This window comes from Nocardia sp. NRRL WC-3656 (assembly GCF_000720265.1).
Taxonomy (GTDB): Bacteria; Actinomycetota; Actinomycetes; order Mycobacteriales; family Mycobacteriaceae; genus Nocardia; species Nocardia nova.
The window spans coordinates 57,672-111,317 of the sequence record NZ_JOJF01000026.1 but is presented as its reverse complement, the minus strand read 5'-3'; the positions used below and the strand labels follow the sequence as shown (position 1 = coordinate 111,317).

The following is a 53,646-nucleotide window of genomic DNA, read 5'->3' as shown; positions in this document are numbered from 1 at the left end:
AGCAGGACTCGCTGGAGAAGGTTCGGGTCACCCGATTTGCCCTCGCGCTCGCCAAGTGCCCCGAATGCGACGCCGTATGGCCTGTGGACGGCCCGAAGTCGAGTGTGAACTTCGTGCAATTCCAGCTCTTCCTGGATCTGCTGGGTGAGACCGAGATGACGGTCCCCTACGAAGTCTTGGGGACGCTCTAGCCGACATCCAGTCACGCGCGTAGGGCCATGACGACGGGTTACCGCCGCACCCTAAATCAGGGAACCGAACCGGCGCTGCGGCCGCGTCGATGCCGCGGTCTTCTGGTCCTGTCCTACGGGGACAAGCCGAAACGCCGCCAGGTGATACCTGGCGGCGTTGGTGTTGGTGAGCCGACGTCCAACATGCGCCTCTCGGCGAGTGGTCACTCGAAGCGACGAATGGGGTTGCGGCCCGGGGCTGTCCGGACGCCGACAGCGCATACAACCGGTAAGACCGGGGGGTGTGGCTGCTGGCCGGGGCGAGCTTCGCGAAGGCGATGCTGTTCGCGATCACGGTCGTCGTGATCACCTGCCCCGACGCGCTCGGTCTGGCGACCCCGACAGCGATCATGGTTGGCACCGGGCTCGGCGCCGGGCGCGGTGTGCTGTTCAAAAACGCGATGGCCCTGGAGTCCTCGGCGCGCGTGCAGGTGGTCGTGATGGACAAAACCGGCACGCTCACCAAGGGGGAACCCGAAGTCACCGAGATCGTCACCGACGACGACACCGGCGATGACACCGAACTGCTGGGCCTGCTCGCAGCCGTCGAACGAGAATCCGAACACCCCCTGGCCCAGGCCGTCGTCGGCTACGCCCACGCCCATGGCACCACCACCGCGACAGCCGATCGGTTCGAAAACGTGCCCGGTCACGGCGCTATCGCCACAGTGAACGGGCGCCGCGTCGTCATCGGCAACCGGCGACTGTTCGAACGCGAAGGGATCGAGCTGGGTGAACTGGCCGCAGCCCGTGACCGTTTGGCCGGCACCGGGCACACCGCCGTGCTGGCCGCCGCCGATGACAAGGCCGCCGCGGTGATCGCCATCGCCGACGCACCCCGCGACACCTCCGCCGCCGCGGTCCGCGAACTGCACGACCTCGGCATCGAAGTCGTCACGCTTACCGGCGACAACCAAGCCACCGCCGACCGCAACGCAGCCACCCTCGGCGTCGACACCGTCATCGCCGAAGTCCTGCCCGCCGACCAAGCCGCACGCATCACAGAACTGCAAACCGGCGGCCGCAAAGTCGCCATGGTCGGCGACGGCGTCAACGACGCCCCCGCCTCGCACAAGCAGACCTGGGCATCGCCATCGGCGCCGGCACCGACGTCGCCATCGAAACCGCCGACCTGGTACTGAATGCGATCCGATCCCCTCGACGTGCCCATCGCACTGCGCATCGGCCGCGGCACCCTGCGCAAAATGCACCAAAACCTCGCCTGGGCTGTCGGCTACAACACCCTCGCCCTACCCATCGCCGCCGGCGTATTCGAACCACTCATCGGACTCACCCTGCGCCCGGAAATCGCCGCCATGTCCATGTCCGGCTCCAGCATCATCGTCGCCCTCAACGCCCTGGCCCTCAAACAACTCCGGCTCCCCGACCACACCGGATGACACCCCAAGCGCATCGACGCGATCAGCCCCCCCAACGGTCACGCGGTATGCCTGCGCTGCCGCACTGATCGCACCGGCTACGGAAGGTAGCCCCGCAACCGGGCGTTGATCGACTCGATCATGTTTGTGCTGTAAACCACCTGCCGCAGCTCGGGCGGGAACGCCAGGAATGGAATGTACTCCGGCCAGGGCGAGCGCCAGGTCGGCGCCCCGCGCGGCGGCGTTGACATGGGTCGCTCTGTTTAGACGGCCGCGTCGGCGAGTGGTCTGGCCGCCACCGGCTGCGTTCGGGAGGAGCATGGGCAGGCGCTCGGTCAGGCCGACAACGGCACCTGGCATCTTTGGTGACGGCATCGCTCGCTGCAGCGCGTCTCTATACCCCGCGGCTGTGAGGCGCGGCAACCGTGATCGATCTGGTGCCCTCAGCTGAGCGGCGAGGAGACCGACTCGTCTTCTACAAGTGAGGAGAGGGCGCTTATTCCAGCGGGTTCGGTGGACAGCAGGGGCACGATCGCATGCCGGTTGTGTGTGCTGGTGACGGCGTCGATTTCGGCGATTTCGGTGTCGGCGCGTCGTTGGAGGAGCGGTGATGTCGGGTGGGCTGCGGCGATGGAGTTGTTGACGACCCAGGCCCAGGGGTGGATGCCGGCGCGTTCGAGATCGGCGTGGAGGCTTTCGGCTTCGAGGCGGGGTGTGGTTTCGGCGAGGGTGACGAGCAGGATCTTGGTGTCGTCGCGGTTCTGCAGTCGCATGAGCGGGGTGGTGAAGGTCGTGTTCTCGCCCATCTGGCGGGCGATTTCGCGGTGGTAGGAGCCGGTGGCGTCGAGCAGCAGCAGGGTGTGTCCGGTGGGCGCGGTGTCGACGACGACGAAGTGCCGGCGGGATTCGCCGATGACGCGTGAGAACGCCTGGAAGACAGCGACTTCCTCGGTACACGGTGATTTCAAGTCTTCGGCGAGGTTGGCGCGGCCTTGGTCGTCGAGAGCAGCTCCTTTGCTGGTCAGGATCCGGTCGCGGTAGGCGGCGGTGGCCTCGGCGGGGTCGATGCGCGAGACGGTCAGGTTCTCGAGGCTGCCGGCGAGAGTCTCGGTGAGGTGCGCGGCCGGGTCGGTGGTGGTCAGGTGCACCTGGTGGCCGCGTTGCGCGAGTGCGACGGCCACCGCGGCGGCGAGGGTGGTTTTGCCGACTCCACCCTTGCCCATGCACATGATCAGGCCGTGGTCATCGGAGGCGAGCTCATCGACCAGGGCCGACAGCGGCGCATCCGGTGCGGACGCAGCAGGCGCGGGTTCCGGTTGCGTCGCTGCGTTCGATTCGGTGGTGAACATGGTGTCGAGGGCGTCGAGGCCGACCATGTTGGTCGATTTGAGTTCGACTTGATCGATGGGCAGCCTCCGCAGGTCGGCGGGCAGGTCGGCGAGGGCGTCCTGTTCGCGGGCGTAGATCGCGGTGGCCAACTCGTCGCCACCGTCGGGTTCCGGGAGGACACCGTTGATGACAACGTGCTGTCGGACCAGTCCGATGTCGGCGAGTTCGGTGTGGGTGCGCGCGATCTCGGCCAGCGGGGACCGTTGGGGTCGGGCGACGAGGACCAGACGGGTTCGCTGCGGGTCGGCCAGGGCGGCGACGGCGCCGGCGTAGATGGTGCGCTGCTTGTCGAGCCCCGACAGCGGACCGAGGCAGGAGGCGTCGCCCTTGCCGTCGTCGAGGAACTCGGTCCACGATCCGGGCAGCTGCAGCAGGCGAATCGTGTGGCCGGTGGGGGCGGTGTCGAACAGGACGTGGTCGAACCCGGCGATCGTCGTCTCGTCGGTGAGCAGCGCGGTGAACTCGTTGAACGAGGCGATCTCGGTCGTGCAGGAGCCCGACAGCTGCTCGGTGATCGAGGCGAGTTCCTTCTCGGGAAGCAGGCCGCGGACAGGGCCGATGATGCGTTCGCGGTAGGCGGCCGCAGCCTGTTCGGGGTCGATCTCGAGTGCGGACAGCCCAGGCACCGCAGGAACTTCGGTGATGGTGTTGCCGATGCTCATCCCGAAGACCTGTCCCACGTTGGAGGCGGGATCGGTGCTCACGAGCAGGACCTTGTGGCCCTGCTTGGTGAGGGCGACGGCGGAGGCGCAGGCGATCGAGGTCTTCCCGACCCCGCCCTTGCCGGTGAAGAACAGGAACCGGGGTGCACCATTGAGGAATTTCACGGGTCGGCCTTTCAGCAGCAGCTGGTGTTGTCCGGGCCGCCGCCGCAGCAGGATTCGGCTGCGGTGGTGTCGGCGAGGCCGAGCATCCGGCTCCCGGCGGGCGCGGCGGCCGGCTCGGGGGCGATACCGGCCCACTTGGCAAGCTGGGCGCGGTCGGGGTAGCGGCCGGTGACGGCGGTGACGCCGTCGACCAGGATCAGCGGCAGCCCCTCGGAGCCGGAGATCTGCAGGAAAGCCTTGACCGGTTCACGCTCGGCGAAGGCGAGGGGCTCGCTGGCGAGGTTGTAGCGGGCGATGTCACCGCCCTGGGAGGTGATCCAGTCCATGTCGGCGGTGAAGGTGACCAGGGCCTGGTCGACGTCGCCGCCGCACACTCCGGTGTTGCAGCACAGTGCGGGCTCGAAAACCTCGATACGGGTCATCAGTGATAGCTCCTTTTCTCAGGGGTGGGTAGGGCTGCCGGTGAGCTGCTCGGCGAGCCGGGCGACCCGGGCAGTGATGTCGTCGCGAACCAGGCGCATGCGTTCGATGCCGTCGATGCCGCGCTCGGACGGCTCGTCGGTGTCCCAGTTCTCGAACCGGGTTCCGGGGACCGGGTCGAGGTGGGCCTCGCGGCCGAGAGTGACGACCAGGTCGATATCACGCACCAACCGCGGGTCGATCAGCTTCGGAGACTCGCCGGTGATGTCCACGCCCACCTCGAGAAGCGATTGCGCGGACAGGGCGTTGACGGTGGTGCCGGGCTTGGTACCGGCCGAATGCACCTCGACCGCGTCACCGGCGGCCTTGCGCATCAACCCGGCCGCCATCTGGGACTTGCCGCCGTTCTTCACACAGACGAACAGCACCGAAGGTCTGATCACGCGTGGGTCCTTCCGGGGTGGCCGGATTCACCGGCCGTTCATTTGACGAGTTGGATCGATAATTGTCAATATAGACGTATGCCGAACCAATCGTCGAGTGGGGTCGAGGCCTGTTGCTCGCCGCTTACGCGGGAGCCGTTGACCTCTGATTGGGCTTCTGACCTGGCGCGGATGTTCAAGGCGCTCGGTGATCCGGTGCGTCTGCGGGTACTGAGTCTGATCGCGAGCCGCGCGGGCGGCGAGAGCTGTGTGTGCGATATCTCGCCGGCGTTCGAGCTGTCCCAGCCGACGATCTCCCATCACCTGAAGGTGCTGCGGGAGGCCGGTCTGCTCGACTGCGAGCGCCGCGGGACCTGGGTGTACTACCGGGTGATCCCGTCCGCGCTGGCCCAGTTGTCGGCGGTGCTGTCGACCGAGCCGGGTGTTGTCGAGGGCTATGCCTGCGCAACGGTCGACGCGGCGAACCACCTTGCCGGAATGCAGAGAAGGATCTCATGACCACTGATATGACCGTTTCCGAACTCATCGTCGTCGGCTCGGGACCGGCCGGTTACACCGCCGGCGTGTACGCCGCCCGCGCCGAACTCGAGCCCCTGCTGTTCGAGGGCACCCAGTTCGGTGGCTCGTTGATGACCACCACCGAGGTCGAGAACTTCCCGGGCTTCCGTGAGGGCATCATGGGCCCGGATCTGATGGAGCAGATGCGCGAGCAGGCCAAGCGCTTCGGCGCCGACATCCGCACCGAGGACGTCGAGGAAATCGAGCTCGACGGCCCGGTCAAGAAGGTCGTCGCGGGCGGCGAGACCTACTACGCCCGCGCCGTCATCCTCGCGATGGGTGCCGCCGCCCGCTACCTCGGAATCCCCGGCGAGCAGCGCCTGCTCGGACGCGGCGTGAGCGCGTGTGCCACCTGCGACGGCTTCTTCTTCCGCAACCAGGACATCGTCGTGGTCGGCGGCGGTGACTCCGCGATGGAGGAGGCCACCTTCCTGACGAAGTTTGCGCGCAGCGTCACGATCGTGCACCGCCGCGAGGAGTTCCGCGCGTCCCGAATCATGCTCGAGCGCGCCAAGACGAACGAGAAGATTCGCTTCATGACCAACGCCGCGCCGGTGGAGGTACTGGGCGAGAACAGCGTCACCGGCCTCGTCGTGCGCGACATCGTCACCGGGGAACAGTCCACCCTGCACGTCACAGGCGTGTTCGTCGCGATCGGCCACGATCCGCGCAGCGAACTCCTCAAGGGCCAGGTGGACCTCGACGCCGCCGGCTACGTGAAGGTCCAGTCGCCCACCACCGCGACCTCGGCCGAGGGCGTCTTCGCCGCCGGTGACCTCGTGGACCACACCTACCGCCAGGCGATCACCGCGGCCGGCACCGGCTGCTCCGCAGCGATCGACGCCGAGCGCTGGCTGGCCGACCAAGGTGACATCACAGAGAACACCCTGGCCGGCGCAGGCGAACCCGTCGCCGCCGACGCCTGACACGACCGCGGCGTCCCGACTTGTAAGGAGCGGGCGATGAACAGCGTCGATGTGGTCGTGATCGGCGGCGGGCAAGCTGGACTCGCTGCCGGTTACTACCTGCGCCGCGCCGGGTACCGGTATGTGATCCTCGACGACCAGCCCACCCCCGGTGGGGCGTGGCCGCATACCTGGCCGTCGCTGCGACTGTTCTCCCCAGCGGAATTCGCGTCCCTGCCCGGATGGCCGATGCCGGATTGGCCGGACGGATTCCCGCCCGCATCCCACGTCGTCGACTACCTCACCGCCTACGAACAGCGCTACAACCTGCAGATCCAACGGCACGTGCGAGTCACCGGCACGGCACGCGACGCGCAGGACCTCATCGTTTCCGCCGGCGACCGGCAGTGGCGGGCCCGTCGGGTGATCAGCGCGACCGGCACCTGGCAGCAGCCGTTCTGGCCGCTCTACCCGGGTGCGCGGGAGTTCACCGGCCGCCAACTCCACACCGTCGACTACCGCCGAGCCTCGGACTTCACCGGCGACCGGGTGGTGATCGTCGGTGGCGGCAACTCCGCAGCCCAACTCGTCGCCGAGATCTCCACCGAAGCCGCCACCACGTGGGTCACGACTCGGCCACCCCGGTTCCTGCCCGACGACGTCGACGGGCGTGTGCTGTTCCGGGTCGCATCCGAGCGCGCCGCTGCCATCGCCGCTGGGAAACCCGATCCCGGTGGCCCGGCCTCCCTGGGCGACATCGTCATGGTTCCCGAGGTGCGCGAGGCCCGCGACCGCGGTGTCCTGTGCCCGCTGCCGATGTTCGACCGCATCACCGGCGACGGTATCGCCTGGGGAAACAAGGTTCAGCCCGCCGATGCCATCGTGTGGGCCACCGGATTCCGGCCCGCGCTGACCCACCTGCGACCACTGCGGCTGCGCGAACACGACGGCACCATCGCCGTTGCCGGGACCCGCGCAATGAAAGAACCCCGCCTGCACCTGATCGGATACGGAGACTGGACCGGCCCCGGATCGGCGACGATCATCGGCGTCGGCCGCACCGCCAAAGCTGCCGTGGCCCAGCTCGCGCTGAGCGACTGACTCGGTATCTGCCCCGGCGCGCCGATCGCCGGAAGTTGGCTCCGCAGACCCCCGGCAGGCCTACCGTCCGCACCGCTCGGCTGTCTGGACCGCTGCTGGTAGGGCGACATGTCAGATCGTCAGATCGTGTCGAATAGGTGTCGGTGTTTGGGGCTGTCGGCTTTTCGAATTGCGCGGTGGTTGTACCCCTGGTTGTCAGGCTGGGGGATGGCAGTAGTTCGGCGATGAGTTTTTCGACGCGGGTGCGGATTTCGTCGCGGATGGGACGCACTGCGTCTACGCCGAGGCCGGCGGGGTCGTCGAGTTACCAGTCGCGGGCGGCGGGTCGAGGCGGGCTCGGCGGCCGATGACCACGATCACGTCCACGCTCGCGCCCGTCGAGGTGTAACCAGACGTTCACTTGCCAAATTGATCGACAGTGGTCAATATAGACGTATGCCAAAGTCAGAATTGTCGGTGACGCCGATCCAGCAGTGTGTCGTCACACCACTGGTGCGCGCGCCGCTCAGCGGCGACGCCGCGACCGAACTGGCCGCGGTGTTCAAGGCGCTGTCGGATCCGGTGCGGTTGCGGGTGCTCAGCGCGATCATGAGCCGGGCCGATCTGGAGGCGTGCGTATGCGATGTCTCCGACGGTATCGACGTCACGCAGCCGACCATCTCACACCATCTGAAGGTGCTGCGCGAGGCCGGGCTGCTGACCAGCGAACGCCGCGCGTCGTGGGTCTACTACAAGGTGGTTCCCGGAGCGTTCCAACGACTTTCGGAATTGTTGCAGGTTCCGGCCGAGCCCGCGGTGGTGAGCGCGTGACCACCACGGTTGATCGTCCCACTGTCGTCGGCAAGCTCTCGACGCTGGATCGTTTCCTGCCGGTGTGGATCGGTGTGGCCATGCTCGCGGGCCTGTTGTTGGGCAGGCTGATCCCCGGTCTGGGTGATGCGCTGAGCGCTGTCGAGATCGATGGTATTTCGCTACCGATCGCGATCGGCTTGCTGATCATGATGTATCCGGTCCTGGCGAAGGTGCGCTACGACCGGCTCGACTCCGTTACCGGCGATAAGCGGCTGCTGCTGGGGTCGCTGGTCCTTAACTGGGTACTCGGTCCTGCGTTGATGTTCGCGCTGGCGTGGCTGTTGTTGCCGGATCTGCCCGAGTATCGGACCGGTTTGATCATTGTCGGTCTCGCGCGCTGCATCGCGATGGTGATCATCTGGAACGACCTGGCCTGTGGTGACCGTGAGGCCGCCGCGGTGCTGGTGGCGCTGAATTCGGTATTCCAGGTCGTGATGTTCGCGGTGCTGGGCTGGTTCTACCTGTCGGTGCTGCCGGGCTGGCTGGGACTGGAGCAGACCACGATCGACACCTCGCCGTGGCAGATCGCGAAATCGGTGATCATCTTCCTGGGTGTCCCGCTGCTGGCGGGCTTCCTGACCCGCCGCCTGGGTGAGAAGGTCAAGGGCCGCGAGTGGTACGAATCCACACTTCTGCCGCGGATCGGGCCGTGGGCGTTGTACGGCCTGCTGTTCACGATCGTCATCCTGTTCGCGTTGCAGGGCAAGCAGATCACCTCGCAGCCGCTGGACGTCGTGCGCATCGCGATCCCGCTGCTGATTTACTTCGCGCTCATGTGGGGCGGGGGCTATCTGCTCGGCGCGGTGATGCGACTCGGGTATGCGCGCACGACGACGATGGCGTTCACGGCGGCGGGCAACAATTTCGAGCTGGCCATCGCTGTCGCCATCGCTACTTACGGCGCCTCCTCGGGTCAGGCACTGGCCGGCGTGGTGGGGCCGCTGATCGAGGTGCCGGTTCTGGTGGGCCTGGTGTATGTCTCGCTCGCCCTGCGTAAACGTTTCGGCGACGCCGCCGCCGCGCAGCCACTGGCAGAATCGAAGCGGTCGTCCGGCCCGCAGCCCGCATCCTCATAGTCTTCCGCACCGAAAGGTTCGTCTTCCATGGCTGACAAGCCCAGTGTCCTGTTCGTCTGCGTCCACAATGCCGGGCGCTCGCAGATGGCCCAGGGGTTCCTGACCCACTTGGCCGGCGACGCTATCGAGGTCCGCTCGGCAGGCAGCGCGCCCGCCGAGACGATTAACCCGGCCGCGGTCGAGGCGATGGCCGAGCTGGACATCGACATCACCGACCAGAAGCCGAAGATCCTCACCCCCACCTCGGTCGAATCTTCGACCGTGGTGATCACCATGGGCTGCGGTGATGCTTGCCCGTACTTCCCCGGCGTGGACTACCGCGACTGGAAGCTCGACGACCCCAACGGCAAGGGCGTGGACGCGGTGCGCCCGATCCGCGACGAGATCCGCAAGCGCGTCGAGGAACTCATCGCGGAACTGCTGCCCGCCAACGCCTGAACCGAGGAGTGTCGTGAACACCGTCGAGATCTTCGAACCCGCCCTGTGCTGTTCCAGTGGTGTCTGCGGTCCCGACGTCGACCAAAACCTGGTTGAGTTCTCCGCCGACCTGGACTGGGTGAGCAGTCACGGCGGCACGGTGGCCCGCCACAATATGGCCGCAGACCCGATGGTGTTCGCCACCAATGACGCGGTCCGCATCTTTCTCGAACGCTCCGGTTCCGACGGCCTGCCGCTGGTGCTGGTCAACGGTGCCACCGTGCTCACCGGCCGCTATCCCAGCCGCGCCGAACTCTCGAAGTGGACCGGTCTCGGCGACGCGGCACCCGTGGCCCCTCCGGCGGGCACGCAGTTGCTGGGATTAGCGGAGACCGACGGGTGTTGTGCGCCCGGCTCCGGTGAGTGCTGCTGACCGCAGTGGTGACACCGCGATTCCTCACCGCCGCACCCCGTTTCCTGCTGTTCACCGGCAAGGGCGGGGTCGGCAAGACCTCCGTGGCCTGCGCTGCCGCCATCGCCCTCGCGCGCCGGGGCCGCCGGGTGCTGCTGTCAGCACCGATCCGGCCTCCAACCTCGGCCACGTCTTCGGCCTGACCGTCGGCGCGACCATCACCGCCGTCGCCGCTGTGCCCGGCCTGTCGCTGCTCGAGATCGGTCCAGATGAGACCGCCGCTGCCTACCGGGGACGCATTGTCGGGCCGGTCCGGAACCTGCTGCTGCCAAGGAGATCGAAGCGATCACCGAACAGCTGTCGGGATCGGGCACCACCGAGATCGCCGCGTTCAACGAATTCACTGGTCTGCTCCCTGCCGACGCCACCGGCGCGCAGTTCGATCACGTCGTGTTCGACACCCGCCTCCACCGGTCACACCATCCGGTTGCTGCAACTGCCCCGGGGGGACTCAGTTTCTCGACAACGGTAACGGCGCCCCTCCTGTTCTGGGCCGCCGTCGGGGCTGGAACGTCAGCGCGCCACCTACGCCGAAGCCGTTGCCGCGCTCCTGGACCCGGGGGCGCAGCCGCCTGGTGCTCGTCGCGCGCGCCCAAACCTCCACGCTCGGCGAGCTGGCCCGCACCCATGGCGAACTTGCCGACACCGGCATCACGAGCCAATTCCTGGGGGTCAACGCCTTGCTGCTCGCCGCCGACGGCGTCGACCCGCTCGCTGCGGCGATCCAGCGCCGCGAGCGAGCCGCCCTCACCACCCTGCCCGGCCGACTCGCCGAGCTTCCCCAGGACCGGATCGAACTCGCCGCTACCAACATCGTCGGTATCCCGCCCTGGACCGCTTCTTCACCGCCGCGTGGGTCGACACCGAAACCCTTGCGCCGGAACGTCTCCCGGCTGCTCCGGACGCCCCGCTCGCGGACCTGGTGGACCAGATCCGTGCGACCGATCACGGGCTTATCCTGCGTATGGGCAAGGGCGGTGTCGGCAAGACCACCGTCGCCGCCGCGCCGGCGGTCGCTCTCGCCGCGCGTGGCCACGACGTGCAGCTGACCACCATCGACCCGGCCGCCCACCTCGCCGACACCCTGCACGGTAGCCGGGCCACCCTCGAGGTCTCGCGCATCGACCCCGACGAGGCCACCCAGCGCTACCGCGAACGAGTCCTGGCCACCAAAGGATCCGGGCTCGACGCGCACGGCCGCGCCGCCCTCGAGGAGGACTTGCGCTTCCCGTGCCTCACCGAAGTGGCTGTCTTCCAGTCCTTCTCGCGCATCGTGAACCAGTCGCGCCGCCGTTTCGTGGTGATGGACACGGCCCCCGCTGGGCATACGCTGCGGTTGTTGGACGCGGCCGGCTCCTACCATCGCGAGATCACCCGGCAGATGGGCGAGGGCCGCGGATACACCACCCCGCTGATGCGCTTGCAGAACCACCCGAGGAAACCAAGGTCGTTCCGGTCACCCTGACCGAGACGCCCCCCGTTGCGGAAGCGGCGGAGTTGCCGGAAGATCTGCGCCGCGCTGGGATCCAGCCGTGGGCCTGGTTCGTCAACAATTCCGTGGCCGCCACCCACACCACGGCGCCGCTGCTGCAACGTCGCGCCGCTAATGAGATCACCGAAATCGCCAGGGTCGTCACCGAATACGCCGACCGCCACGCCGTGGTGCCTGCGCAGATCGACGATCCGATCGGCATCGACGTGCTCGCAGCGCTAGCCTCCACCCAGGTCCGACACATCGTCAGCGGCGCTGCCGCACTGTCACCGCGCACCACAACAGCGATGTGATCAATGCGAATCAACGTGTCGGTGGGCACCGCACCCAGCAAAACGCCTTCGCCCAGTGTCCCTGAGGCGCCGGCCGAGCCGCGTACTGCCCCGTAGCCTCGACTTCAGATGGTCAGGGCTGCCCGCTCGATCGTCAGCCGGTGCTGGCGAACCCATGCCTGTGTGGCCATCTGTACAGCGTCCCACGGGGATCCGAAGGGCGGAGTGTAGGACAGATCCAGATCACCGACGGCATCGACGGTCATGCCGTGGAACAGTGCGGCCGCATAGGTATCGACACGCTTGGCGATCTCTGCGGTGCGGCGGCCGATCAGTTGGGCACCCAACAGCAGTCCGGTGTCGCCATCACCGGTGATGCGAATGGTGATCGGGTTGCGCCGGGGTAATACGCCTTGTGGTCATCGGGCGTTGACGTCGTCGATACCGGCCGCCAACCGCGTCCGGCCGCGCGGGCTTCGTGTTCGCGCAGTCCGGTGCGGGCGGCGACCAGGTCGAAGACCTTGACCACCTGGGTGCCGAGACTGCCGGCGAAGCGGGCATCGCCACCGAGGGCGTTCTCGCCGGCGACGCGGCCCTGTTTGTGGGCGGTGGTGCCCAGCGGCAGCCAGGTGGTGCCGAGCAGGCGGTGGTGGGTGACGGCGCAGTCACCGGCGGCGAAGATGCCGGGGAGGCTGGTGCGCATCGATTCGTCGACCACGATGGCACCGCGCTGACCCAGTTCGACTCCTGCGGCAGCGGCGAGTTCGGTGTCGGGGCGCACGCCGACCACGACGAGCACGAGATCGACGGTGCAGGTGAAGGTTTCGGGGCCACGGCAGGCGCTAACCACGAGCTCGCCGGTGGCACTGTCGCGCTCGACGGCGGTGATGCTGGCGCCGGTGACGACCTCGACGCCGTGATTCTCGAGTTCGGCGTGTACGAGCGCACCCAGTTCGCGGTCGACGGTGGGCAGCACCTCGGGCAGCGCCTCGATCTGCGTCACCGTGATTCCGCGTGCGGTGAGCCCCTCGGCCATCTCCAGGCCGATATAGCCCGCGCCGATGATGATCGCGTGCCGGGGGTTCCGGGTTTCGAGGGTGTTCATGACGGCGAAGGTGTCGCCCATGGAGTGCAGCAAGTGCACCCCGTCGACGGGACCGAGGGCATCGAGTCCGGTGATCGGCGGACGCACCGATACCGCGCCGGTCCCGACGACCAGGGCGTCATAGTCGAGCTGACGGGTCTGCCCGCTGGCGTCGAGGACGGTCAGCACCTGTCCGGCCGGGTCGATGTGGGTGGCGCAGGTGCCGGTGAGCACGGTCATGCCGGTGGCGACGAGGTCGTCGGCGGTGCGGTGGGCGAGGTTGCGCCAGTGGGCGACTTCGCCGGAGACGTAGTAGGGGATGCCGCAGATGGAGAAGTTCGGGTAGTTGTCGGCGACCAGGACGGTCACCTCGGTGGCGGGATCGAGTTCACGAGCGCGCAGTGCCGCGCTGATACCGGCGTCGCTGCCGCCGATCGCGATGAGGTGCCGAGCGGTCACGAGGGGTCTCCTGGAGTTACGGCCCGGGGGCCCGCGGCGCAACAGTTAAGCAACGGGGGTGATTTCGAGATCGAGCAGCAGGCGCCGGACGTGCTCTTCGATATCGGCGCGGATGGCACGCACGGCAGTGACGTCGAGTCCGGCGGGGTCGTCGATGGCCCACTCCTGGTAGCGGCGGCCCGGGTACACCGGGCAGGCATCGCCGCAGCCCATGGTGACGATGACGTCGGCGGCGTGCACGATCTCCTCGGTCCACGGCTTGGGGAACTCACCGGAGATGTCGATGTCGATCTCGGCCATGGCCGCGACGGCGGCGGGGTTGATCTCGTTGCCCGGTTCGGAACCGCCCGACCAGGCCACCGCCTGGTCTCCTACCAGCTGGGTGAAGTAGCCCAGTGCCATTTGGGAGCGGCCCGCGTTGTGGGTGCACAGGAACAGCACCGTGGGCTTGCCATCGCTGATTTTTCCCTCGACCCGCGCGAGCGCTCGAAGTCGTTGCCGGGCAAAGCGTTCCGCAAGCAAGGGGAGGAAGTTTACGACGGTGGCCCGGCTGGCGAACTGGTCGTAGGAGGAGTGCAGGAACCGTTCGACGGTCTCCACGCCGAAGCTGTCGGTGAACTCGGTCTGCAGCCGCTTCGCGGCGGACTTCAGGGCCAGTTGCTGGTCGATGGAAAGGTCACCACGTAGGTGACCCGGTTGGACGGCGGAACTTCCGGGCATGGCCGACTCCAGTCAGACGAGTTCGATACACATCGACTTTGGCCGGTGCCGGAGACTGGTTCAAGCGAATAGCTGGTGAACTCTTACCGGTCGTCATGGTACTGCCGACGCCCGCTCGCTTACGCCGGTGGCTCGTCGGTCGATTCCGCCGCGATGGTGGGCGCGATGCGGTCGATGCGGTCGAGGATGTCTTCGAGTGCGCGATCGAAGGCGGCCTCGGCACCCATCGGCACGGGATCTGGAATCGACCAGTGCAACCGCGTCATGCTGGAGTCCAGTTCTTCATGTGCGTTGTCGCACACCGCAATAACGATGTCGCCGTTTCGCAGCAGGCCGTCCATCCCCTGGGGAGCCCGGGGCCGGATCGCGATTCCGTGCCGACGAGCGGCCGCCAGGGCCCCAGGGTGCACGTGGTCGGCGGGATGGGTACCCGCCGACGTCGCGGGGATCCGGCTGTGTTGCGCCCATGCCGCGGCAGCGAGCTGCGACCGGGCTGTGTTGCGGCTGCACACGAAAACCACCCGCGCTGCGGCCACCGAGCGGCCAATAAGCAATTGATCGGCAAACCCTGGGATCAGCTGCAGATAGCCACGCCGACGGTCCCCTTCGGAGCGCACCCGGCGCACCAGCCCCGCACGCTCGAGTGTCTGCACGTGATGGGCCAGCAGATTGGTCGGTACCGACAGCTGGGCGCTCAATTCCGACGAGGATAGGTCACCGGTTGTCAGCGCATCCACGATCCGCAGGCGGGTGGAATCACCGAGGGCGGCGTGCACGGCCGCCCGCCGCTCTATGGTCCAAGTTTTGCCAGGGTTCATTGACTCAATGATCGCTGAGCATTATCGTGACGTCAAACCTAATCACGCGATTCCACTCCATCCTCCGCGGGGAGGATGGAGTGGAATGCGTATATTGATAGGCGTCTATATAGATCGTAATCGATCTGTTCACTGCAGGTTCACTTCGCGGCGACTGGACATTCACTTTCACCAATTTCGATATTGACACCGATGCATACGGCATCGCACCGATGAGGAGTGTCAATGTTCCGCAAGTCCATTACCGCCGCGGTCGTCGCGTTGACGGCCACCGGCTTGGCCGCCTGTGGCAGTACCAGCGATGTGGGGGGAGGCAACACCACCCAAGAGGCGCAGGCCGGGCAGATCTGCGGGCAGGCCGCGGCGGCCAAGCCGGGTTATCAGCGCGCCATCGCCAAGCTGGACGGCGGGGCCTCCACGCTGTCGGGGGCGGGCTCGACCTTCGTCGCGCCGGTGATGTCGGTGTGGACCAAGAACTACTCGTCGGAGGGCGTGCAGGTCGCCTACCAGTCCATCGGCTCCGGTGGCGGTGTGCAGCAGATCAGCGCCGATACAGTCGATTTCGGCGCGTCGGACACCCCTATGAAGGACGACGAGCTGGCCAAGGCCAAGAACGGCCCGATCCTGCACATCCCGCTCACACTCGGTGCGGTGATCCCGACCTACAACGTCAAGGGCGTCAAGACCGGCCTGAAGTTCGACGGTGACACCCTCGGCAAGATCTTCGCGGGCAAGATCACCAAGTGGAACGACGCGGCGCTGACCGCCCTCAACCCGGGCACCGCACTGCCCGACGAGCCGATCGCCGTGGCGCACCGCTCCGACGGCTCGGGCACCACGGCCGTGTGGACCGACTACCTGACCAAGGAGAGCCCGACCTGGGTCTCCACCCTCGGCGGCGCGGACAAGAGCTTCGGCAAGGACATCGCCTGGCCGGTCGGCCTCGGCGGCAAGGGCAACGAAGGCGTCTCCGGCGTGGTCAACCAGACCGAAGGCGCCATCGGCTACGTCGAGCTGGCCTACGCGCTGGCGCAGAATCTGAACTACGGACAGGTGAAGAACAAGGCGGGCAACTTCGTTCAGCCCTGCATCGCCACCATCACCAAGGGCACCGACGGCATCACCTACCCTGCCGACCTGCGCACGAGCCTCACCGACGGCCCAGACGCCAATGCCTTCCCCATCACCGGCACCACCTACGCGCTGGTGTACCAGAACCAGACCGACTCCGCCCACGCCAAGGCCCTGGTGAACTTCCTGTCCTGGACCCTGAGCACCGGCCAGGACCAGGCCGCCGATGTCAACTACGCCCCGCTGGGCAAGGACCTGCAGCAGCTGGCGGTCAACCAGGTCAAGAAGATCACCCTCAACGGCGCGCCGCTCGCGTCCTGATCGCTGTACCCCGACAAGGAGATGAGACGCGTGACCGCGGAAGCGCCCCTGAAGATCAGGGGCATACGGCCCGGACCCGGCAGATTCGGTGATGCGCTGTTCGCCCGGCTGATGGCCCTGGCCGCATGGGCGGTGATCGCCGTGCTGGTCGCCACCGCGGTGTTCCTGCTGGCGAAGGCCTGGCCGGCGATCACCCACTACGGGCCGGGGAGCTTTCTGTCCTCGACCCGGTGGGCGCCGTCGGAGGCTTCCGCCACCGCCACCGACCCCAACCCGTACGGGGTGCTGCAGTTTGTGATCGGCACGCTGGTCACCTCGCTGCTGGCCATGCTGATCGCGGTTCCGGCGTCGGTCGCGGTCGCGCTCTACATCACCAACCTCGCCCCCGCGGTGTTGCGGAAACCGTTGTCGTCGCTGGTGGATCTGCTCGCCGCGATCCCCAGCGTCGTCTACGGGTTCTGGGGCGTGTTCGCCCTCATTCCGTTCATCCACCCCGTGGGCGAGAAACTCACCGCACTGTCGGGAATCCCGGTGATTGGCTGGGCATTTCGCGGCCCGTTCTTCGGCTACTCGGTCTTCGCCGCCGGGATCGTGCTCTCGATCATGGTGCTGCCCATCGTGACCGCGATCTGCCGCGAGGTTTTCGACACCGCCCCCACCGCGGAGAAGGAGGCAGCACTCGGGCTGGGCGCGACCAAGTGGGAGATGCTGCGCATGGCGGTGCTGCCGCGCTCGCGCTCAGGCATAGTGGGCGCCTCCATCCTCGGGCTCGGGCGCGCCTTTGGCGAAACCATCGCTGTAACAATGGTAATCGGCAACAACGTGCTCTCGATCATGCACAGTGTGCTGTCCTCGGGCGCGACGCTGCCCAGCGTCATCGCCAACGAGTTCACCGAGGCCAATCAGCCCTTCCACTTGGACTCGCTGTTCGTCGTCGCGTTCTGCCTGCTGCTGATGTCGCTGGTGGTGAACGTGGTCGGCAAGCGCGTCGTCAGCCGCACCGGGGAGAACATCGCATGACCACTACCGCGCCCACCCGACCCGCGCCGCCCGCACCGAAACTGCCCAGCACCGCTCGCCGCCGTGCCGTGGATCTGACCATGTACGTCATCCTCGCTGCGGTGATGGCGGCCACCGTGGCCGTGTTGATCTGGGTGCTGGTCTATGTCGCCGGACAGGGATTGAAGTACCTCGGCCCGGAATTCCTGACCCACACCCCGCCAGGCAATCCCAGCTCACCCGGCGGCGGGTTCCTCAACGGCATCATCGGCAGCCTCATCACCACCGGCATCGCGACCGTCCTGTCAGTGCCGGTCGGGGTATCCGCGGCGATCTACCTGGTGGAATACGGTGGCCGCCTGGCCCGTGTCACCCGGTTCCTCACCGACGTGCTCGTCGGCATCCCGACCATCGTGACCGGTGCGCTGGTCTATGCGGTGTGGGTGGTGTTCTTCGGGTTCTCCGGCATCGCCGGCGGCATCGCACTCGGACTTGTCATGCTGCCGTTGGTGATTCGCTCCACCGAGGAGATGCTGCGGCTGGTCTCGCACGAGCTGCGAGAAGCCGCCCTCGCCCTGGGCGTCACCAAGGCGCGCACCATCATCTCGGTCGTATTGCCCACCGCCAGTTCGGGAATCATCACCGGCGTCATGCTCGCCGTGGCCCGCGCCATGGGCGAGACCGCGCCGCTGCTGCTCACCGCCCTGGGCAACGACCTGTTCATCGAAACGAACCCGGACAAGCGCATGTCGACGCTGTCGCTGCAGATCTTCGGCAATGCCATCACCGGATTCAAGGCCGCCCAGGCCCGCGCCTGGGCCGGAGCCCTCACCCTCGTCGCGATCGTGCTGCTGTTCACCGTCGCCGCGCGGCTGATCGCCCGCCGCTCCGCTATCGCCGGCAAGCGCTGAACAGGAAAGGAATTGATCGTGGGAAACATGCGGCTGGAGAGCCTGACCGCGTTCTACGGTGATCACCTGGTCGTCGAGGACGTCAGTATGGCCATCGAACGCAAACAGGTGACCGCGCTGATCGGACCTTCCGGTTGCGGCAAATCGACCCTGTTGCGCTGCCTCAACGCCATGCACCTCACCGTACCGACCGCTCGCGCAACCGGGCGGGTCCTGCTCGACGAGCGAGACGTGCTCGGCGATATGGACCCGACCGAGTTGCGCCGCAAGGTCGGCATGGTGTTCCAGCGTCCCAACCCCTTCCCGACGCTGAGCGTGTACGACAACGTCATCGCCGGACTCCAACTGGGCCGCAAACGCCGCCGCGGCACCGGCTTCGACGAACTGGTCGAGCGCAGCCTGCGCCAGGCCGGACTGTGGACAGAGGTCAAGGACCGCCTGCACACCCCCGGCGGCAGCCTCTCCGGCGGCCAGCAACAGCGGCTGTGTATCGCCCGCACCCTCGCCGTCCAACCGGAGGTGGTGCTAATGGATGAGCCCTGCTCGGCGCTGGACCCGATCGCCACCAGTGTCATCGAGGACACCATCGAAGAGCTGAAAGACAATTACACGATCGTCATCGTCACCCACAATATGCAGCAGGCCGCCCGGGTCTCCCAGTACACCGCCTTCCTCACCATCCCCGAACCCGGAAAACCGGGACGGATGGTCGAAATGGACACCACCGAGAACCTCTTCGCACACCCCCGCGAGCAGGCAACCGAGGACTACATCACGGGCAAGTTCGGATGACCCAGCACATCGACCGCAGCTCCGCCACCCCACCGCAGGTGCTACGCATACAGGACGTCGAACTCGACCGCGCCGCGCATCGAATCCGAGTGCGCGGCAAGGTGTTCGCGCTCCCTCCCAAGGAATACGACCTGCTCGAAACGCTCATGCTCAACGCGGGAACCGTCCTTGACCGGGAATACCTTTTAGAAAAACTTTGGGGCGACTCGGAGCATGCCGATCCCAAGAACGTCGATGTCCACGTCTTGCGACTGCGCCGTAAGATCGAACGGAATCGTTCGCGCCCCAACCATATTCGTGCCGTCCGTGGCCTCGGCTACGTGTTCGACACCGAACCGACCGAGCCATCGACCCAAAGCCCTGGTTGTGACCAGTGAGCGCCGTGTCCTCTACCGCCCGTGGCCTGCCACCACGAGAACTCGGCCTGCAACTCGACCGCATCGTCGACGAACTCACCGACCAGTTCCGTGGCACCTTCGCTCGCCCGACTGTCGCCCAATTCGTGCGCGACACTTATCGCCTGCTCGCCGCGAATGCCACGATCAAGGTCCACCTGCCCACACTCACCGCACGATTCGCTCGCGACCGGCTCATCGACCACGGCAACGCCGCAGGTCTCACTCAGGTCACCTGCCCGCAGGTGCTGTTCGTCTGCGTCCATAACGTGGGCCGTTCACAAATGGCCGCCGCTCTGCTCGAGCACTACGCCCATGGCAATGTCACCGTCCGCTCCGCCGGCTCACAACCTCGCGGCGACATTCCACAGATCATCACCGAGGCCCTCGCGGAGAAAGGCATCGTCCTGCGCCATGCCTATCCCAAGCCCCTTACCGACGAGGTCGTCCGCGCCGCCGACGTCGTGATCACCATGGGCTGCGGCGATGCCTGCCCCATCTACCCCGGCAAACGCTACCTCGACTGGCACATCCCCGACCCCCTCGACCAACCCTTGTCCGTCGTCCGCGCCATCCGCGACGAACTCGACCACCACGTCCGCGACCTGCTCACCGAGCTCAGCGACTGACCATGAACCACCACAACTTCCAGAGATTCACATGGCCTATCGGCGACCGTGCAGGCGTGATGGATATTTGGCAACTGCGGCCATGGTATGACAACCCATTGATGCGCACGTCGGAGCGGATTCAAATGAACCTCCGTCTGATTGCGGCATCGATATTCCTGCTCGTGCCCACGGCATGCATCCTCGCAACCACCACCACCACCATCACCGCCCACCACACCCGTGCCGAGGATTCGGTGAAAACCGCTGTGACCGCCACGATTACCGACAACCCACACATCGACTCCGCAACCGGGGACACCGAGGCGACGGCGGAATGAGTACACCACGGACAACGCCAGACCGCCACGGTCCCTGTACCCTGCGACGCGGCCCCGGGAGAACCCACTCGGGTTTGGCTCTCCGCTGACGGCGCACCGACCAGCGCACCCAGACCCGCAGATGCATCCCTGGTGAACGGGATCGGCAACGGACTCGCCATCCTGCTCAGCGGCTGGGCCGCTGCGGCGGCGCTGATCGCGGTGACCGCTGAGGTCATCTCCCATCGCCGAAGCCTGCACTGGGACAACCAATTACGCCGGTTTCAGTCGCCCTCGCCGTAGCCTCCCGCTATGGGGGATTCGGCTGCCGACGATTTCATCCCACCGCCGCGCCAAAGCACCCCGACGGGCCCATGACCACCGCCGTACTCGTGTGCATGGCGATCGGTTCCGGCATCTTGCCCAACACCTCGCACCCCACCGCACTGAACTCCGGCTCCTGGGGAGCTCGACAGCTACCGCGCTCGTGCTCACCGGTGCGGGTGAAGCTGATGTCGCTGCTGCTGACCAGCCCGGACGCGCAGGAGAACAGCGGCGAGCTGGCCGCGGCGGTCGGACTGTCGGAATCCACGGTCAGCCACCATCTGTCCCACTTGCGCAAGGCCGGTTTGGTCGCCTCGGAGCGGCGCGGCATGAACGTCGTCCACCGGGCCCGCCGCGACGCCCTCTCCGCGCTGTGCCTGGTCCTGGACCCCAACTGCTGCAGCTGACCCTGTACCGCCCGCCGCTCGGCGGGCCGTGGCGGGTTCGTCAGTCGTGGCGCCAGACTTTGAGCGCGGAGCCCAGCAGCAGCACTACCAGCAGCGGGATCAGCACCGCGCTCGACACCACCCCCAGCAGCAGGCCGCCGACCACGGTGCCGGTGATCGACCCGACCGCCATCGCGACCACGAATCCGGTGTTCTCGCCCAGCACCCGGAAGCTCTGGTCGCGGCTATAGCGGGCGAACGCGACCAGCATGGTCGGCAACGACACCAGCAGCGACAGGCTCCCGGCGATCTTGATGTCGACACCGAACAACAACACGATCGTCGGAATCAGCAACTCACCACCGGCCACACCCATCAACGCGGCCACCACACCGATCCCGGCGCCGGCGACGACGGCGGCCACCACCCGCACCGGTGACGGCATCCCCAGGCAGCCGAGATGACCGAGGTGACTGGCGGCCAGGGCCACAGCGATCAGCACCAGCAGGCCCGCCAGCACCCGATACAGGGTGCGTGAGCGCATCCCCGTGGCCCAGCCCGCCCCCACCCATGCCCCGATCAGACTGCCCACCAGCAGATTCGCCGCGATGGACCAGTGCGTGGCGACTTCTGCGTAGGGCATCGCCAACAGCCGGGCCGGCAGCGCCGTGGCCACCACGATCAGGCTCATCGCCTTGTTCAAAATCACCGCCTGCAGCGCGGCGAACCCGAACAGCCCGATCAGCAGCGGCAGCCGGAACTCCGCCCCGCCCAACCCGATCAACCCACCCAGCGCACCCACCGAGGCACCCGCCGCGAACGCCGACAGCAGCCACCGCCACCCGGCGGCCGTCCTCGCTTGGGCTGCCTCGATCCGACGGTCCACGCTCTCGCTCACGCAGCGGACCCTACCGGCCACCACAGCGCCCCGGACCTCTCGAGAACTGTCGGGCCGCCCGGTGAAGCAATGGGTAGGTCGTCTCAGTCCTCGGGTGGGTCGGTGGTGATCTGCCAGGGCGGCTTGTCCGGTCGCAGTCCGCGCCAGGTGGGGTGGCGCAGCCGCCGGTCGATGGTCCATTCGATGAAGGCGACTTCGGCGACGAGTTCGGGCGCTACCCAGACCACGCCGGTGAGGCCTTCGGGGTTGCTGATCGGTGGCGTATCGCGGTGCAGCGCCGCGAGTTTCGTTTCCAGGTCGGCGAGCATCGCGTAGGTGAAGCCGGTCCCGACACTGCCGGCGTAGACGAGGTCGCCGCCGCGTTGGGGCAGCGCCAGCACCAGCGACCCGATACGCCCGGCGCGGCGGCCGGAGCCGGGGTTCCACCCGACGATCACCACTTCCTGGGACCGCAGGTTCTTGACCTTGGTCCACAGCGGGCTGCGCCGGCCGGGCAGATAGGCGCCGTCGAGCCCGTCGCGGTCACCGCGGCGGCGGCGGCGGCGGTGGCGCCGATGGAAATCAGCACGGCCACAACGACGACGAGCGGGGGCATCGTGTTCGATGCGTCGACTTGCGGTTCTTCGGCTGATTGCACCCGGTGTGGGTGTTATTCGTCGGTGGTGCACAGCCGTTACCGCCGCACGATCGTGGACCTGGCCGTCTCGGGCCGGGAAGTGGTGATCCGGCTGATGGTGCGCCGGTTCCGGTGCGAGGCTGCTCACTGCGAGCGCCGGATCTTCTCCGAGCAGGTCCCAGGCTTGGCCGCTCGGTATCAGCGGCGCAGTCCGCTGGTCACCGAGTTGCTGGCGCGGGTCGGACTGGCGCTGGGTGGTCGGCCAGGTGCGAGGATGGCGAGACAGCTGGCGGTGGAGGTGTCGCGATCAACGTTGTTGGGGCTGGTGCGGGCGGTCCGGCTGCCGGCGGTCGGTGAGCTGGTGGAGGTCGGTGTCGACGATTGGGCCATCCGCCGCGGCCACGTCTACGGCACTGTGGTGATCGACATGCGCACCCACCGGCCGGTCGATCTTCTGCCGGACCGAACCTCCGACACCCTCGCCGCCTGGCTGGCCCAACATCCAGGCATTCGCATAGTGTGTCGCGACCGCGGCGGCCCGTATGCTGATGGCGCCAGTCGCGGCGTGCCGCAAGCGATTCAAATCGCAGACAGGTGGCATTTGCTCCATAATCTGACCGCCGCGGTCGACAAAGTTGTTCGCGCGCACCGTAAATGCCTACGCGAAGACGACGAACACGCAGCGGTCGCCCAACCCGCCCCGACGCTGGCGGGCCAGAGCCCGGCAGCGGCACGGCGAGAAGCGGCTACCCGGCAACGCCATGCCGAGATCCACGCGCTGGTCGCCAAGGGCGTCGGTCCGACCGCGATCGCGAAGGCCCTGAATCTGGACAGCAAGACTGTGCGGCGCTACCGCTTGGCCGACACCGCCGACCAGCTTCTCACCCCGGTCCCGCGGCGTGGCAGCGCCCTCGACCCGCACGTGCCCTACCTCGCGGGACGGTGGGAAGATGGCTGCAGCAACGCTCGGCTGCTGTTCGGTGAGCTACGCCAGCGCGGCTACCGAGGCAGTGAACGCTCGGTCCGCCGGCTCATCCACACCTGGCGCGAGAACAGCGCCCCGGCGCCGGTATGGACGGCGAAACCGCCGATCACCGCACGCCAGCTCACCAGCCTGTTCATGCGGCCCCGACACAAACTCACCACCGACGAACTCGCCGACCTGCATCACGCACTCGACCACTGCGACACCCTGCACGAGCTCGAAGAGCTGGTCACGGGCTTCGCCGATATGCTGCGCCACCGCCGCGGTCAGCAGCTCGACGACTGGATCAACCAGGCCAAGACCGGCAGCATCCCGCAGTTGCGCGGCTTCGCCGACGGGCTGCCCAAGGACTACGACGCCGTCCGCAACGGACTCACCTTGCCCTGGAACAGCGGCGCTGTCGAAGGAGCCGTCTGCCGGATTAAGGCATATAAGAGGGCCATGTACGGACGTGCCAATTTCGACCTTCTCCGCATCCGCGTCCTCGCCCAATAAGCCTGGCCCGTCATCAAATTCCGACCAGACCCAGTTTCAACTGGCCGCTGACACCCGGTCTCTCCACCCCCATCCAGGCCTCAGCGCGGCGTGGGTGACAAGCTCTGACGATGCCCGTCGCGCCACGAACCCGGATCAGGCTGAAGTCGCGCGCTGGCATGGCGACCGAGGACCGGATCGGCTATGTCGCCCCCACAGGGCACGCTGCCGTGGTCCGCACTGACTTCGACCACGCCACTGGCGAACTCGTGCAGGTGTGGTCGAAAACCCCGCCCACCCGCGGGACCGAGTGGGTCGTGGTGTGGTGGCCAGGAAACCACTGGACATGGGAACGCGAATCCGACCTCGAGTTCGTCGACACCGACAGAAAGCCCATGTGACCCCATCTCGTCAAACCGTAAGTGCTGGCGCCATCGCCCACACCACTCACCCCACTTTCACCATTCACAACCCGCGTACCCGGTGTCATGCGACATTCCCGTTGCGGGAGGTTGCACAGCCGCCGCGTCGAGCAGGCTTTCGGGGGTTCGGCGCTGGAAGACCGCTCGGTCGGGTGCTGTAAGTTAGCTGTTGGGGTGATTGTCGGCGAAGGAGCCGGTGATGGCGGCGAAGCAGCGGTGACCAAGCTGCCGCGATATGCGGCGATGCTGGCGGCGCCGGGGGAGTTGCCCAGCGACGATGAAGGCTGGGCATTCGAGATCAAATACGACGGTATCCGGGCGGGCGCCTATGTCACCGACCGCGTACAGCTCGTCTCGCGGAACGGCAACGACGTCACGGCCGCCTGGCCCGAGCTGGCGGATTTGGCGGCCCAGCCGCCGTTCGTGCTCGACGGCGAAATCGTCGCCTTCGTCGAGGGGCATCCGTCGTTCGAAGCCCTGCAATCACGCATGCATCGAAGCGACGCGGCGGCGATCGCCGCGATGGCTGCGATGGCTCCGGCGACCTTCGTGGCGTTCGACTTGCTGCATGTCGCGGACCGGTCGCTGATCGAGCTGTCCTATCTGCGGCGTCGTGAATTGCTCGAGCAGTTGGCGTTGCCGGGGCCGCGGTGGCGGATATCGCCCCGCCTGACCGGCCGCGGCCAGCAGCTGCTGGCGCGTTCGCAAGAGCTCGGTTTGGAGGGCTTGATCGCCAAGCGCCTGGACGGCCGCTACCTGCCCGGCCGCCGCAGCCCGTCCTGGACCAAGATCAAGAATCTGCGGATATCGGAGGTGATCGTGGTCGGCTGGCGGCCCGGCGCCGGCAGCCGCTGCGGCCGGATCGGCTCGCTACTGGTGGCCGTACCCGACCATGATGGGAATCTTATCTGGGCGGGCAACGTCGGAACCGGCTTCACCCGGATCGCTCTGGCTGATTTGCATGCGAAACTGACTGCGTTGCAACGTGATACGCCCCCGATTGTCAACAGCGCCGTTGCACCGGAGGCGAAGTGGGTGCATCCTCGATTGGTCGGAGTGGTGGCCTTCACCGAGTGGACTCACGCGGGCATATTGCGGCATCCGTCGTGGCGTGGATTGCGAGACATAGATCCCGACCGAATCCGACCTCCGGATTGGAAATAGGTCGCCCACCATCGGCGCCGGGTAGAGGCGATCTCGGACGCCGTCGACCGCTCCTGTAGAGGCCGCGCGGTGCAGACGGTCGTAGTGGTCGTCACCGGATCCGGAGGGGAGCCAGTGCCCACGTGCCGAAGGCGTGGCTGATGGTGAGGACGATCTGGTCCGGTGCGGCGCCGTCTTCGAGATAACTTTGCAGGTTGAGCAGGTTATCCGCAGAGTGCACGTGGGCGAAGTCTGCGATGTTGTCGGCGTAGCAGAGGTTGTGGTCGAGTCCGGCTGACAGGGTCATGAACCGTAGTGCTTCGGTGTTGATGTTGTTGGTGATCACCTGGCGGATCTGGGTGCGGTCGATGTTCGCGCGGTGTAGCGCGTTGTCGACGAGGCCGATCAGGGTGCGGCGGGTGAGCGCGGCGATGGTGTCGGGGTTGGTGGCGGCGCGGATCAGCTGATTGGTGGCGGTGACGGTGGTAAGGATTTCGATGCGCGCGGGTTCGGCGGTGACGAGGCAGGATGCGGCGCCGTCGCTGACGACGGAGTTGACTTGACGGAGCAGGCGCTGTTCGGGTGTGGTGCAGGCGTCGGTGGTCACCAGCAGCACGGTGCGGGCCTCGCCGGAAGCGACGAGGGCGCGGGCCAGGTGCAGGGCGATGCCGAAGTTGGCGCATTCGGCGGCCGAGACCCCGATCGGTGTGGCGTGGCTGAGTCCGAAACGCTCACTCAGTTGCAGGAGTTCGGTATTTTCGATTTGTCCGAACCCGATGGTGGAGGAGGCGAGCATGAGGATGTCGACCCCGGACGCCGGCGTCCGCGAGTGGTCGAGCGTTTCCGCGATGCAGGTTGCGGCCATGTCGATGGGCGAGTCGCGGGCGTGCCGGTAGGTGGCGAGTCCGACCTCATGTAGGGCATCGACCAGTCCTGGCTCGGCGGAAATGGGTTCGATATCTGTGATGGGCCGCGGGTCGCCGGTGGTGTGAGCTATTCCGGTCATGAAAACGCGCATGGTGTTCTGCCTTGGAAAGTGTTGTGACACTGACGGTTATATGCATTCCGCGCTGGCTTTGCTGATGGCGTAAGCGACGAGGATGGCGTGCGGGCTGTGGAATTCGCTGATCTGCAATGAGATTGCGGCCGGACCGCGAGAACCGCTGTGCCGCAGCAGGACTGGTTTGCCGGGCGGGCGGCCATAGCTGACTGTGGTGGGGTGTGTCGTCCAGAGTTCGGCGAACCGGGGGTTGGCGGCCAGCGTGCGCAGCAGCGCCAGAGCATGGTGGCTGATTCGGTAGGGGCCGATGGCTGCGCGAAGCGCGGCGACGACGTGAGGTGCTTCGTCATCCCAGTCGACGACGAGTTCACGCGCTGCGGGCTGGAAGAACCACAAGACGATGTTATTGCTGGCTCGGCGAAGGCCGGGCAGTGCGTCGTACAGCCGGTCGCTGGCGGTGAGCACGGTCGATAGGGGAGTGGTGTAGGCGCAGATGATGCGCGCGGCATCCAGATATGCGAGGTGGGCGTTGACTTCCGGTGTCGCGATCTGGTGCCGGAGGTCGTCGTCGGCCGCAAGCCGCTGGGGCGGGTTCCACAAGTCGTAGGTGTGGCGACGCTGGGCGGGATCGAGGTCGTATCCGCGTACGATCCTGGCCAGGGTGTCGATGGTGGGAACGGACCGGCCGTGCTCGATCTTGAAAAGGTAGGCCGTGCTGATCCGGGCGCGAGCGGCGGCGATCTCGCGTGACCAGCCCCGCTCCTGGCGTAGCTGATCCAACCAGATGTGCAGGTCCGGCATCTCTACCCGCGCCGCGGCGCGGGCGCGTCGGGTACGTCTGGGTGGGTGTCTGCCGTCCGTGTGGCCGCGTACTCGGTTCACCCGCCTGTCTCCGTCTCTCCCCGACATCGTCTCGACCGGATCTGAAATATGAATATTCATAGAGTTCGCGCGCATTCGACCGTGACCGATCACTGGTGTTTCAACGCCGCTCGTTGGTGTCGGTGCGGCGGCGAGCGCTGAATTCTGCCCATGACATGGGCGGTTTCTTGGCGGCGAGTAATTCGGCGCGGTCGCGGAGCATGCATTCGGTGCGCAGCTGCACGGCGAATTGCCGAACGAATTCCGCCAATTGCAGGTCGTCGGCGGTGTCGGCGTAGGTCTGGATGAGGTGAGCGGCATCGCTGACCTGCGACGCGACCCGATAGCCTCGGTCGAGGTCGGATGACAACAACTCCCGGCGCTCTGGACTCATTCTTTGATTCCCTCCCGCATTGCGCCGTAGGCGCTTTCGAACCAAATTCGTTGCACGACGGCATGCCTCGACGGTGTGGCAGCCGAAACGTATATACCCCTGTGTATTCATGACCGGAGTCACACCGGATTGTGTGGTTGCGGCCTGTATGCGCTTGCGATCTAGCTCTAGCATTGTGGGCACAGTGCAGGGGGTCAACGGTTGCAGCGGGGACAACTTGTGCCCGGTGGCGCCACACGATCGGTGGGGAGGGAAGCCCATGACAATACCGGCAAGGTTAAGGAACGTCGGCGCGTTCATCGAAAAGCGCAGGAAGCAACTGGGTTTGGACCGGCTCCAGCTGGGCCAGCAGGTCGGGCTGGCGGCGGACACGATCAAGAAGATAGAACTCGAGAGGCGTCCGCTCGTCGACGACAACATTCGAAAAGTGTTGGCAGCCTTGGAAGTCCAGGACAACAACGTTCGCCTTCTTCTGTCGGCGCGGGAGGGACGGCTGCGGTCCGACGACAGTGCACCCTGTGATCTGGAGCTTCGCGCTATCGAGGCGATCACGGTGCCGGTGTTCATCCTCAACACGGTCATGGGCCGCATCGTGGCCGCCAACCAGGCGTGTGAGTCGTTGATGCATTTGCGCGCCGGGGTGAGCATCTACGAGTGGCTGGTCGCTGACCCGTGGACGCGGCAGCTACTCGGGCAGGACTGGCGCACGATCGCCCACGGCCTGATCTGGGGTGCCGCGCCACTGATCGAGTGTGTGATGCCCGACGGTGAGCGCGAGCGGCTGCTCGAGGTCTGCAGTCGGGTGCCGGAATGGGAAGCGTTGTGGACCACCCGCCCCGCTACCGCCGACTTCATCTACGGCGCACGCATGACCAACCCCGGGACGGGAGACACGATCGACTACTTGTTCACCGCGTCCGAGTTGCGGTTTCCGCCCCGGGTCGGGTGGTGGCAGGGCCAGCTCACACCCGCGGGGCCAAGTTGGCGCGGGTGAGTGCATGAACGTGGCCCGGGAGGGAACAGGCGGACACCTGGCGGTCTTCCCTCCGGGCCACGCCCGCCCGTGACGCACACCGTCACGGGGGTCCGGGGCGTCGCCGCCGGCGGCGACGGTGCTGCGCCGCCGACGGCGAGGTAGGCCGCTGCGGTGGCGTGGCGGCGGTGGCGGTGTGTTCGATGGCGGCGGCGATGTCGGCGGCGGTGAGAAACCATGTTCGCCCGGCCCGATGTCCCGGCAGCGCGCCGGCTTTCAGCTGCCGCAGATACCACGCTTCGGACTTGTGCAGAGCGCGAGCGCCGACAGAGACCGGGTAGGTCGGCTCGTGCGGGGCCGCCACTGCATCCGCGGCGTCCTCAAAATCTGTGGTGTCTGGATGCTTATCAGTCGACACACCAGCACCTCCCTCACACTATGAAGCAGGTTGTGCCCCAACGTCGTCCGCGCCCTGATGCCCGGCAGCGCGCGATCGATACGCCAAGAACAAGCGGACCCCGGGTTCCTCGACGAGCTCGGTGACCTGCACGGTGACCAGGTCATCCCGGTCGCCCCAGCGGCGCGGAGACGGACCAACGTCGTAGGCGACCTCGACACCGCTACGCCACAGTTCAGCGAATCGGGCACTGCCGGCGAGCTGTCGAAGGAGCCGCGCTCCCACCGGCGCATCCCGGAAGCGGCCCAACGCCGCACGCAGAGTCGCCACGAAGAACTGGGCCTCCTCGTCGGGATCCTGGCGACACGACTCGTCAGCCGAGGAGAATCGCCAGATGGCGAGGTTGTTCTCGGCTTGGTCCAGACCGGGAAACAGGCTATGGAACTGCTGGTTGCCCGCCACGACATTCCACAGGGGATCGCAGAAGCCACAGGCAATCGCCCGGGCGTCCCATGTCGCCAACTCTCCTCGGCGACCAGGAATCGCTATACGCTCACGCAGCTCGTCCAGTGGAGCCAGGACTGCGGCGGGTTCCCACAAGTCGATGGTGTGGCGACGCTGGGCGGGTGAGAGTTCGTAACCGGTGATGATCTTGTCGAGTGTGTCCCGGCGCGGAGTCGCCGAACCAACCTCGACCGACTTGAGATAGGCGGCACTGACGTGTGTGTACTGGCCGGCCAGATCGCGGGTCAGGTCGCGGTGTTCGCGCATCACTCGTAGCCAGGGCCCGAGTGCTGGAATTCCAACCGGCACATCACCAGCCAAACGGGCGACATCCGGTGGCTGTCGAGCATCAGGTGAATCGGGTGTGGTGGTGGTCATGAAACCCCCTCGAACGCCGACACTGTCGTGTCAGCAAATACAGGAATTGGTGAAAAGTTTTCTCCCCCGAGCGCTTTCATGCGTCACAAGCTCGTATCCGCACGGCTGGATACTTCCATCCTCCTTTAGATAGCCAATGTCACCAAGCCGGTCGATGGCGAGCTCGACGGCTTCGTTGAAAACGTCTCGGGGGGTTTTGATTTCGAGTTCCAGTCCGAGGTATAGCGGTCCGGTGCCGTGGAAGTCGGGTTCGGGTTTGTAGCTGTAGGAGTGGACGCCGTGGTGGTCGGGATGTTGGTTGGCGCAGGTGTCGCAGTAGTCCTCCCAGCAGCGGATGAGGACGTCGCAGCCGGCGCACCGGTGGTAGTCGGCGTCCTCGCAGCGCCCGCACACATCCGCCCCGGATTCGGTCTCGCTGAGCCCGTCCGCGCGCGAGCCGCAGTCATCGCACACCAGGTAGCTGTCGGCGCAGTCGTCACAGACCTCGCCATGGCCGATGACACGGACCAAGTCGCTGTCGAAGCGGTCGCAATCGCGGCACCGACGCCAGCCGATCGAACAATCCGTGCACACTTCGGTGCCGCGCACGGTGGAGCGGACTTCTCGCGTGGGTGTGGCGCAGTCGTCGCAGGTGTCGAGCCGGTCGGCGCACGTACGGCACAGATGATCACCCTCGATGGTGGTGACGATGGTGTTGTCGTCGATCGGGTGTGAACAGTCATCGCACCGCTGATCGGTGAGAGTGGATGCGGGCATACGAATTCACGTCCTTCCAGAAATTCGGGGGAGAGACGACGGCGCCCCGCTCCGGGCCGGGGCAGCGGCGCGAAGCGGGGCGCAAGAGGAAAGGCGTGCCAGGCAGCTCGGGTCGAGCGGGCCTGGCGGTCGGGTCAGGTCCAGCCGGGTGCGGGGGCCGCGGACGGAGCCGGCCGGGCCGGGGTGGGCAGGCACGTGCAGTGGGAAAGAGCGGATTGGCAGCCGAAGCACCAGCCGCAGCCGCGGCAGTAGCGGCTGGTGCGTTCGAGATCGCGGTCCAGGCAGTACCCGCACGCCGTCGGCCGCCGGGCCGGCCACCGCTGCTCGGGCGGCAGGTAGGAGCGGTTGGAATACCAGATCCCGCCCACCCACTGCCCCGCGCGCTCACCGAACAGGTACGCGGTGTGGGCGTAGGCCGGGTCGACGGTCAAGATCACCAGCTTGCTCGACCCCAACCAGCCAGCTAGTCCGCGCGCCCCGGCCGCGGTGTCGATCGGCCCGAACGGTTGAGTGGGCAGGTAGTCCTCGGCCGCGATCCGGGTATCCGAGCGCCGGTCGTACGCGCGCGGATGCACCCGCTTGGGCAAAGTGCCGTTGTGCGCCAACACTGTTCGTGCGTCGCCGCCGAGCCGGAAGGGATGGCAGTTGGCGAGGTCGATCGCGCCGTGGGTGGCGTAGCGGGAGTGGAACAACGCCGGACCGTTGGGGTGTTCGGTTCGGGTGCGGGTGAAGCTGGCGATGACGGTGTGGGCGTTCATGCCGTGTCCGGTGATGATGCGGCGGCCGGCGACGATGGCGAAGCCGTCGCGGCCTGCACCTGCTGCACATCCAGCGAGCTGGCGAACACCCGCACCTCCAAGGTGTTGCGCGGCAACGGATTGATCGCCTGATACCGCTCCAACCCAAGCGCGTGCTGCGGCCCCTTAGCGGTATGGCGGGCACGCGCACGGGCGGCGCTGTCGAACTGGGCATAGTGCGTGCGGCGGCGCGCCAACCGTGTGACCGCTGTTTCGTTGCGGTACAAGAGTTTCAGCCACCGATACACATGCGCCGGGTTGTCGAACCCAGCCCGGCTCGCATGCACATGCAGCCCCACCGACGCATCGGCCTCACACCCCAGCCGGTGCAGCTGTTCGAGCAGCGGCCAGGGAAACGCGTCGATCGCGTACCGGTAGGACATTGGGTGGCTGACGAGCTCGAACCCGGACGGCCTAATGGAAGAATCGCGTTTCAAATATCCGAGGTCGCCGAGGTGGTCGGTGGCGAGCCCGGCGCACGTGTCGAAACGGTTGTCCGGGACGATGATTTCCAACTCCAGCCCCAGATATAGCGGTCCGGTGCCGTGGAAGCGGGGGTCGGGGCGGTAGGTGTAGTTCCACACCTTCCCGCGGTGGGCGCAGGCCTCGCACCGGAACAACGCGCCCGCGCACCGCGCGCACACCAGGTCATCGGTATCGGTACGCAAGTCCGGGCCGGTCAACGGGCAGTTGCTGCCAACACGACTCGCACACAGCGGCATTCGCGATGCACAACTCCGTATCGGACGCCGCGCCGTCACAGACCGCGCACGGTGGGCCCAGGATGGGATCGGTCATGAACGCACACACCCTCCACAACAGAAAAGGCGCCGGCCGACAGGGGGAGTCGACCGGCGCGGGACACGGACAGGAACAGGGCAAACAAGAGCAATGGCGAGCACCCGATGGGGCCTGCGAGCTTCGCTCAGGCGGCCAGGCTGCGACGGGCGTATTCGCAGTCGTCGGCCGGTTGGCCGTGGTGGCGGCCCGGGCACTGGACGGACCGCAGCACGCGGTCGGCGACGGACAGGCGGGTGCGTGTCTCGGCTTCGAGATCGTCGATGCGGGACTTCGCGATTGCCTCGTAGTGCTCGTGCGAGCCGGTGACCGATTCCAAGTCGGGGAATCCGGCCTGGATCCACATGCGCACGTAGAGGCCGAATCCAGCGGTGTTGAGCGGGGCCTTTTGGCTGGCCTGCATGACCACGAGCGCGACCTCGGCCGCGGTCCCCGGCACCGGAGACAAGCCTGCGGCGACGCGGTCGAGCAGTTCACGGCAGTGCGACCGGAACACGAATTCCTGACGCATCCGCTCATGGGTCGGCATCAACAACGCGAACGAGTGGTAGAGGGTGTTGCGGTGGCGCGGGTGGCGTCGTTGCGCGCGGGCGATTTCGTCCTCGGCCCAGTCGATCTGCTCGAACACCGGCTCGAGATCGGACAAACACCGAGACACCATCGACGCGACATCAGCGACATCGGTGAACGGGCTTTCGGTCACGGGGACTCCTTTCGACAGCAGGGGGCAGCGCAGAAGAGAGAGACGAGGGGTAACGGGAGCTGACGGCTGACGTCGCCTCTGCAGCGGAGACGGTGCTCGGTCGCCGGGGTTGGGCGTATTGTTGAGCTGCGAGGCGCGGTTGATCTCACCCAGAATTTGGGAGATCCCGACATGAACGACCGCCGAACGAGCAGAAGCGCACACGGGCAAGACGCTGGTGAACTTGCTGCGCGGCTACATCATTCGCGGGAAGTGATGGATCGCCGCCGCGCGGTCGAACGTCGCCGCGAACAGAATGTCAGCGACGCGGTGCGGGAGTATTGGTCACAGTGGCAAGCGATTTCAACGATCGAACAACGCCGCGACCGCCGCATCCGAGCGTTGCACGACAAGATCCGCCACCTCGAACAGACCGCCGCAGCCGAAATCGCGGTACATCACACCAGGCAGGCTGCGGCCGTGGCGCGCATGAACGAGCACGGATGTAGCACCGACGAGATCGCCGAACTACTCGAAATCAGCCTCAAGGGCGCGCGCCAACTACTTGCCGCCGGGCAGGAAAAGCCTGAACCAGGCGTGCAGACGGCACATCGTGAGAGCGAGCAGAGGCTTAACGAGCCGCAACGGTCCGCCGGATCGGCAGAACAATCGCCGTAACCGATGTTCAGAGATAGACCGCCGAGGGGATCACCGAACGGAGGGTCCGCAAGCGAACTCCGCCCGCCCCTACGGTGGAAGGGGTCTACGACCCTGTATCGGGAGAGATCACGCGTCGTTGAGGTAACCCCCGGCGTTCCAGACGATCCCCTGGAAACCGCCTGGAGGGACCGGATGTCGCACCGGGATCCCGGCGGCGGGCGCGAAGGGCCAAAAGCACATGCCACATCGGTGGCAGTACACCCCGGCCCGCCACACCGCATACGCCGCGGGAGCCCCGCGGCGGATCCGGGCCGACCGTCGTAGCCTCCGGAACGCGAACCACAGAATCAGCAACGACGGAATCGCAAGGAAAAGCGCAAAACCGAACATCCCAACCACGATCGCGGCAGTCGAGATGTCAGGATGCGGTTTGAGCAGCACCACCACCGCTATGAGGAGATTTACTCCGGCAGGCACCCCTAAGACCAAAGCCAGGACCGTGAGGCGCCCAGCACCCCGGAATTCAGGCTCGGGCGCGAGTGATTCTGCGAGATAACTGGACTGGGTTCGCTCAACGAGCGAGGAGCCCATCACCGGCACCAGACCCGACGAACTCACACCGACACCGGAGTAGTAGTCGGTGCCATAAACCGTCGAGGTCCCCGAAGCGCGGATCGCAGGAACGCTCTGCACGCAATCGTCGTAACCGCAAGAGGGACAAGATATATCGACGCTCATGAGGCTCCGATTCCCTCCGACCGCCGCTGCGCGGGAAGATCGCAGGTGCGCAACAACGTCTCTGCTCGTAGGCGGTATCGAGATGGTTGCGTCCATCGAACACCTCCAACCGGAGCCTGTCGATAGGTAAAACGCACGGTTGTGTCACGCATCGGGCAGGTACCTCCTCGTCTGCGCCGGAGATGTGGCGCACATCACACAACCTTGATAGGGGGTGCGTACTCGTTATCTGTATGAGTCCGTGAAGTGCGCGCGTCGAGCGTCGGCTCGCTCGAATGCAATGCCCCTACCTGGACCTGTGAGTGTGGTCGATTGGTTTGCTGACGCCGTCAGTAACAGGGATGGGATGTTGACGGCGTCAGCAGGGAACAGGTATCGTTCGTGCCGGAAAATTGCGCGAAGTCTCGTGAAATTCCTGTTGCTACGGGCGGAGACGTTGTATCGGCCGCCTTAGCTCGACTTTTGTGAGGCAGGGGTTAGGGGTTCGATTCCCCTGATCCCATGAGCCCGAATTAGTCGCGGGTAATCGAACGCTGGGTTTTGGCAGTTTGCAGCACTGCTTTCTCTTATTTGTGATTCATGCGGTCGGAATTTCGATCGTGTTGGCATAGGCGAGGATTCTGCTGACCGGAGACCGGCTGCGGTGCGTTCGCTTGCGATTTCGGTGGCATTGAGTCCTTCGGAGTAGCGCAGTGTCAGTACCTGCGCGACTTCGCTCGTATCGCGGCGGCGGGCCGGGTCACGTGCGCAGATGAGTTCAGCTTGGCGCGGGCGCGGTCTTGTACGGCACGGGCCACGTCCTCGAGGTCTGCTTGGGTCGGCTCGTCCAGGAGCCGCATTGCCCACTGTGTCTCCAGTCGCCGCAGATGCGCCTCGTAGGTCCGCAAGGTGCCGGGACTCAGCGTGGCACGCACCTGCTGCGGGACCCCGTCGGCGAAGGTCGGAACGAGCGCGGTGGTGCCGACGAGATCGGCGAGGCTGAACCCCATCTGCAACAGCAGGACTCGCGCGGCCGCCACCGCTTCCGTGGACGCTGCTGGTGATGTGTTGGTGGTGATCGGTGTGGCCGCTCCAGCAGTGCCACGCCGGGAGCGGACAACGCCTCCATTGCCGCGGGCGTGACGATGACCAAGCGATTGCGAGTTCGTGTGCCGAGCAGAAGGACGCTGTCGCCGATGAACAGATGCACTCGGCGCCGCTGGGATTGGGATGCGAATGAACCCATCGCGCATCAAGATCGGGCCATCGGGATCGGCAGAGGCGACGAGCACGCCGTGGTCGGCGCAGCGCAGCCCAAGCCGGTCGCCCGGTCTCACAGCCCAGCGCGGAAAAGACCTTGCCGCCTGGGACCCGCCCGGCTTTCACCGACCGTGACCGTCCCGATAGTCAGGTCGGCGTCGGGCGCGGAGACCGGCAGCGGCGGTAGGGAGTGCGGGCCGTGGATCAGCTGCTGCAGCGGGTCTGGGTGGGTTCACACGCACCACCCCCGGCATGCGGGGGCCGGAATATCGAACGGTGGCACCGAGATCCGGCACCCGTGCCGGAAGAGTGCGCAAGTGACAGAGGGTTGTCATTGGTCGCCCTTCGCGTGGTTGAGTGCGCTCAAACACACCGACGCCGAATGTGTCACCAGTGACGCCAAATTGTGCGTGGGGGGCATGCGTTCGTCGCCAGGCGACTGACTATGACCGGTTCAGGCCGGCATCCGGACTGAGGTGCCGGAGCTTCTAGCGGGCCTTGTGGTAAGCCTCGATGATGTCTTTGTGAATCCGCCCGCGCCTGGATACTTCATACCCGTTCTCACGAGCCCAATCCCGAATCGTCGCTGTCTGCTGCTTGTCGGCAGCGGGCCGGGTTTCAGTCGTCTTGCTCTTGCTGCGCGGGATTCGTCCGATTCGCCGAGCAGGCTCTGTCCACGGCTCGAACGCTGCGCGCAGCTTGCCCGCGTTTTTCAACGACAGGTCGACTTCGTACTCCACGCCGTCGAGGCTGAAGCGCACTGTCTCGTCGGCCTTGGACTTCCCGTCGTAGTCGTCCACCAGCTCGACGATGACCTTCTTCGCCATGGAGCACCCCTCGATCAGCTCGTACCTGCCGTAGCGAAATGCTAGTCTCCGGAAACCTTATGCAACAAATCTCGATGCCCTACGTTGGCAGGCACGCGGATGCAGAATAGCAGGGCGATCGGTCAACGTCGCCCTGTTCTCGCACATATGCTATAGATCATCAGCTATGGGAGACATAAGCGCGTGAGTACGGACAGAGCCTCAGCTCGAACCCGCCGACAACGAATCAACATGCTCAAGGAAGCACTGCGAGTGCTCAACACTCAAATGTCTCTTCTCAATCGGCGCATGAGCAGCAAGGTTGAACTCAAAGATGCAGATTGGACTTGTCTCGATCTACTCAACGGGCAAGGCCCCATGTCGCCAACAGACTTGGCGCGTCGCACAGGCCTCCATCCCGCTACCCTGACGGGAGTGCTCGACCGACTCGAGCGCGGCGGCTGGGTAGTACGTGAACGAGATCCAGAGTATTCGGATCGTCGCGCGGTAATGGTCCGGGCGATCCGTGAACGCAACGGCGAGCTATACAGGACCTTCAGTGGCATGAGTAAGCGACTTGACCAATTGTGCGAGGACTACACCGAAGGAGAGCTCGAGTTGATTGCCGAGTTCCTCCGTCGTACTGCCGAAGCGGGACTGATATCCACAGAAGAACTCCGCGAGACCCGTTGAACTAATGTTCCGGCGGTTCTCTGGGTACGGATGTGAGCTTCCGCATCACTCGTTTCAGGCGGACCACTTGAGGAGCGAGGGCTGCCTTGCGCGCGATCGGCAAGTGTGGAGTCACTGCGCCGGTTCGACCGATTCGCGGGCTCCTAACCAGCCGCGAAACGGACGGAGACCCTCGCCGGGCGGCGAGTATTCTGTGTGAGATGACATTGTTCACCGATCGCCGATAGGGCATTGAGTAGGCCCAATGACGAGGCCCAATGACGAGTAGGGCTGAAGTCGGCATGAACGGGAATGGGTGACCACGCACCTGCTGATGCCGAGTAAGATAGCAATTCATATGCCTCTGCGGATGACACTATGGTCGAAAAGACGGACTGCTACAGTGGTTCGGCGGGTAGAGATCTGCCTCGGGCGTTTCCGTTAATCACCATGACGGCAGAATCCTTGACGTGCAGAACTCGTGCGAACCGCTCTGTCGTGGGCGGCGAGTCTGGTACCAATTTTCGCGCCGGAAGTGCAGAGGTAGAACGTGAGCGCATCATTCGAACATCCGACGAACGGAGTTTCACTGCGATAGTGGAGCATTCCCGTTGTCGGCGCCGCGTCTGGTACTGAACAAATGCGACATCAACCGGATCCTCCCGTTGCAGTGCAAGCTGGGTGGCTCCGCCCCGTGCGCACAAGCGTCAAGGCAGCAGAAGCGGGGCCGATCGCTGTAGTTGCCGCGACCACAAACTCCGCGAGCGCTCACGGTGTCCGCTCATCGGTACTCCTGCGGCGGATCAGAGGCGAACGTGAACTCCGCCATAGCTGCACGGCTGGATCTGCGACATTTTGGTAGCCGACGCACCGATCGACATTCGCAAGTCACTCAACGAGCACTCGCCCGCGAGCGATCGGTCCTGTTCATCTGTTGATTGTGCGGCCAACGGACGCTGAGTCGGCCGGGCACTTGCTCCCTTGACACGAGTGTACTGATGGTGTGTACCATCGGTACATGCCTTTGCCTCGATTCGAACGACTAGCTCCGGAGCGACGCGAAAGCATCTTGGCCGTCGCGCGCAGGGCCTTCGCTGCCGATGGCTTGGAGAGTGCGTCCTACAACAAGATTATTTCGGCAGCGGGAATCTCAAAAACCACCGCCTACCAGTACTTTGATGATCGTAATGATCTCCTGCAGACTGTGTTGAACGACCTAGTCGCGCGGCTTACACTCGTTCTCGGGCGATGGGCACCAGCGACTGACACAACTCGCTTTTGGGCCGAACTCGCAGCCGCGTCGGACCGGTTGGTTCAGCATCTGGCTGAGTACCCGGATGACCGGGCCCTCGCCAGACACCTGCCTCCTGACTCGCTCGCGACTGCCGAATGGGTGCGCGTTTTGGTCGCTGACGGTGTTCGTTTGGGCGTAATTCGCACCGACATCAACCGTTCTCTTATCGAGGCAGCCACGGCCGGTGTACTGGCTGCTGCCGACCGGTGGGTACTGGCTGGCTGGAACGCGCCGGCACGCCCACACCACGATCCGACAGAGGTCCGGCGGCTCCTTGCCGGGCTGTGGGGCACTTCACCTGACAAACAACAACCACACAGAAACGGTCAGTAAGCGATGTCGAATCCTCACTTCCAGAACGCGAATAATCAACCGATGCAGCCAATGACACGGGTTTTGGTCGCTGGCGCGACAGGCTACTTGGGGCGGCACTTGGTCGCGGCTCTCAAGCAGCATGGCTGCTGGGTGCGTGTGCTCGTGCGCCGGCCGGAACAGGCGGAGACTCTCCCCGACGTGGACGAAGTGTTTGTTGGTCAGGTCACGGACGCCGATACGTTGCACGGCATAGCTGACGGAGTGGACACCGTATTTTCCAGCATCGGCATCACCCGTCAGCGTGACGGAGTAGGTTACGACCAGGTCGACTATGGCGGGAATCTAGCACTCCTGCGAGAGTCCGAGAAGGCGGGGGTTTCGAGGTTCGTTTACATCTCTGTGCTGCACGGACGTGAGCTGCGCGATCGCCTCAGTCTGGCGTCGGCGAAGGAACGTTTCGTCGACGAACTACGCGCCTCGCCGGTGAGGGGGACCGTTATTCGTCCCACGGGTTATTTCTCGGACATGCGTGAATTCCTGACGATGGCGCAGAAGGGACGCGTGTACCTCATCGGCGACGGCAGTCGCCGGATAAATCCGATCTCCGGTGCTGATCTGGCCCAGTTCTGTGTTACCACAGTCTCTGCGGACCCTGCGGCCGACATTGAGATCGGCGGGCCGGACGTACTTTCTCATAACCAGATCGCTGAAGCCGCATTCTCCGCCGCCGGTCGTCCTGTGCGGATTACGCACGTGCCTTCGTCCCTTACCGGGACGGCCGGACGTCTCGCCGGATTGCTGACGCCCGAAAGTGTCAGCGGGCCACTACAATTCTTTCTGTCGGTTATGGGGATGGATATGGTGGCGGCGACAACTGGAGATGATCACCTGACAGAATTCTTCGAGAACGAGAACGAGAATTAATAATAATAGACGCACCGTCTTCCTGTGCGTCCTCGACGATTCTTTTATATCCCTGCGGCAAATCGTACGCCGATGATAGTCTTGGCTCGACTAGAGCACTGACTACGACCTCTGCCGCCGTCTCGATCGGGACAGCATCGATGAATTAACACGGCGCTGCACGGTTGCGTACGACGAGTAAATCGCCGAGGAGCTCCTTTCAGTCGCAAGTAGCAGCACCACCGCCAGGTTGTGCTACGAAGATATACCACATAGTCCTCGACTATTATCCGGATATCCAGTTCGGGTTCGGTGGATGCCCATACGAGGCGAGGCAAGATTAACGATTCTTGCCATGCAATGAGCGTGCTCGGATTGCTCCCGAAACACTTCGCTTGAAATGTAGTTGCTTACGTGTGTGGAAAAATGCCGTGCGCGTATGGACAAAGAGTGGTCAGCAAACAGCGGATAGAGTATGCGAACGTGTTAGAAGATTCATGTAAGCCGCCTACGCGGCTGGTTGTCGGCATCAGCGGCGCCACCGGCTTTGCCTATGGTGTCCGGGCTCTCAAATTAGCCCGCGAGGCTGGCGTGCAGACCCATCTTGTTGTCACAGCAGCCGGTCAGCAGACGCGACGATACGAATCCGAGGTCAGCGCGAAGGAACTAGCTGCGCTGGCTGACGTCGTGTATCGACCGGCCGATATAGGTGCCGCAATTGCGTCGGGTTCATTCCGCACCGCGGGAATGCTGGTGGCACCTTGCTCTATCCGCACTTTGTCCTCAATCGCCTACGGAAATGGTGACAATTTGCTCACTCGCGCGGCCGACGTGACGTTGAAGGAGCGTCGGCGCCTTGTGTTGATGGTACGTGAGACGCCGTTTACGTTAGGGCATTTGCGGGCGATGACAGCAGTTACCGAAATGGGTGGCATCGTGATGCCACCAGTGCCTGCCTTCTATCTGCGTCCGGACAGCGTGGAACAATTGATCGATCACAGTGTCGGGAGGGCACTGGATCTATTGGATGTCGAAGTTTTAAATATGCCCCGCTGGGGCGAATGAAAGTAGTGGATGCCATGAGTCATTTAAAGAGTCTCCGTGAATTCATCGCCGAACTGGATCGTATTGGCGAGATTCAACAGATTGATGCCGAGGTAGATTGGAACTTGGAAATAGGTGCCATCATCCGGCGGACCTACGATTTGCAGGCTCCCGCGCCATTGTTTACAAACATCGCTGATTACTGGAATACGGGATTTCGCGTGTTGGGCGCACCGGGTGCCTTGTCAGGGCCGGCGCACCGCTTCGCCCGAATCGCTCTCGCTCTCGGCCTGCCGGCGGATGCCACGGGGCAAGAGATCGTCGATGTGCTGGCCTCTGCCAGGGCGAGACCAGGTATCGCGCCAGTTGTCGTCGATAGCGAGCAGGCGCCTTGCAAAGAGAATGTGCTGCTTGGAGACGATATCGACCTATTCATATTTCCCACCCCGCAGTTGCATGGCAATGATGGCGGGCGTTATATCCAGACCTATGGAATGAACATCGTGAAGACGCCAGATGGGTCATGGACGAACTGGTCGATCAACCGGATGATGATTGCTGACAAGAAGACCCTGGCGTGCCTGATCCCGGCCCCGCAGCATTTGGGCATCATTCGATCTAAATGGACTGAGATCGGTGAGCCTATGCCGATCGCGCTCGCAATAGGGGTCGAGCCAGCCTTGCCCTGGGTTGGTGGAATGCCTCTCCCAGAGGGCGCAGACGAAAGCCACTACTTAGGTGCGCTTTTCGGTGAAGGCATCGAGGTAGTCCCGGCCGAGACGGTCGATCTGATGGTGCCGGCGACCGCGGAAATCGTTATCGAAGGTCATATTTCGCTTGACGAGACCGTGATGGAGGGGCCTTTTAATGAATTTCCGGGCTACAACGCTACAGAAGCCTCTCTGAAGCAGGTTTTTCATGTGTCAGCGATCACATATCGTGACGGCGCTATCCAGCCAACAGTCGCGGCGGGGCCGCCCGTCGAGGAAGACCACACTATCATCGGAACCACCAGTGCCGCGGAGATACTATATCTGCTGCGCGAAGCCAGTCTCCCGATCTCCTCGGCCTGGTACAACTACGAAGCTGCGGTGCACTGGCTTACCCTCGCTGTACGCCAGGACTGGCATGAAGCAACTGGCCTGGACTCGCACGAGCTGGTCGACCGAATCGCGAAAGTGATCTTCACCGGAAAACCTTCCGTCAATGCACCGAAAATCCTTGTCGTCGAGGATGATGTAGATATTACCGCGCTCGACGAAGTGGTCTGGGCTTTTGCCACCCGATCTCACCCGGATCTTGCCCGTGGCGAATTCCATTATCCTCCCGCAGTGTCGGACCAACTTGCTGTCTATCTGTCCGAGGAGGAAGCGCATAGCTTCAAGGCGGGAAAGGTGATTTATAACTGTCTGCTCGCCGACATTTATCCCAGCGGCCGGCGGCCGGTGAAAGGCAGCTTTGAAAACGGATGGCCAATCGAAATACAGCAACGAGTATTGGCGAACTGGAACACATACGGCTACGAATGAGGGGAATACAATGAGTGCGGCACATGAATCTACTCGCGCCGTAGCGTGGATTACTGTACGGAAATACGAAGCCATTACAGCTGACGCCACGTCCGCGGGTGGACCGGCAATCACGCGTGTTCATGTTGAGGAGAGCTTTCGCGGCGATATAACCGGCGATGGCGTCGTAGAATTTCTGCAATCCGGCGATGTGGATGGTTACGCTAGCTTTGTCGGCATCGAACGCGTGTCCGGCGCGATCGCCGGGCGCACGGGGACGTTCCTATTGCAAGACCAGGGCACTGTTGCAGACGACGTCGTTATCGGAGAATGGTTCGTCGTACCGCGATCGGGCACCGGGGAACTCGCTGGCCTACGTGGTGTCGGCGGTTTCAAAGCAAATCAAGGTGCCTCTGCAGAGGTGTGGCTCGACTACTGGTTTGAATAATGCCGCTGGTGCTGCGCCCGACGCCGTTGGGTTTGACCGCGCCGGACTCAGCGTACAGCGACTTTGCCGCAGAAGTTAGCCTGACGGTGGTGGCTGTTCTGATTGCGCGTATTGCCAAACGTTGTGCGGCTGGTGGCAAAAGACAACCGCCGGCCACTGTTAAGGTCTATACATGTTCGTCGCCGCATGCGGCGGAAGTTCTGGCATTCTCGGATGACGAATGCGCTCGAAGGAATAGCATCAGATATGCCCGTCGACTGTCCGCCCCGTGGTCCCGGAAATGGAGAAACCACTTCTGCTTGATGAATCCGACGGTCCTATTTAGCGTAGCCATCAGAAAGGAGGGTGGGTGGTGAATATTACCGGTAGCCGATACAGATATCTGGAGTATGCGCCCATCTATCCGGGCCCTTGCGCAATTGACTTACCCCATTCAAGGGTTGGCGCGAAAATGAGGTTCTTCGATTGTCTCCTGTTGAAGCTGTTAATAGCGCCGGGTGATGACTGTTTGGTTGGCAGTGCAGTGCGGAGCGTTCAGCGTGTAATCTCCATGCAAGAAGTGGGGTACGTAATCTTAGACGGATACATCGAGCTGCCCGCCTCTCCGAATTATGGCGGTAAGGTTCCCGACGTACTGGCTGCACTTTCTGGCGGGTTGGACATCCTGCATGAGTTTGCAGATCGAGTGGAGGAGCGGGGAAATCTTGTTCATCTTATCCCGTTTGGCTGGCGTAAAGATATGGTAACGCAGGAATATATTCACTTCGACTCCGACTTTCTTATCTTTTCGGAGGGTGGTAGTAAGGAGGTTGCGGATGTCGACTTCATTCGCATGGGCCCGGTCGATTCAGATTATCGGCGATGAAGGTTGATGTATGTTTTCGCCGTGGGCATCGGGCCGACAACGCGGCAGCGGCCGCTGGGGGGTCGGTCTTTCTTGTACTGGCGACATATCGGGGGACGCATCCTAGCGTTGAGGTTGATGGCACCCTGCATATGGGGGGAGCGTGGTCACCGGGTTCCGGCAGCCACACGGCGGACACCGGTCCGGTTATGCCACCTCCAATCAACGCGAATTGGTGAGTGTCGTTCATTCGAATCTCACTGCGCGACACGGGTTCCCGGGATCGAGCGCCCCCTGGTACGCCATACGCCCGGGTCTCGCACTCACTGTAAGCAAGTAGTCCCCCAAATCACAGTGAGCGGCGAGTCAATTATCCCTCGCATCCCAGCGGTGGGGCAGCCGCACTACCGCCGGAGGAACCCATCCGGCGAGACACTGGTCCATCCACACCGACGATACGGAGTCACAATGCAATTTATGGTCCTCAGCCGCCGCCGCACTGAAACCTTCACCGACGCGGACTTTGAGCGGATCCTGCCCGCGGAGACCGCCCACGCGCGCGGTCTCTACATGAACGGCGTCGTCCGCCAGATCTGGTTGCGCGGCGACACCGCAGGCGCCTGCTTCATCATCGAGGCCGCCGATACCGCCCAGGCGAACGCGATGGTGGCCGAGTTGCCCATGGCAGCGGCCGGGGTGTCGGAGTTCACCGTCATTCCGTTGAGTCCTTATCGCGGCTTCGGTGCGGCGTAGCGCGTCCGGCAAGGAGTTTGTTCAGTTCGTCGGCGCAAACCTGGTATTCGTACGAAGTAGTATGATGCTTTCTCTATCGTGTCGTGCTCTGAATTGTTCGGGATCTGTGATGTCTGGGCGATCCGTTACGCGCCCGAATCGGAAAGCTCGTCGGCGCCAACTGTCTTATTTTCTCATTCACTTAGCATAGACGCAGCTATTCGTCCCCAGGACAGTAGTGTGCTCATCTTTGCGCGGCGGGCGCAGCCGGTTATGCGCTAATTGGAATTTTGCGTTGGAGGTGGCCACGCAAATGAGGGCCTGGCCTTTGGAGAATATTCGGGACTGGCTGATCGCCAGAGTGGCGGAGCTGCGCCAACTGGACCCCACCTCGGTCGACGGACGTGAACCGTTCAGCCGGTACGGGCTCGATTCATCGACATTGATAGTGCTTGCGAATGAGTTGAGCGAGGTTACGGGGCAACCGGTGCCACTTACCCAGATCTGGGCGCATCCGACTCCGGATTCGTTGGCGGGCTGGCTGGCAGGAGTCACGGAACTGCCGGAGGACGTCGATGTGGCTGGGGTGGTGATGCAGCCGATCGCGATCGTCGGTCTGGCTTGTCGCTTCCCGGGCGCACCCGACGCCGCGGCATTCTGGGAGCTGCTCAGCACCGGCGTCGACGCCATCTCCGAGCCGCCGGTGGGCCGATGGGGCGAAGCCGGAGCGCCCCGCGGCGGGTTCATCACGGACATCGACGCTTTCGATCCAGAATTCTTCGGCATCTCCCCGCGCGAGGCGTCGCATATCGATCCGCAGCAACGATTGATGCTGGAATTGATGAAGGAAGCCCTCGATGACGCGGGTATTCCAGCGAGAGGTTTGGTGGGCAGCGGAACCGGTGTGTTCGTCGGTGCCATGTGGAATGAGTATGGAGCCGCTATCCGTACTGATCCGGCGTTGGTGACCGAACACACCTTGTCCGGCGGTGATCCTGGAATCATTCCGGCCCGATTGTCGTACACGCTGGGAGCGCGTGGTCCGAGCTTGCTGGTCAATACCGCATGCTCATCATCTTTGGTTGCTGTGCATCTTGCAGTACAGAGCATCCGCGCGGGCGAATGCGATAGTGCGCTGGTTGGCGGTGTGAGTTTGATGTTGGCGCGGGATACGACGCACGCGCTCGAGCGGCTCGGGGCGCTCGCGCCGGACGGGCAGTCGAAAGCATTCGATGCGCGTGCTGATGGCTATGGCCGCGGCGAGGGTGCCGGTCTGATCGTATTGAAGCCACTGCACCAGGCGCTCGCTGATGGCAATCCGATTTATGGCGTAATCAAGGGCAGCGCGGTGAATCACGACGGTTTCACCAATGGCTTGACCGCACCGAGCGGGCCGGCTCAGGAATCTTTGCTGCGTAACGTGTATCGCCGGGCGGGCATCGCGCCGTCGGATGTCGACTACGTCGAAGCGCACGGGACGGGGACCGCTCTCGGCGACCCGATTGAAGCAAGCGCGCTGGGCGCTGTGCTCGGCGTCGGACGAGCGCTCGACCGGAGGCTGCCAATCGGTTCGGTCAAGAGCGTGATCGGGCACCTGGAGCCGGCGGCCGGGATCGCGGGGCTGATCAAGGTGTTGCTGGCTATGCGGCATCGAATGCTGCCGGCGTCCGGCCAGTTCGAGCATGCCAATCCACACATTCCGTTCGCGGAATGGGGCTTGAGGGTGCTTCGGCGGCCGGAAGTATGGCGAGGAGATGGCCGAAGGCGCCTTATCGCGGGGGTGAGTGCATTCGGGTTCGGCGGGACGAACTGCCACGTGATCCTCGAAAGTGGTGAAACCACACCTATCCACCTGGTTTCGGTTGCCGCACACAGCGCGGACGGCCTTCGGAACGGCGCGCGCGAGCTGGCGGCAAGTCGGGACCCGGCACCACCGTTTCAGCGGTGCGCTTCGGCGCGGGAAGGTTCGCACCGGCTCGCGCTGGCGGTGCGCGATCGCGGCGATCTCTCGGAGAGTGCGGAGAAGTTCTGCAACGGTTACACCGGCGCTGGAATCACCAGCGGGATAGCCGAAGCAGACCCGCCGAGAATCACGTTCCTCTTCGGCGGACAAGGATCGCAGTGGACGGGGATGGGTGCCTGGCTATTGCGCGAGCCGGCGTTCCGGACCGCGATCAATAGATGTGAGGCGGCGTTTCGCCGACACGTCGATTGGTCTCTCATTCAGTTGCTCACGTCGACCAACCAGAACTGGCTCGAACGCACGGAGTTGGCTCAGCCCGCCCTCTTCGCGATGCAAATCGCTCTGACGGAGCTGTGGAGAGAACGGGGCGTTGAACCCGATGCGGTGGCCGGGATGAGCATGGGCGAGGTGGCCGCGGCGCACGTTGCGGGTGCGATCGCCTTCGATGACGCGGTATCGATCATGTGCCGGCGTAGTGCGCTGGCGAGCACCCTCTCGGGGCGTGGTGCGATGGCCGTACTCAACCTGGCGGTCACCGAGGCAACCGATCTGGTTTCGCAATACGAGGGGCAGTTGTGGGTGGCGGGCGAGGCCGGGCCGAATTCCACCGTGGTATCCGGTGCCCGCGGGGCGATCGAGGCCGCGCGAGAGGAACTGACGAAGCTGTCGATCGGTTCGGCGCGGATCAGAGTCGACTACGCCTCACACAGTCGCTATGTCGATCCGATCGTACCCGGTTTGCGGGCGGCGCTCGCCGATGTCCGGCCCGGTGAATCCCGAATTCCGTTCTATTCCTCCGTCACCGGCGAGTGCATGGACGGCGCGCGGTTGGACGCCGACCATTGGATACGCACCGAACGCGACCCGTGGTATTTCCGAACGACGATGAGCCGCCTGCTCGCACATGACAAGCGCATCTTTGTCGAAGTCGACCCGCATCCGATTCTCACCTCCGTGGTCGAGAGCAACGGAGGCCTTGCGCTACCGACCTTGCAGCGAGGCGACCGCGACTGCTCGACACTGCTCGATTCGCTGGCAGAGCTCTATGTCCGTGGGGCTGCCCACCTTCCGGCGATGGACCGCGGCCGACCGGAACTGCTGGTCCTCTCCGCTCGATCGCGCGAATCGTTGCGGGCATCGGCGAGTGCGCTGGCACGCCGGCTCGGCGGTGACGACGAAACCGCACTGAGCGACATCTGTTACACCGCCGCGGTACGGCGTGATCATCACGAGCACCGGCTCGCGGTGACCGGCTCGACACCAGATGAACTGGCCGATGCCCTGCAGGCCGTGACCGAGGGCGGTGCGCCGAGCAATGCGTGGATGGGCGACGTGCCGCATGGCGAGCGAAGCCGAGTCGTCTTCGTATGTTCTGGTCAGGGCTCGCAGTGGGCCGGTATGGGCCGTGCGTTGTTGACCGAGCCGGTGTTCCGCTCGGCCATCGAGGAATGCGACGAGTTGCTACAGCCACTGACTCGGTGGTCGCTGGTGGCGGAACTCACCGCGCCGGCTGGCCGCAGCCGCTTGCACGAGACCGAGGTGGCACAGCCGGCCCTGTTCGCGATCCAGGTCGCGGTCGCGCGATTGTGGCATTCCCGGGGGGTGGCGCCGGATGCGGTGATTGGTCACAGCGTCGGCGAGGTTACCGCGGCATATCTGTCCGGGGCGCTGTCGCTTGCCGAATCCATCGAGGTCGTATACCACCGGAGTACGTTGATGCACGCTGCTGCCGTGACCGGGGAGGGCGGCATGGCCTCGGTGGAACTGCCCGTCGACCGGGTGCGCGAGCTGCTGGGTGAAGATCGAGGGACAGTGTGCATCGGGGCTGTCAACGACCCTTCTTCGACCGTTGTCTCCGCGAGCGGCGCCGCGCTCGCGGACTTCCTCGCACAGCTGCGCCGCAACGGTATCGCCGCTCGTCAACTTCGGGTTGGCTACGCATTCCACAGTGCGCAGATGGATCAGGCCGCACACAGGTTGTCGCAGGCACTCGACTCGCTGACACCGGAGCCGAGTCGGCTGCCACTATACAGTACGGTGTCCGGAAAGCTCATGGCTGGTGAGCGATTCGATTCGAATTACTGGGCGCGAAATATCCGGCAAACCGTGCGGTTCGCGGAGGCGATGGACGCCGCGATCTGCGACGGGTACCGAGTCTTCCTGGACATCGGTCCGCATCCGGTCCTGATGGAGAACATCCACCGATGTCTCGCACCTCGCGACGTCGAGGGTTTCGCCATCGCGTCGCTGCGCAGGGACGAGGACGAACGGTCGGCGCTGCTGCGCGCCGCCGGGGCACTGTACTCGGCCGGGTGCACGGTGGACTTCGAGGAGTTGCTCGGCACCGGCCGGGTGGTTTCGCTGCCCGGCTATCCCTGGCAGCGGAAACGTTACTGGCTCGAGGCGGACCACGATGCCGTGCTCGCGCGCGCCGCCACCGGCCATCCCCTGCTCGGTACCGGCATGGTGTCGGCGGTCGAGGCCGGAACATGGTATTGGCAACGTGCTCTGGATCCCGCACACCTGCCCTATCTGGTCGATCTCACCGTGCGCGGGAAGGCTGTTGTTTCCGCCGCCGTTATCGCCGAGATGGCATCGGCTGCGGCCGCACAGGCGTACGGAACCGCGGCGGTCGAGATCACGGAGCTGACGTTCGAACGCACACTGGAGTCGACTGTATCGGCGCCGCCGACGACGCAGTCGGTGATCGCTACGGGCAGCCACGACTTCCAGCTGTTCAGCCGCCGCGGTCCGGACTGGGTGCGGCATGCGCGGGCCGCCGTAGCCCCGGATACCGGCCCCACGGATGAGTGGGAGAAACCGGACACGATCCGCGCACGCAGCACCGCGCACCGGAGCGGAACCGATCATTACCGGGCACTTGCGGCGGCGGGACTGGATGTCGGCGAGCACCTGCGTACGGTCACAGCACTGTGGTTCGGTGCGGGAGAAGTGCTTGCCGAGCTTACAGTTCCGGCTGTTTCCGGTCGCACCGAGTATCGGTTCCATCCCGCCGTGCTCGACGGCGGGCTGCAAGCATTGGTCGCGCTGTGCAATGGCCGGTCCGGCAGCTTTGTGGTGACCGGCATTGCTCGGCTGCGGGTGTACCGCACGCCGCCGCCCCGGGTCTGGGCGTACGGCCGATCGGCCGGCTCGGGTGGTGACCTTTACCTCCTCGACGAGGACGGCCGGACGCTGGTGGAAGCCCGGGGCGTGCAGCTGCGCGCACTTCCGCCCGCGGATTCCGATCCGATCGCCGATCACTTCTACGCCGTGCGGTGGCGCGATGTCCCGTCCCCGGAACCGATGCCACAACAGGAGGGTCGCTGGGTCGTATTCGCGAGTGAGGACTCCATCGGAATCGAAATCGCCGATCTGCTGCGAGCCCGAAACCTCCGTTGCGATCTGGTCGTCGGACCGGCAGCCGACTCGATCGAAACGTTGCGCGCGGCGCTCTCGGGGCCCGCGCCGGTCGGTGTGGTGTATATGGGCAGTCTCGGAACCTCGCACGCGAAGGTGCTAGCCGAGGTGCTGATCGGGATGGGATGGCGTGAACAGCCACGATTGTGGCTGATAACCCGTTCTGCACGAGTCGTCGGCGAGGATACGGAGCAGGTCGATGTGGACCAGGCGGCCCTGTGGGGACTGGGCCGGACGATTGGGCTCGAGCACCCTCGCTTATCGGTCACCCGGGTGGATCTCGCCACGCGGCCGACGCCGGATGAGGCAGTGATGTTGGTGTCGCGAATGCTGAGTGACGATCGGGAGACCGATGTCGCGCTGCGTCCACGCGGATGGTCCGCCGCCAGACTGGTCAAGCTGCCGGAAGTCGCCGCGCGCGCCGCGGAATTGCGGTCGGATGGCACGTACGTGATCGTCTGCCCGGACTCGACGGAAGGCGAACCGTTCGCCCGCTGGATGACAGACCGCGGCGCCCGTCATGTCGTCATCCTGGTCGCGGCGGGCGGCAGGACCGGGCCGATCGGCCTGCCGGGCGTAAGGGTCATGACCATCGGCACATCCGACCGCGACCATGAGACGAACAGTCTGATCGCCGATATCGAAACCGCGGCGGCCCCAGTGCGGGGGTTGGTCCACATGGGCGACGCCGACAGTGCGTGGCGGTGGCATCGGCACACCCTGGGCCGGGAACTCGAACTGTTCGTACTCTGTTCCTCGGTCGCCGCGATATTCGGACGCCCGGGTGACGCCACAGACGACGCTCGGATCGATGCGATCGCGCATCACCGCCGCGGGCTGGGTCGGCCCGCGTTGAGTCTGCAGTTCGCCGCGACCGAGACCGCGGCACACGGCATTACGGATGTGCGCACGGCAAGCCTTCCTCGTGCATTGGACCATGGCCTCGGCGCCGAAGGCGGTCGACTCGTGCTGATGGACCTGAATCTCCGACACTGGTTCGCGTCGTACCCGGCGGCAGCGGGTTCGCCACTGTTCGATGAGATCGAAACGCGTGCGGTGCGGACACGCACCGCTTTCGCCATCGAGCTCGCGGCCGCCGCCGGGCCCGAACAAGTCGCGCTGATCGAGGCACACCTGACCGAGCAGGTCTCGTTGACCCTGCAGCGAGACCCGGCGACCGTGAGCAGCGGCGCGACGTTCCAGGCAATGGGCATGGGCTCGCTCATGGCGGTTGAGCTACGCAACCGGCTCGAGTCCACACTCGGGGTTCAGCTGTCGGTCGCACTGCTGTTCACCTACTCCACCATCGCGGCGCTGGCGGAATTCATCATCGGCGAACTACAGGCGGAAAAATCGCCATCCCCGCAACAGGTTTCGGAACCGGCGGACGAACTGTCCGGTGACGACCACTTCGAACTGCTGTCCGACGCCGAAGCCGAGGCCATGCTGCTGGAAAGTGTCCGGCTGGTTGAACAGGAACTTGGCAATGACTGAAACCACATCCGTCAAGCAGGCGCTGTCGGCGATTCAGACGCTGCGGACACGGCTGGACCGAGAACTGCGGGCGAAGACCGAGCCGATCGCGGTGATCGGAATGGGGTGCCGGGTGCCCGGTGGTGGCACAGATCCCGACGAGTTCTGGCGATTGATCGACAACGGCGTCGACGCGATCGGCCCCGTACCGCCTGAGCGGTGGGCCACCGGCGACCATGGCGCCGCCGCGACGCGCTGGGGCGGGTTTCTGTCCGATGTCGACCGATTCGACGCGGCATTCTTCGGTATCTCGCCTCGGGAGGCCGAAGCGATGGATCCCCAGCAGCGCCTTCTGCTGGAAGTGGCGTGGGAGGCGCTCGAACAGGCCGGGCACGCTTTGCCGGACCGTTTGACCGGTTCGCGAACCGGTGTCTTCGCCGGTGTCGTAGTCACCGACTACGACCGCCTCAGCACCGGCGAGCGCGATATCTACACCGTGACCGGCAACGGGCACGCGTTTCCCGCGGGACGACTGTCCTACGCTCTCGGCCTCCAAGGGCCGAGCATGGTGGTGGATACCGCGTGTTCGTCGTCTCTGGTCGCGGTACATCTCGCGATGCAGAGCCTCCGATCCGGCGAGAGTTCCATGGCACTCGCCGGCGGGGTGAACCTGATACTCGACCGGGACATGACCGACATGCTGTCCAGCTCACAGGCGCTTTCCGAGGACGGGCGTTGCAAGACCTTCGACGCCTTGGCCGATGGTTACGTTCGGGGTGAGGGAAGCGGTGTACTGGTCCTGCGACGGCTGTCCGATGCCGTGGCCGACGGCGATCCCATCCTCGCGGTGATCCGCGGGTCCGCAGTGAACTCCGACGGTCGCTCATCCGGGCTGACGGCGCCGAACGTGGCCGCGCAGAAGGCGTTGCTCCTTGAAGCGTTGCGCAGCGCCCGCGCCGATGCCTCCGACATCGGATACGTCGAAACACACGGCACCGGAACACCACTCGGTGATCCGATCGAAGTGGACGCGCTCGTCGATGTACTCGGCGCCCCCCGGGCGGACGACTCACACTGCGTGCTGGGTGCGGTGAAGACCAATATCGGTCATCTCGAGGCGGCTGCCGGTGTCATCGGGTTGATCAAGGCCGTCCTCGCGCTTCGATGGGAGCGGATTCCGGCGAACCTGCACCTGCGCACCCTCAATCCGCGGATCGATCTCGACGCAACCGCTCTGATCCTGCCGAGACAACCGATTCCGTGGCCGCGGCGCGATGGCGCGACACGAATGGCGGGAATCAGCTCGTTCGGCATCAGTGGAACCAACGCGCATGTCATCATCTCCGAACCGCCAGAACCGCCAGAACCGCCCGAGTCCCCCGCGGCCGTGCCACCTACCGGACCGGTGCTGGTGCCGATTTCAGCGCGCGATCCACAGGCGCTGGCCGAACTGGTCACCGCGTACCGGGACACGGTGAACGAGCGTCCGGCCGAGATTACCGAGATCGCCTACACCGCAGCGATCCGCAGACACCATCATGAGCACCGCGCGGCATTGGTGGTGTCGGAAGACGGGACACAACGGCTGGTGCCGGGCGCCGAGCACAACGATCCGCCGCGGATCGTCTTCGTTTTCCCGGGGCAGGGTTCGCAATGGCTCGGCATGGGGCGCGCGCTGTTCCACAGCGAGCCCGCGTTCCGCACGGCCGTCGAAGCGTGCGACGACGCGATCCGCAGCGAAGCCGGCTGGTCGGTCATCGCCGAATTGACCGCCGATCCGTCCGAATCTCGCCTGGACCGAACCGATATCGTCCAACCGGCCCTGTTCACGATAGAGGTCGCGTTGGCGGCGTTGTGGCGGTCGAAGGGGATCGAGCCCGACGCGCTTATCGGTCACAGCATGGGGGAAGTCGCCGCCGCGTATGTGGCAGGCGTCCATTCGCTGCCAGACGCGGTACGAATCATCTGCCGCCGCAGTCGATTACTACGCACGCTGGCCGGTCGGGGTGCGATGGTGCAGGTCGAGCTCACCTATGACCGGGCGAGCGCGGCGATATCGGGGTTCGAGGACCGGGTCTCGATCGCGGCCGGCAACAGCACACGCTCGACGGTGCTCTCCGGTGCCCCGGAGGCCGTGGCCGACATCATGGCCCGACTGACCGATGCCGGAGTGTTCTGCCGGCGCGTCAAGGTCGAGGTCGCCGCGCACAGTCCACAAGTCGATGCCATTACAGGCGATTTGACTCGGGAATTGGGTGCGTTGACACCGATGATCGCGGCGGTGCCGATGTGGTCGACCGTCCTCGGTCGTTACTGCACTGACGCTGAGCTTGATACCTCCTACTGGATCCGCAATCTCCGGGAGCCGGTGCTCTTCTCCCGAGCAGTCCGCGAGCATATCGCGCTGGGGCCGACGATCTTCGTCGAGTTGAGCCCGCACCCGGTCTTGCTGCCCTCCATCGAGGAGG

At 64.9% G+C, this 53,646-nt stretch carries 53 protein-coding genes and 4 pseudogenes (1 of these 57 cut by a window edge); 34 read left to right on the top strand and 23 right to left on the bottom strand.

Features of this window, described 5'->3' with window-relative positions; translation table 11 throughout:
* Together IG65_RS39350 and IG65_RS37200 are read left to right on the top strand one after the other, a co-directional pair.
* The coding region (locus IG65_RS39350; protein WP_030517819.1) for a hypothetical protein at positions 1-191 on the top strand (191 nt) is incomplete at its 5' end.
* Positions 192-472: 281 nt separating this feature from the next.
* Positions 473-1,630, top strand: a pseudogene (locus IG65_RS37200) (heavy metal translocating P-type ATPase); the annotation flags it as partial.
* A gap of 92 nt (positions 1,631-1,722) precedes the next feature.
* Here IG65_RS37200 and IG65_RS37995 read toward each other — a convergent pair.
* The 4 genes and pseudogenes from IG65_RS37995 to IG65_RS0127285 form a co-directional block, all read right to left on the bottom strand.
* A pseudogene (locus tag IG65_RS37995) lies at positions 1,723-1,830 on the bottom strand (transposase); the annotation flags it as partial.
* Positions 1,831-2,052: 222 nt separating this feature from the next.
* Positions 2,053-3,825: an arsenical pump-driving ATPase gene (arsA, locus tag IG65_RS0127295; RefSeq protein ID WP_030517818.1), complete on the bottom strand. Its 1,773-nt coding sequence runs from the start codon at positions 3,823-3,825 to the stop codon at positions 2,053-2,055.
* 11 nt (positions 3,826-3,836) lie between these two features.
* On the bottom strand, positions 3,837-4,247 hold the full coding sequence (arsD, locus tag IG65_RS0127290; RefSeq protein WP_030517817.1) for an arsenite efflux transporter metallochaperone ArsD: 411 nt from the start codon (positions 4,245-4,247) through the stop codon (positions 3,837-3,839).
* Between the two features lie 18 nt (positions 4,248-4,265).
* Positions 4,266-4,688 (bottom strand): low molecular weight phosphatase family protein, encoded by a 423-nt coding sequence (locus tag IG65_RS0127285; RefSeq protein ID WP_030517816.1) that lies wholly within the window; start codon positions 4,686-4,688, stop codon positions 4,266-4,268.
* 78 nt (positions 4,689-4,766) lie between these two features.
* Between IG65_RS0127285 and IG65_RS0127280 the strand changes: the two genes are divergently transcribed.
* From IG65_RS0127280 to IG65_RS0127270, 3 genes are read left to right on the top strand one after another with little or no spacing between them, the layout of a single operon-like run.
* Positions 4,767-5,186, top strand: coding sequence for a helix-turn-helix transcriptional regulator (locus tag IG65_RS0127280; RefSeq protein WP_051756964.1), 420 nt, complete (start codon positions 4,767-4,769; stop codon positions 5,184-5,186).
* Entirely contained in the window at positions 5,183-6,172 is a 990-nt protein-coding gene (trxB, locus tag IG65_RS0127275) for a thioredoxin-disulfide reductase (protein WP_030517814.1), read from the top strand. Before IG65_RS0127280 ends, trxB begins: the two co-directional genes overlap by 4 nt.
* A gap of 36 nt (positions 6,173-6,208) precedes the next feature.
* A complete protein-coding gene (locus tag IG65_RS0127270; protein ID WP_030517813.1) occupies positions 6,209-7,252 on the top strand; it encodes an ArsO family NAD(P)H-dependent flavin-containing monooxygenase in 1,044 nt (347 codons plus the stop codon).
* 205 nt (positions 7,253-7,457) lie between these two features.
* Here the strand turns inward: IG65_RS0127270 and IG65_RS39345 are convergent.
* A pseudogene (locus IG65_RS39345) lies at positions 7,458-7,574 on the bottom strand (heat-shock protein HtpX); the annotation flags it as partial.
* A 113-nt stretch (positions 7,575-7,687) separates the two neighbouring features.
* Between IG65_RS39345 and IG65_RS0127265 the strand changes: the two are divergent.
* From IG65_RS0127265 to arsA (IG65_RS35180), 5 genes and pseudogenes are all read left to right on the top strand, one after another.
* Positions 7,688-8,062: a helix-turn-helix transcriptional regulator gene (locus IG65_RS0127265; protein WP_030517812.1), complete on the top strand. Its 375-nt coding sequence runs from the start codon at positions 7,688-7,690 to the stop codon at positions 8,060-8,062.
* Positions 8,059-9,180 carry an ACR3 family arsenite efflux transporter gene (gene arsB / locus IG65_RS0127260; protein WP_030517811.1) on the top strand — a complete coding sequence of 374 codons (1,122 nt, stop codon included), beginning with the start codon at positions 8,059-8,061 and terminating at the stop codon, positions 9,178-9,180. The genes IG65_RS0127265 and arsB overlap by 4 nt, the downstream gene beginning before the upstream one ends.
* A 27-nt stretch (positions 9,181-9,207) precedes the next feature.
* Complete coding sequence (locus IG65_RS0127255) at positions 9,208-9,618, top strand: arsenate reductase ArsC (RefSeq protein ID WP_030517810.1); 411 nt, start codon at positions 9,208-9,210, stop codon at positions 9,616-9,618.
* 13 nt (positions 9,619-9,631) lie between these two features.
* On the top strand, positions 9,632-10,030 hold the full coding sequence (arsD, locus tag IG65_RS0127250) for an arsenite efflux transporter metallochaperone ArsD (protein ID WP_030517809.1): 399 nt from the start codon (positions 9,632-9,634) through the stop codon (positions 10,028-10,030).
* A 5-nt stretch (positions 10,031-10,035) separates the two neighbouring features.
* Positions 10,036-11,854: pseudogene (gene arsA, locus IG65_RS35180) on the top strand (arsenical pump-driving ATPase).
* Positions 11,855-11,958: 104 nt separating this feature from the next.
* On the opposite strand, the gene IG65_RS39890 reads toward arsA (IG65_RS35180), so the two are convergent.
* From IG65_RS39890 to IG65_RS0127230, 4 genes are all read right to left on the bottom strand, one after another.
* On the bottom strand, positions 11,959-12,180 hold the full coding sequence (locus IG65_RS39890) for a hypothetical protein (RefSeq protein WP_231509459.1): 222 nt from the start codon (positions 12,178-12,180) through the stop codon (positions 11,959-11,961).
* Positions 12,165-13,376: an FAD-dependent oxidoreductase gene (locus tag IG65_RS35175; protein WP_231509457.1), complete on the bottom strand. Its 1,212-nt coding sequence runs from the start codon at positions 13,374-13,376 to the stop codon at positions 12,165-12,167. The genes IG65_RS39890 and IG65_RS35175 overlap by 16 nt, the downstream gene beginning before the upstream one ends.
* A gap of 45 nt (positions 13,377-13,421) precedes the next feature.
* Entirely contained in the window at positions 13,422-14,096 is a 675-nt protein-coding gene (locus IG65_RS0127235; RefSeq protein ID WP_030517808.1) for an arsenate reductase ArsC, read from the bottom strand.
* A gap of 119 nt (positions 14,097-14,215) precedes the next feature.
* Positions 14,216-14,914 carry a helix-turn-helix domain-containing protein gene (locus tag IG65_RS0127230; protein ID WP_030517807.1) on the bottom strand — a complete coding sequence of 233 codons (699 nt, stop codon included), beginning with the start codon at positions 14,912-14,914 and terminating at the stop codon, positions 14,216-14,218.
* Between the two features lie 225 nt (positions 14,915-15,139).
* Between IG65_RS0127230 and pstS the strand changes: the two genes are divergently transcribed.
* The 9 genes from pstS to IG65_RS0127185 all read left to right on the top strand — a co-directional run bounded on the left by pstS (position 15,140) and on the right by IG65_RS0127185 (position 21,062).
* Positions 15,140-16,306 carry a phosphate ABC transporter substrate-binding protein PstS gene (gene pstS, locus IG65_RS0127225; protein ID WP_036525832.1) on the top strand — a complete coding sequence of 389 codons (1,167 nt, stop codon included), beginning with the start codon at positions 15,140-15,142 and terminating at the stop codon, positions 16,304-16,306.
* A gap of 30 nt (positions 16,307-16,336) precedes the next feature.
* Positions 16,337-17,326 (top strand): phosphate ABC transporter permease subunit PstC, encoded by a 990-nt coding sequence (pstC, locus tag IG65_RS0127220; RefSeq protein WP_051756962.1) that lies wholly within the window; start codon positions 16,337-16,339, stop codon positions 17,324-17,326.
* Positions 17,323-18,216: a phosphate ABC transporter permease PstA gene (pstA, locus tag IG65_RS0127215; RefSeq protein WP_081879800.1), complete on the top strand. Its 894-nt coding sequence runs from the start codon at positions 17,323-17,325 to the stop codon at positions 18,214-18,216. The genes pstC and pstA overlap by 4 nt, the downstream gene beginning before the upstream one ends.
* A gap of 15 nt (positions 18,217-18,231) precedes the next feature.
* Positions 18,232-19,008, top strand: coding sequence for a phosphate ABC transporter ATP-binding protein PstB (gene pstB / locus IG65_RS0127210; protein ID WP_369801597.1), 777 nt, complete (start codon positions 18,232-18,234; stop codon positions 19,006-19,008).
* Positions 19,005-19,385: a response regulator transcription factor gene (locus IG65_RS0127205; RefSeq protein ID WP_051756958.1), complete on the top strand. Its 381-nt coding sequence runs from the start codon at positions 19,005-19,007 to the stop codon at positions 19,383-19,385. The genes pstB and IG65_RS0127205 overlap by 4 nt, the downstream gene beginning before the upstream one ends.
* Positions 19,386-19,390: 5 nt before the next feature.
* A complete protein-coding gene (locus IG65_RS0127200; RefSeq protein ID WP_231509455.1) occupies positions 19,391-20,032 on the top strand; it encodes an arsenate reductase ArsC in 642 nt (213 codons plus the stop codon).
* A gap of 2 nt (positions 20,033-20,034) precedes the next feature.
* Positions 20,035-20,352 (top strand): hypothetical protein, encoded by a 318-nt coding sequence (locus IG65_RS0127195; RefSeq protein ID WP_197039939.1) that lies wholly within the window; start codon positions 20,035-20,037, stop codon positions 20,350-20,352.
* A 132-nt stretch (positions 20,353-20,484) separates the two neighbouring features.
* The gene (locus tag IG65_RS37990; RefSeq protein ID WP_156055790.1) at positions 20,485-20,634 is read left to right on the top strand and encodes a hypothetical protein; all 150 of its coding nucleotides are present in this window, start codon (positions 20,485-20,487) and stop codon (positions 20,632-20,634) included.
* A 95-nt stretch (positions 20,635-20,729) separates the two neighbouring features.
* Complete coding sequence (locus IG65_RS0127185; protein WP_231509453.1) at positions 20,730-21,062, top strand: metalloregulator ArsR/SmtB family transcription factor; 333 nt, start codon at positions 20,730-20,732, stop codon at positions 21,060-21,062.
* Between the two features lie 40 nt (positions 21,063-21,102).
* Here the strand turns inward: IG65_RS0127185 and IG65_RS0127180 are convergent, their stop codons facing one another.
* A complete protein-coding gene (locus tag IG65_RS0127180; protein WP_231509452.1) occupies positions 21,103-21,939 on the bottom strand; it encodes a sulfite exporter TauE/SafE family protein in 837 nt (278 codons plus the stop codon).
* 83 nt (positions 21,940-22,022) lie between these two features.
* On the bottom strand, positions 22,023-22,319 hold the full coding sequence (locus IG65_RS39335; protein ID WP_231509451.1) for a hypothetical protein: 297 nt from the start codon (positions 22,317-22,319) through the stop codon (positions 22,023-22,025).
* On the opposite strand from IG65_RS39335, the gene IG65_RS0127170 reads away from it, so the two are divergent.
* The 3 genes from IG65_RS0127170 to ligD all read left to right on the top strand — a co-directional run bounded on the left by IG65_RS0127170 (position 22,209) and on the right by ligD (position 25,600).
* A complete protein-coding gene (locus tag IG65_RS0127170; protein WP_081879798.1) occupies positions 22,209-24,035 on the top strand; it encodes an ISL3 family transposase in 1,827 nt (608 codons plus the stop codon). The genes IG65_RS39335 and IG65_RS0127170 overlap by 111 nt on opposite strands.
* 110 nt (positions 24,036-24,145) lie before the next feature.
* Positions 24,146-24,415, top strand: coding sequence for a hypothetical protein (locus IG65_RS0127165; protein ID WP_156055788.1), 270 nt, complete (start codon positions 24,146-24,148; stop codon positions 24,413-24,415).
* Positions 24,416-24,526: 111 nt separating this feature from the next.
* Positions 24,527-25,600 (top strand): non-homologous end-joining DNA ligase, encoded by a 1,074-nt coding sequence (gene ligD / locus IG65_RS0127160; protein WP_231509450.1) that lies wholly within the window; start codon positions 24,527-24,529, stop codon positions 25,598-25,600.
* Between the two features lie 91 nt (positions 25,601-25,691).
* On the opposite strand, the gene IG65_RS0127155 is transcribed toward ligD, so the two are convergent.
* The 3 genes from IG65_RS0127155 to IG65_RS38675 form a co-directional block, all read right to left on the bottom strand.
* Positions 25,692-26,585 carry a hypothetical protein gene (locus IG65_RS0127155; protein WP_197039938.1) on the bottom strand — a complete coding sequence of 298 codons (894 nt, stop codon included), beginning with the start codon at positions 26,583-26,585 and terminating at the stop codon, positions 25,692-25,694.
* 48 nt (positions 26,586-26,633) lie between these two features.
* Positions 26,634-27,380, bottom strand: a complete 747-nt coding sequence (locus IG65_RS0127150; RefSeq protein ID WP_030517793.1) for a helix-turn-helix domain-containing protein — start codon at positions 27,378-27,380, stop codon at positions 26,634-26,636.
* 181 nt (positions 27,381-27,561) lie between these two features.
* The gene (locus IG65_RS38675; RefSeq protein ID WP_197039937.1) at positions 27,562-27,834 is read right to left on the bottom strand and encodes a hypothetical protein; all 273 of its coding nucleotides are present in this window, start codon (positions 27,832-27,834) and stop codon (positions 27,562-27,564) included.
* A 259-nt stretch (positions 27,835-28,093) separates the two neighbouring features.
* On the opposite strand from IG65_RS38675, the gene IG65_RS0127140 reads away from it, so the two are divergent.
* A complete protein-coding gene (locus IG65_RS0127140) occupies positions 28,094-28,828 on the top strand; it encodes a helix-turn-helix transcriptional regulator (protein WP_030517791.1) in 735 nt (244 codons plus the stop codon).
* 82 nt (positions 28,829-28,910) lie between these two features.
* On the opposite strand, the gene IG65_RS35170 is transcribed toward IG65_RS0127140, so the two are convergent.
* From IG65_RS35170 to IG65_RS0127105, 6 genes are all read right to left on the bottom strand, one after another.
* Positions 28,911-29,225 (bottom strand): hypothetical protein, encoded by a 315-nt coding sequence (locus IG65_RS35170; protein ID WP_156055787.1) that lies wholly within the window; start codon positions 29,223-29,225, stop codon positions 28,911-28,913.
* Between the two features lie 18 nt (positions 29,226-29,243).
* On the bottom strand, positions 29,244-30,086 hold the full coding sequence (locus tag IG65_RS0127130) for a helix-turn-helix domain-containing protein (RefSeq protein ID WP_081879796.1): 843 nt from the start codon (positions 30,084-30,086) through the stop codon (positions 29,244-29,246).
* A 30-nt stretch (positions 30,087-30,116) separates the two neighbouring features.
* The gene (locus IG65_RS0127120) at positions 30,117-30,842 is read right to left on the bottom strand and encodes a hypothetical protein (RefSeq protein ID WP_051756953.1); all 726 of its coding nucleotides are present in this window, start codon (positions 30,840-30,842) and stop codon (positions 30,117-30,119) included.
* A 134-nt stretch (positions 30,843-30,976) separates the two neighbouring features.
* A complete protein-coding gene (locus IG65_RS35165) occupies positions 30,977-31,600 on the bottom strand; it encodes a class II glutamine amidotransferase (RefSeq protein WP_051756950.1) in 624 nt (207 codons plus the stop codon).
* Positions 31,597-32,322: a hypothetical protein gene (locus tag IG65_RS0127110; RefSeq protein ID WP_197039936.1), complete on the bottom strand. Its 726-nt coding sequence runs from the start codon at positions 32,320-32,322 to the stop codon at positions 31,597-31,599. The genes IG65_RS35165 and IG65_RS0127110 overlap by 4 nt, the downstream gene beginning before the upstream one ends.
* Before the next feature lie 242 nt (positions 32,323-32,564).
* The gene (locus IG65_RS0127105) at positions 32,565-33,140 is read right to left on the bottom strand and encodes a hypothetical protein (protein ID WP_030517786.1); all 576 of its coding nucleotides are present in this window, start codon (positions 33,138-33,140) and stop codon (positions 32,565-32,567) included.
* 252 nt (positions 33,141-33,392) lie between these two features.
* On the opposite strand from IG65_RS0127105, the gene IG65_RS0127100 reads away from it, so the two are divergent.
* The gene (locus IG65_RS0127100) at positions 33,393-33,797 is read left to right on the top strand and encodes a hypothetical protein (RefSeq protein ID WP_156055786.1); all 405 of its coding nucleotides are present in this window, start codon (positions 33,393-33,395) and stop codon (positions 33,795-33,797) included.
* A gap of 108 nt (positions 33,798-33,905) precedes the next feature.
* Here the strand turns inward: IG65_RS0127100 and IG65_RS0127095 are convergent, their stop codons facing one another.
* The 3 genes from IG65_RS0127095 to IG65_RS0127085 form a co-directional block, all read right to left on the bottom strand.
* Positions 33,906-34,472 (bottom strand): hypothetical protein, encoded by a 567-nt coding sequence (locus IG65_RS0127095; RefSeq protein ID WP_030517784.1) that lies wholly within the window; start codon positions 34,470-34,472, stop codon positions 33,906-33,908.
* 740 nt (positions 34,473-35,212) lie between these two features.
* Positions 35,213-35,536 carry a hypothetical protein gene (locus IG65_RS0127090; RefSeq protein WP_030517783.1) on the bottom strand — a complete coding sequence of 108 codons (324 nt, stop codon included), beginning with the start codon at positions 35,534-35,536 and terminating at the stop codon, positions 35,213-35,215.
* A gap of 708 nt (positions 35,537-36,244) precedes the next feature.
* A complete protein-coding gene (locus IG65_RS0127085; RefSeq protein WP_030517782.1) occupies positions 36,245-36,583 on the bottom strand; it encodes an Lsr2 family protein in 339 nt (112 codons plus the stop codon).
* Between the two features lie 231 nt (positions 36,584-36,814).
* Between IG65_RS0127085 and IG65_RS0127080 the strand changes: the two genes are divergently transcribed.
* The 10 genes from IG65_RS0127080 to IG65_RS0127050 form a co-directional block, all read left to right on the top strand.
* Positions 36,815-37,255: a MarR family winged helix-turn-helix transcriptional regulator gene (locus IG65_RS0127080; RefSeq protein ID WP_030517781.1), complete on the top strand. Its 441-nt coding sequence runs from the start codon at positions 36,815-36,817 to the stop codon at positions 37,253-37,255.
* A gap of 997 nt (positions 37,256-38,252) precedes the next feature.
* Positions 38,253-38,861, top strand: a complete 609-nt coding sequence (locus tag IG65_RS37185; RefSeq protein ID WP_197039935.1) for a TetR/AcrR family transcriptional regulator — start codon at positions 38,253-38,255, stop codon at positions 38,859-38,861.
* A 42-nt stretch (positions 38,862-38,903) separates the two neighbouring features.
* Entirely contained in the window at positions 38,904-39,767 is an 864-nt protein-coding gene (locus IG65_RS0127075; protein WP_051756948.1) for an SDR family oxidoreductase, read from the top strand.
* A 429-nt stretch (positions 39,768-40,196) separates the two neighbouring features.
* Positions 40,197-40,811 (top strand): UbiX family flavin prenyltransferase, encoded by a 615-nt coding sequence (locus IG65_RS37180; RefSeq protein ID WP_231509449.1) that lies wholly within the window; start codon positions 40,197-40,199, stop codon positions 40,809-40,811.
* Positions 40,808-42,319, top strand: a complete 1,512-nt coding sequence (locus IG65_RS0127070; RefSeq protein ID WP_197039934.1) for a UbiD family decarboxylase — start codon at positions 40,808-40,810, stop codon at positions 42,317-42,319. Before IG65_RS37180 ends, IG65_RS0127070 begins: the two co-directional genes overlap by 4 nt.
* Before the next feature lie 10 nt (positions 42,320-42,329).
* Positions 42,330-42,746, top strand: coding sequence for a DUF3224 domain-containing protein (locus IG65_RS37175; protein ID WP_081879793.1), 417 nt, complete (start codon positions 42,330-42,332; stop codon positions 42,744-42,746).
* Positions 42,747-43,095: 349 nt separating this feature from the next.
* Complete coding sequence (locus tag IG65_RS37985; RefSeq protein WP_156055784.1) at positions 43,096-43,611, top strand: hypothetical protein; 516 nt, start codon at positions 43,096-43,098, stop codon at positions 43,609-43,611.
* A gap of 447 nt (positions 43,612-44,058) precedes the next feature.
* On the top strand, positions 44,059-44,343 hold the full coding sequence (locus IG65_RS0127060) for a muconolactone Delta-isomerase family protein (protein WP_030517778.1): 285 nt from the start codon (positions 44,059-44,061) through the stop codon (positions 44,341-44,343).
* Between the two features lie 280 nt (positions 44,344-44,623).
* A complete protein-coding gene (locus tag IG65_RS36130; protein WP_231509460.1) occupies positions 44,624-51,199 on the top strand; it encodes a type I polyketide synthase in 6,576 nt (2,191 codons plus the stop codon).
* On the top strand, positions 51,192-53,646 hold the beginning of the coding sequence (locus IG65_RS0127050; RefSeq protein ID WP_030517776.1) for a type I polyketide synthase. It continues 2,861 nt past the right edge of the window; only the first 2,455 of its 5,316 coding nucleotides appear in the window; its start codon is at positions 51,192-51,194; the stop codon falls past the right edge of the window. Before IG65_RS36130 ends, IG65_RS0127050 begins: the two co-directional genes overlap by 8 nt.

What these genes read in the sequence shown, in the direction of transcription:
- IG65_RS0127075 (WP_051756948.1), top strand. Translation starts at nt 38,904, where the DNA reads ATGCAGCCAATGACACGGGTTTTGGTCGCTGGCGCGACAGGCTACTTG.
- pstA (WP_081879800.1), top strand. Translation starts at nt 17,323, where the DNA reads ATGACCACTACCGCGCCCACCCGACCCGCGCCGCCCGCACCGAAACTG.
- IG65_RS0127185 (WP_231509453.1), top strand. Translation starts at nt 20,730, where the DNA reads ATGGCGATCGGTTCCGGCATCTTGCCCAACACCTCGCACCCCACCGCA.
- IG65_RS0127270 (WP_030517813.1), top strand. Translation starts at nt 6,209, where the DNA reads ATGAACAGCGTCGATGTGGTCGTGATCGGCGGCGGGCAAGCTGGACTC.
- IG65_RS0127265 (WP_030517812.1), top strand. Translation starts at nt 7,688, where the DNA reads ATGCCAAAGTCAGAATTGTCGGTGACGCCGATCCAGCAGTGTGTCGTC.
- IG65_RS0127150 (WP_030517793.1), bottom strand. Translation starts at nt 27,380, where the DNA reads ATGCCGGACCTGCACATCTGGTTGGATCAGCTACGCCAGGAGCGGGGC.
- IG65_RS0127165 (WP_156055788.1), top strand. Translation starts at nt 24,146, where the DNA reads ATGCCCGTCGCGCCACGAACCCGGATCAGGCTGAAGTCGCGCGCTGGC.
- IG65_RS37185 (WP_197039935.1), top strand. Translation starts at nt 38,253, where the DNA reads ATGCCTTTGCCTCGATTCGAACGACTAGCTCCGGAGCGACGCGAAAGC.
- IG65_RS37175 (WP_081879793.1), top strand. Translation starts at nt 42,330, where the DNA reads ATGAGTGCGGCACATGAATCTACTCGCGCCGTAGCGTGGATTACTGTA.
- IG65_RS0127205 (WP_051756958.1), top strand. Translation starts at nt 19,005, where the DNA reads ATGACCCAGCACATCGACCGCAGCTCCGCCACCCCACCGCAGGTGCTA.
- IG65_RS0127155 (WP_197039938.1), bottom strand. Translation starts at nt 26,585, where the DNA reads ATGACCGGAATAGCTCACACCACCGGCGACCCGCGGCCCATCACAGAT.
- trxB (WP_030517814.1), top strand. Translation starts at nt 5,183, where the DNA reads ATGACCACTGATATGACCGTTTCCGAACTCATCGTCGTCGGCTCGGGA.
- IG65_RS0127070 (WP_197039934.1), top strand. Translation starts at nt 40,808, where the DNA reads ATGAAAGTAGTGGATGCCATGAGTCATTTAAAGAGTCTCCGTGAATTC.
- IG65_RS0127230 (WP_030517807.1), bottom strand. Translation starts at nt 14,914, where the DNA reads ATGAACCCTGGCAAAACTTGGACCATAGAGCGGCGGGCGGCCGTGCAC.
- arsD (WP_030517817.1), bottom strand. Translation starts at nt 4,247, where the DNA reads ATGACCCGTATCGAGGTTTTCGAGCCCGCACTGTGCTGCAACACCGGA.
- IG65_RS38675 (WP_197039937.1), bottom strand. Translation starts at nt 27,834, where the DNA reads ATGAGTCCAGAGCGCCGGGAGTTGTTGTCATCCGACCTCGACCGAGGC.
- IG65_RS0127255 (WP_030517810.1), top strand. Translation starts at nt 9,208, where the DNA reads ATGGCTGACAAGCCCAGTGTCCTGTTCGTCTGCGTCCACAATGCCGGG.
- IG65_RS0127280 (WP_051756964.1), top strand. Translation starts at nt 4,767, where the DNA reads ATGCCGAACCAATCGTCGAGTGGGGTCGAGGCCTGTTGCTCGCCGCTT.
- IG65_RS0127195 (WP_197039939.1), top strand. Translation starts at nt 20,035, where the DNA reads ATGAACCACCACAACTTCCAGAGATTCACATGGCCTATCGGCGACCGT.
- pstS (WP_036525832.1), top strand. Translation starts at nt 15,140, where the DNA reads ATGTTCCGCAAGTCCATTACCGCCGCGGTCGTCGCGTTGACGGCCACC.
- IG65_RS35165 (WP_051756950.1), bottom strand. Translation starts at nt 31,600, where the DNA reads ATGAACGCCCACACCGTCATCGCCAGCTTCACCCGCACCCGAACCGAA.
- IG65_RS0127130 (WP_081879796.1), bottom strand. Translation starts at nt 30,086, where the DNA reads ATGACCACCACCACACCCGATTCACCTGATGCTCGACAGCCACCGGAT.
- IG65_RS0127080 (WP_030517781.1), top strand. Translation starts at nt 36,815, where the DNA reads ATGCTCAAGGAAGCACTGCGAGTGCTCAACACTCAAATGTCTCTTCTC.
- IG65_RS0127235 (WP_030517808.1), bottom strand. Translation starts at nt 14,096, where the DNA reads ATGCCCGGAAGTTCCGCCGTCCAACCGGGTCACCTACGTGGTGACCTT.
- IG65_RS0127140 (WP_030517791.1), top strand. Translation starts at nt 28,094, where the DNA reads ATGACAATACCGGCAAGGTTAAGGAACGTCGGCGCGTTCATCGAAAAG.
- IG65_RS0127120 (WP_051756953.1), bottom strand. Translation starts at nt 30,842, where the DNA reads ATGCCCGCATCCACTCTCACCGATCAGCGGTGCGATGACTGTTCACAC.
- IG65_RS0127060 (WP_030517778.1), top strand. Translation starts at nt 44,059, where the DNA reads ATGCAATTTATGGTCCTCAGCCGCCGCCGCACTGAAACCTTCACCGAC.
- IG65_RS0127085 (WP_030517782.1), bottom strand. Translation starts at nt 36,583, where the DNA reads ATGGCGAAGAAGGTCATCGTCGAGCTGGTGGACGACTACGACGGGAAG.